57 protein-coding genes and 1 tRNA gene (1 of these 58 running past the window's edge) are annotated in these 57671 nt (G+C 47.0%); 20 read left to right on the top strand and 38 right to left on the bottom strand.

The genetic code is table 11. The features are described from left to right. The 3 genes from PMG25_RS20190 to PMG25_RS20200 all read right to left on the bottom strand — a co-directional run. On the bottom strand, positions 1–354 hold a 354-nt coding region (locus PMG25_RS20190), incomplete at its 3' end, for a DUF3465 domain-containing protein (RefSeq protein WP_283768697.1). Positions 355–642: 288 nt separating this feature from the next. Continuing rightward, on the bottom strand, positions 643–2286 hold the full coding sequence (locus tag PMG25_RS20195) for a serine hydrolase (RefSeq protein WP_283768698.1): 1644 nt from the start codon (positions 2284–2286) through the stop codon (positions 643–645). A gap of 231 nt (positions 2287–2517) precedes the next feature. Further along, positions 2518–3279 (bottom strand): RNA methyltransferase, encoded by a 762-nt coding sequence (locus PMG25_RS20200; RefSeq protein ID WP_283768699.1) that lies wholly within the window; start codon positions 3277–3279, stop codon positions 2518–2520. Positions 3280–3341: 62 nt separating this feature from the next. On the opposite strand from PMG25_RS20200, the gene PMG25_RS20205 reads away from it, so the two are divergent. Together PMG25_RS20205 and PMG25_RS20210 are read left to right on the top strand one after the other, a co-directional pair. Then, on the top strand, positions 3342–3485 hold the full coding sequence (locus tag PMG25_RS20205) for a DUF2256 domain-containing protein (RefSeq protein WP_283768700.1): 144 nt from the start codon (positions 3342–3344) through the stop codon (positions 3483–3485). A 57-nt stretch (positions 3486–3542) separates the two neighbouring features. After that, complete coding sequence (locus PMG25_RS20210) at positions 3543–4472, top strand: isoaspartyl peptidase/L-asparaginase (protein ID WP_283768701.1); 930 nt, start codon at positions 3543–3545, stop codon at positions 4470–4472. 272 nt (positions 4473–4744) lie between these two features. On the opposite strand, the gene sir is transcribed toward PMG25_RS20210, so the two are convergent. Further along, positions 4745–6673, bottom strand: a complete 1929-nt coding sequence (gene sir / locus PMG25_RS20215) for a sulfite reductase, ferredoxin dependent (protein WP_283768702.1) — start codon at positions 6671–6673, stop codon at positions 4745–4747. A gap of 251 nt (positions 6674–6924) precedes the next feature. Here sir and PMG25_RS20220 point away from each other — a divergent pair, with 251 nt between their 5' ends. Further along, positions 6925–7185 carry a CRR7 family NDH-1 assembly protein gene (locus PMG25_RS20220; protein WP_283768703.1) on the top strand — a complete coding sequence of 87 codons (261 nt, stop codon included), beginning with the start codon at positions 6925–6927 and terminating at the stop codon, positions 7183–7185. Between the two features lie 147 nt (positions 7186–7332). Here PMG25_RS20220 and PMG25_RS20225 read toward each other — a convergent pair whose 3' ends face one another. Beyond that, positions 7333–7902, bottom strand: coding sequence for a DUF2854 domain-containing protein (locus tag PMG25_RS20225; RefSeq protein ID WP_283768704.1), 570 nt, complete (start codon positions 7900–7902; stop codon positions 7333–7335). Between the two features lie 124 nt (positions 7903–8026). Between PMG25_RS20225 and PMG25_RS20230 the strand changes: the two genes are divergently transcribed. Further along, on the top strand, positions 8027–8284 hold the full coding sequence (locus tag PMG25_RS20230) for a hypothetical protein (RefSeq protein ID WP_283768705.1): 258 nt from the start codon (positions 8027–8029) through the stop codon (positions 8282–8284). Here PMG25_RS20230 and PMG25_RS20235 read toward each other — a convergent pair. The 7 genes from PMG25_RS20235 to PMG25_RS20265 all read right to left on the bottom strand — a co-directional run bounded on the left by PMG25_RS20235 (position 8281) and on the right by PMG25_RS20265 (position 13821). Continuing rightward, entirely contained in the window at positions 8281–9204 is a 924-nt protein-coding gene (locus PMG25_RS20235; protein ID WP_283768706.1) for a histone deacetylase family protein, read from the bottom strand. The two genes, PMG25_RS20230 and PMG25_RS20235, sit on opposite strands and share 4 nt — an antisense overlap. A gap of 52 nt (positions 9205–9256) precedes the next feature. Then, a tRNA-Pro gene (locus tag PMG25_RS20240) sits at positions 9257–9330 on the bottom strand. 36 nt (positions 9331–9366) lie between these two features. Then, the gene (locus PMG25_RS20245; protein WP_283768707.1) at positions 9367–9723 is read right to left on the bottom strand and encodes a DUF1818 family protein; all 357 of its coding nucleotides are present in this window, start codon (positions 9721–9723) and stop codon (positions 9367–9369) included. Then, entirely contained in the window at positions 9720–10196 is a 477-nt protein-coding gene (locus PMG25_RS20250; RefSeq protein ID WP_283768708.1) for a hypothetical protein, read from the bottom strand. The genes PMG25_RS20245 and PMG25_RS20250 overlap by 4 nt, the downstream gene beginning before the upstream one ends. Continuing rightward, positions 10193–10420 (bottom strand): DNA-directed RNA polymerase subunit omega, encoded by a 228-nt coding sequence (locus tag PMG25_RS20255; RefSeq protein ID WP_283768709.1) that lies wholly within the window; start codon positions 10418–10420, stop codon positions 10193–10195. Before PMG25_RS20255 ends, PMG25_RS20250 begins: the two co-directional genes overlap by 4 nt. 52 nt (positions 10421–10472) lie before the next feature. Next, the gene (locus PMG25_RS20260) at positions 10473–11975 is read right to left on the bottom strand and encodes a sensor domain-containing diguanylate cyclase (RefSeq protein WP_283768710.1); all 1503 of its coding nucleotides are present in this window, start codon (positions 11973–11975) and stop codon (positions 10473–10475) included. 310 nt (positions 11976–12285) lie between these two features. Continuing rightward, on the bottom strand, positions 12286–13821 hold the full coding sequence (locus tag PMG25_RS20265) for a TolC family protein (RefSeq protein WP_283768711.1): 1536 nt from the start codon (positions 13819–13821) through the stop codon (positions 12286–12288). Between the two features lie 213 nt (positions 13822–14034). Between PMG25_RS20265 and PMG25_RS20270 the strand changes: the two genes are divergently transcribed. The 3 genes from PMG25_RS20270 to PMG25_RS20280 all read left to right on the top strand — a co-directional run bounded on the left by PMG25_RS20270 (position 14035) and on the right by PMG25_RS20280 (position 18589). Continuing rightward, the gene (locus PMG25_RS20270; RefSeq protein ID WP_283768712.1) at positions 14035–15906 is read left to right on the top strand and encodes a two-component system response regulator; all 1872 of its coding nucleotides are present in this window, start codon (positions 14035–14037) and stop codon (positions 15904–15906) included. A gap of 3 nt (positions 15907–15909) precedes the next feature. After that, positions 15910–17214: a hybrid sensor histidine kinase/response regulator gene (locus tag PMG25_RS20275; RefSeq protein WP_283768713.1), complete on the top strand. Its 1305-nt coding sequence runs from the start codon at positions 15910–15912 to the stop codon at positions 17212–17214. A 205-nt stretch (positions 17215–17419) separates the two neighbouring features. Beyond that, positions 17420–18589, top strand: coding sequence for a lipid-A-disaccharide synthase-related protein (locus PMG25_RS20280; protein ID WP_347178891.1), 1170 nt, complete (start codon positions 17420–17422; stop codon positions 18587–18589). A 59-nt stretch (positions 18590–18648) separates the two neighbouring features. Here PMG25_RS20280 and PMG25_RS20285 read toward each other — a convergent pair whose 3' ends face one another. Further along, complete coding sequence (locus PMG25_RS20285; protein WP_283768715.1) at positions 18649–19605, bottom strand: Fic family protein; 957 nt, start codon at positions 19603–19605, stop codon at positions 18649–18651. Between the two features lie 123 nt (positions 19606–19728). Further along, positions 19729–19935, bottom strand: a complete 207-nt coding sequence (locus PMG25_RS20290; RefSeq protein WP_283768716.1) for a hypothetical protein — start codon at positions 19933–19935, stop codon at positions 19729–19731. A gap of 332 nt (positions 19936–20267) precedes the next feature. Here PMG25_RS20290 and sat point away from each other — a divergent pair, with 332 nt between their 5' ends. The 3 genes from sat (at position 20268) to PMG25_RS20305 (ending at position 25690) form a co-directional block, all read left to right on the top strand. Beyond that, positions 20268–21440, top strand: coding sequence for a sulfate adenylyltransferase (gene sat, locus PMG25_RS20295; protein WP_283768717.1), 1173 nt, complete (start codon positions 20268–20270; stop codon positions 21438–21440). 109 nt (positions 21441–21549) lie between these two features. Continuing rightward, positions 21550–23880, top strand: a complete 2331-nt coding sequence (locus PMG25_RS20300; RefSeq protein ID WP_283768718.1) for a caspase family protein — start codon at positions 21550–21552, stop codon at positions 23878–23880. Positions 23881–23980: 100 nt separating this feature from the next. Next, positions 23981–25690 (top strand): tetratricopeptide repeat protein, encoded by a 1710-nt coding sequence (locus PMG25_RS20305; protein ID WP_283768719.1) that lies wholly within the window; start codon positions 23981–23983, stop codon positions 25688–25690. A 66-nt stretch (positions 25691–25756) separates the two neighbouring features. On the opposite strand, the gene PMG25_RS20310 is transcribed toward PMG25_RS20305, so the two are convergent. The 5 genes from PMG25_RS20310 to uraH form a co-directional block, all read right to left on the bottom strand. After that, positions 25757–26173, bottom strand: coding sequence for an ExbD/TolR family protein (locus tag PMG25_RS20310; RefSeq protein WP_283768720.1), 417 nt, complete (start codon positions 26171–26173; stop codon positions 25757–25759). Positions 26174–26245: 72 nt separating this feature from the next. Further along, positions 26246–26461, bottom strand: a complete 216-nt coding sequence (locus tag PMG25_RS20315) for a hypothetical protein (protein WP_283768721.1) — start codon at positions 26459–26461, stop codon at positions 26246–26248. Positions 26462–26683: 222 nt separating this feature from the next. Further along, positions 26684–28492, bottom strand: coding sequence for a metallophosphoesterase family protein (locus tag PMG25_RS20320; RefSeq protein ID WP_283768722.1), 1809 nt, complete (start codon positions 28490–28492; stop codon positions 26684–26686). A gap of 25 nt (positions 28493–28517) precedes the next feature. Beyond that, positions 28518–29027 (bottom strand): 2-oxo-4-hydroxy-4-carboxy-5-ureidoimidazoline decarboxylase, encoded by a 510-nt coding sequence (gene uraD, locus PMG25_RS20325; protein WP_283768723.1) that lies wholly within the window; start codon positions 29025–29027, stop codon positions 28518–28520. 217 nt (positions 29028–29244) lie between these two features. Next, positions 29245–29607 (bottom strand): hydroxyisourate hydrolase, encoded by a 363-nt coding sequence (gene uraH / locus PMG25_RS20330; protein ID WP_283768724.1) that lies wholly within the window; start codon positions 29605–29607, stop codon positions 29245–29247. Positions 29608–29705: 98 nt separating this feature from the next. On the opposite strand from uraH, the gene PMG25_RS20335 reads away from it, so the two are divergent. After that, positions 29706–31196, top strand: a complete 1491-nt coding sequence (locus tag PMG25_RS20335) for a CIA30 family protein (RefSeq protein ID WP_283768725.1) — start codon at positions 29706–29708, stop codon at positions 31194–31196. A 52-nt stretch (positions 31197–31248) separates the two neighbouring features. Here PMG25_RS20335 and PMG25_RS20340 read toward each other — a convergent pair whose 3' ends face one another. Together PMG25_RS20340 and PMG25_RS20345 are read right to left on the bottom strand one after the other, a co-directional pair. After that, positions 31249–31740 carry a hypothetical protein gene (locus PMG25_RS20340; protein WP_283768726.1) on the bottom strand — a complete coding sequence of 164 codons (492 nt, stop codon included), beginning with the start codon at positions 31738–31740 and terminating at the stop codon, positions 31249–31251. Positions 31741–32050: 310 nt separating this feature from the next. Further along, complete coding sequence (locus PMG25_RS20345) at positions 32051–32239, bottom strand: hypothetical protein (protein ID WP_283768727.1); 189 nt, start codon at positions 32237–32239, stop codon at positions 32051–32053. Between the two features lie 210 nt (positions 32240–32449). Here PMG25_RS20345 and PMG25_RS20350 point away from each other — a divergent pair, with 210 nt between their 5' ends. Both PMG25_RS20350 and cysK (PMG25_RS20355) read left to right on the top strand, forming a co-directional pair. After that, on the top strand, positions 32450–35077 hold the full coding sequence (locus PMG25_RS20350) for an AAA-type ATPase lid domain-containing protein (RefSeq protein ID WP_283768728.1): 2628 nt from the start codon (positions 32450–32452) through the stop codon (positions 35075–35077). 136 nt (positions 35078–35213) lie between these two features. Next, the gene (gene cysK / locus PMG25_RS20355) at positions 35214–36155 is read left to right on the top strand and encodes a cysteine synthase A (protein WP_283768729.1); all 942 of its coding nucleotides are present in this window, start codon (positions 35214–35216) and stop codon (positions 36153–36155) included. Positions 36156–36258: 103 nt separating this feature from the next. On the opposite strand, the gene PMG25_RS20360 is transcribed toward cysK (PMG25_RS20355), so the two are convergent. The 5 genes from PMG25_RS20360 to PMG25_RS20380 form a co-directional block, all read right to left on the bottom strand. Further along, entirely contained in the window at positions 36259–36585 is a 327-nt protein-coding gene (locus PMG25_RS20360; RefSeq protein ID WP_283768730.1) for a hypothetical protein, read from the bottom strand. A gap of 20 nt (positions 36586–36605) precedes the next feature. Then, entirely contained in the window at positions 36606–37151 is a 546-nt protein-coding gene (locus PMG25_RS20365) for a hypothetical protein (RefSeq protein ID WP_283768731.1), read from the bottom strand. Between the two features lie 126 nt (positions 37152–37277). Further along, entirely contained in the window at positions 37278–37733 is a 456-nt protein-coding gene (locus PMG25_RS20370; RefSeq protein WP_283768732.1) for a QcrA and Rieske domain-containing protein, read from the bottom strand. Positions 37734–37752: 19 nt separating this feature from the next. Next, the gene (locus PMG25_RS20375; protein ID WP_283768733.1) at positions 37753–39438 is read right to left on the bottom strand and encodes a cytochrome c biogenesis protein; all 1686 of its coding nucleotides are present in this window, start codon (positions 39436–39438) and stop codon (positions 37753–37755) included. Positions 39439–39454: 16 nt separating this feature from the next. Then, positions 39455–40873: a cytochrome c biogenesis ResB family protein gene (locus PMG25_RS20380; protein WP_283768734.1), complete on the bottom strand. Its 1419-nt coding sequence runs from the start codon at positions 40871–40873 to the stop codon at positions 39455–39457. Positions 40874–40999: 126 nt separating this feature from the next. Between PMG25_RS20380 and PMG25_RS20385 the strand changes: the two genes are divergently transcribed. Beyond that, on the top strand, positions 41000–41926 hold the full coding sequence (locus PMG25_RS20385) for a pentapeptide repeat-containing protein (protein WP_283768735.1): 927 nt from the start codon (positions 41000–41002) through the stop codon (positions 41924–41926). A 34-nt stretch (positions 41927–41960) separates the two neighbouring features. Here the strand turns inward: PMG25_RS20385 and PMG25_RS20390 are convergent, their stop codons facing one another. From PMG25_RS20390 to PMG25_RS20425, 8 genes are all read right to left on the bottom strand, one after another. After that, the gene (locus tag PMG25_RS20390) at positions 41961–42563 is read right to left on the bottom strand and encodes a hypothetical protein (protein ID WP_283768736.1); all 603 of its coding nucleotides are present in this window, start codon (positions 42561–42563) and stop codon (positions 41961–41963) included. Positions 42564–42648: 85 nt separating this feature from the next. Further along, positions 42649–43305 (bottom strand): c-type heme family protein, encoded by a 657-nt coding sequence (locus tag PMG25_RS20395; RefSeq protein ID WP_283768737.1) that lies wholly within the window; start codon positions 43303–43305, stop codon positions 42649–42651. Positions 43306–43335: 30 nt separating this feature from the next. Then, the gene (locus tag PMG25_RS20400; RefSeq protein WP_283768738.1) at positions 43336–44121 is read right to left on the bottom strand and encodes a cytochrome c3 family protein; all 786 of its coding nucleotides are present in this window, start codon (positions 44119–44121) and stop codon (positions 43336–43338) included. After that, a complete protein-coding gene (locus PMG25_RS20405; RefSeq protein ID WP_283768739.1) occupies positions 44118–44765 on the bottom strand; it encodes a cytochrome c3 family protein in 648 nt (215 codons plus the stop codon). The genes PMG25_RS20400 and PMG25_RS20405 overlap by 4 nt, the downstream gene beginning before the upstream one ends. Before the next feature lie 3 nt (positions 44766–44768). Then, positions 44769–45200: a globin family protein gene (locus PMG25_RS20410; protein ID WP_283768740.1), complete on the bottom strand. Its 432-nt coding sequence runs from the start codon at positions 45198–45200 to the stop codon at positions 44769–44771. A 206-nt stretch (positions 45201–45406) separates the two neighbouring features. Then, a complete protein-coding gene (locus PMG25_RS20415) occupies positions 45407–46087 on the bottom strand; it encodes a J domain-containing protein (protein ID WP_283768741.1) in 681 nt (226 codons plus the stop codon). A 57-nt stretch (positions 46088–46144) separates the two neighbouring features. After that, complete coding sequence (gene cysK, locus PMG25_RS20420) at positions 46145–47083, bottom strand: cysteine synthase A (RefSeq protein ID WP_283768742.1); 939 nt, start codon at positions 47081–47083, stop codon at positions 46145–46147. A 72-nt stretch (positions 47084–47155) separates the two neighbouring features. Then, positions 47156–48127 (bottom strand): SGNH/GDSL hydrolase family protein, encoded by a 972-nt coding sequence (locus PMG25_RS20425; protein ID WP_283768743.1) that lies wholly within the window; start codon positions 48125–48127, stop codon positions 47156–47158. A gap of 148 nt (positions 48128–48275) precedes the next feature. Between PMG25_RS20425 and PMG25_RS20430 the strand changes: the two genes are divergently transcribed. Next, on the top strand, positions 48276–48416 hold the full coding sequence (locus PMG25_RS20430) for a hypothetical protein (protein ID WP_283768744.1): 141 nt from the start codon (positions 48276–48278) through the stop codon (positions 48414–48416). A 66-nt stretch (positions 48417–48482) separates the two neighbouring features. Here PMG25_RS20430 and PMG25_RS20435 read toward each other — a convergent pair whose 3' ends face one another. The 3 genes from PMG25_RS20435 to infC form a co-directional block, all read right to left on the bottom strand. After that, a complete protein-coding gene (locus PMG25_RS20435; protein ID WP_283768745.1) occupies positions 48483–48950 on the bottom strand; it encodes a Crp/Fnr family transcriptional regulator in 468 nt (155 codons plus the stop codon). Positions 48951–48968: 18 nt separating this feature from the next. Continuing rightward, positions 48969–51986 (bottom strand): HEAT repeat domain-containing protein, encoded by a 3018-nt coding sequence (locus PMG25_RS20440; RefSeq protein ID WP_283768746.1) that lies wholly within the window; start codon positions 51984–51986, stop codon positions 48969–48971. 72 nt (positions 51987–52058) lie between these two features. Next, positions 52059–52592 carry a translation initiation factor IF-3 gene (infC, locus tag PMG25_RS20445; protein ID WP_283768747.1) on the bottom strand — a complete coding sequence of 178 codons (534 nt, stop codon included), beginning with the start codon at positions 52590–52592 and terminating at the stop codon, positions 52059–52061. Positions 52593–53102: 510 nt separating this feature from the next. On the opposite strand from infC, the gene ilvN reads away from it, so the two are divergent. From ilvN to PMG25_RS20460, 3 genes are all read left to right on the top strand, one after another. Further along, positions 53103–53624 (top strand): acetolactate synthase small subunit, encoded by a 522-nt coding sequence (gene ilvN, locus PMG25_RS20450; RefSeq protein ID WP_283762686.1) that lies wholly within the window; start codon positions 53103–53105, stop codon positions 53622–53624. A gap of 81 nt (positions 53625–53705) precedes the next feature. Beyond that, complete coding sequence (locus tag PMG25_RS20455) at positions 53706–54011, top strand: BMC domain-containing protein (RefSeq protein ID WP_283768748.1); 306 nt, start codon at positions 53706–53708, stop codon at positions 54009–54011. Between the two features lie 124 nt (positions 54012–54135). Next, positions 54136–54483, top strand: a complete 348-nt coding sequence (locus PMG25_RS20460; RefSeq protein ID WP_283762684.1) for a carbon dioxide-concentrating mechanism protein CcmK — start codon at positions 54136–54138, stop codon at positions 54481–54483. Between the two features lie 264 nt (positions 54484–54747). Here the strand turns inward: PMG25_RS20460 and PMG25_RS20465 are convergent, their stop codons facing one another. Beyond that, positions 54748–56142, bottom strand: coding sequence for a TldD/PmbA family protein (locus PMG25_RS20465; protein ID WP_283768749.1), 1395 nt, complete (start codon positions 56140–56142; stop codon positions 54748–54750). Between the two features lie 146 nt (positions 56143–56288). On the opposite strand from PMG25_RS20465, the gene PMG25_RS20470 reads away from it, so the two are divergent. Both PMG25_RS20470 and PMG25_RS20475 read left to right on the top strand, forming a co-directional pair. Further along, a complete protein-coding gene (locus tag PMG25_RS20470) occupies positions 56289–57422 on the top strand; it encodes an iron-containing alcohol dehydrogenase family protein (protein WP_283768750.1) in 1134 nt (377 codons plus the stop codon). Between the two features lie 81 nt (positions 57423–57503). Continuing rightward, on the top strand, positions 57504–57671 hold the start of the coding sequence (locus tag PMG25_RS20475; RefSeq protein WP_283768751.1) for a tellurite resistance TerB family protein. The gene runs 321 nt beyond the window's last position; only the first 168 of its 489 coding nucleotides appear in the window; its start codon is at positions 57504–57506; its stop codon lies beyond the right edge, outside the window.

Consider the following 57671-nt stretch of genomic DNA (forward strand, 5'->3'; position numbering starts at 1 on the left):
GAGAACCAGAAAAGCCGTCCTAGAAGGACGGGGTTTTAGACCCATTCTTCTGATAGAGCGTTGATGTTGACTTCCTTGGCGATCGTCGGAAAGAACACGAATGACTTCACCGACTGCTCTCACTTGAACATTACTTTGTTGATTCTGAAAAGCCTGTTGCAAAAGTCGGATACCCTGCTCCGTGGAGGGAGTGGAACCAGTAGCAGCACTGGAACCTTGGGCACAGCGAGAATCAAATTCTGCTAGAGCGCCTAAAGCACTGCAATCTACGGCCTGTGCCTGGGTGGGTAATGCAAGGGTAAAGGTTAATACAGTAACTAGGCTCAGGAGGAATTGAGTTGTGTTTTTTTTCATAGGATGTTGTGGATATTTTGGTACTCACTCTAAGATCATATCAAGCCCGATTCACTATGATTACAACTCATCGTAGGCTGGGCAAGAGCATGAGTCAAACAATTGAAATTATACTAGCATACTTTGCCCACCTTTTTGTAAAAATGTTACTTTTGACAACACCTTAGTGAAAACCCTAAAATGGTGGGTTACGGCGGATTGATAGATTGCTGTCAGAGTCTAGGTTTTAGCCGCCTAACCCACCCTACGCTAAGGCACTATTTTAGCTGTGTCATGGCAGTAGCCAGATCATCGATAGCGCCGAGCAGTGGCTTCGGGAAAGTCCACGGGAAGTTCCTCGAATGTGCCAGGGGTAACACTGGGGGTTACGGGGGGCGCTTGCATTTGTTCGTAGGTGAGGCGGGAAATGTCGCCAATGAGATCGGCTGCTCCATAATCATTATGGGGGCGTTCGACTAAGACGGCGGCAATGTAACGCTTGCCACTGGGCAGATCGATGAGACCGACATCGCCTAAGAGTTTACCAATATCGCCGGTTTTATGGGCAATCATGGCTCCTGTTCCTAAGCCTTGTTCGAGGAGAACGCTGGTTTCGGTTTGGCGCATAATATCAATCATGCGATCGCGGGATTTCAGAGAAACGACTTCTCCCTGATGAATCATGGCCATTACCTGGGCCAGCTCACGAGGTGATGTAGTATTTTTGCCCTCTAAATCCGGCAACCAATCCCGCAGCACGGTATGCTGAAGTCCCCAACCCCTGAAGGTCTGATTCACCTGAGTCATCCCACCTAATAGCTCGATAATCATGTTAGTGGCCGTATTATCGCTAATGGTCATCATCCAAGTAGCGACTTCTAGGGCCGTATATTCACTGCCAACAGGATCGTATTGCAGACTCCCCGATCCTCCGGCTCGATGTTCTTCTGTGAGGGTTAAGGTTTGATCGAGCCGAATTTGACCGGCATCCACGGCTTGAAAAAAGGCTAATAGGATGGGTAATTTAATCGTGCTGGCAGCCGAAAAAATCGTTGTGCCTTCGAGATCGACATAACTGGAGGTATCTAAATCTAAAACAAAAACGCCGGGTTGAAACCTAGGGGTTTGACGGGCTAAGGCTTGGATATTGTTTTTCAGCTCTTGCAACTCCGTTTCTAGCTGGAGGGAGTGGGGAGCTGTTAACCAGGGATTTTGGCTGGCTACCCTTTCTCGTAGCAGGGCATCTGTGGTTTCCGTATCGGGGGATTCACTCACCTGATTTGAGAGGGGGTCGGTGGAGGCTAACTTAAGGCCCAAAAAGGTCATGCTTTCGGGATCGGAGGCTGAGAGCAGAGTTCCAGCGATCGCGCAGATGCCTACCCCCAGAATTAAAAACCGCGTTGCATACATCAAAGGCGATACTGGCGTGGGTTTCGAGCGGTTTAAGGGATATTGACGATGGCGTGGCGATCGCGCTTTCTCCTTCTGAATCTGTCCTTTCTGCTCACTTTTGATCTGACTCAAATCCTGACGATCGCGATCGGATGGACGCTGACGAGAAAGAGTCTTGGGGATCGCAACTGAAGATAAATCTCCCTTTCTCAGGGGGATGGCTTTCCGTTGCCGTTTCCGAGAACCCAAACGCACCGGCGATCTTAAGGGATTGCTTTCGACTTTCAAGGGTGGGATCGGTGGTGCAGGGTGAGATCGCCCCCTATTGATTGGGGGAGTCAAATTTCCTTTACCCCCTGGTAGAATTTTATCCAAAACCGATAAAACCGCCCGTTGCAATGGCGATCGCCGTTTGCGGTTCAACCTCGGTTTCTCTGGTCTAGATAAAGACATTTCCCCTTGAGTCCGACTCGATCTCCGTTTCGGTAGAGGGGTTGCACCTTGAGCAGATCCAAGACGTTGAGTGCGGCCCGCTCCCTTTCTTTCTCCTGATTTCGCCATCAACGACTCCTTATCACACGGATCATAAATGTAAATGAACCCACCACGGTCAAAGTATTCATGGGATTGTTGCTAATTTTATGGATTTAGACCTCGAATAGAGTTTGTTCTCTTTGTCCCCGATCGCAGAAATTAGCCCTGTATTGAGCTACCCTGGTCGTCAAAAATAGCAAACCTCGATTATTCTACGTTGTCTGCGATTCTCTTTAAACCCACCCTGGAGAGGTACGGTTAACCATCTCCTGATGAACCCTTGGATGGGGAACTGTTGGCGATCGCCCATTCCACCTGAGAGAGAATTCCCCGGAGCATCGCCACTTCTGCTTCTGTGGGATAAGCACGATTATAAAACCGTTTGAGCTTTTCCATTCGTCGGTTAGCAGTATGGGGATAAAGATAGCCTATCTGCAACAAGAGCATTTCTAGATGATCGTAATAGGCTTCTATAACCTGCCTTGGGGCGAGATCGGAGCCTCTAGAGTCTATCTGCTTTGTCTGCGTTTCCAGAGTACACTGATAGAGTTCATAACAGCAAATACCTACCGATTGGGCTAAATTGAGAGATGGATAGATGGGATGACTGGGAATTTGCACAAACCGTTGGGCTAAATTCAGTTCGTCATTGGTTAACCCCCGGTCTTCCCGGCCAAATACCAGGGCACTTTCCCCCCCAACTAGCCAAGGTAGTAAGGTATTGGGGGTTTCTAATGCTGTTGGTAACTTGATGGTACGCCCTAGGGTTGCTGCCACCTTCTGACAACCCTGTAAGGCTTCCGGTAGAGTCGCAACCACCTGGATACCAGTCAAGATTTCCTGAGCATGAACAGCCATTTGTCTAGCTTCTGGACTGTGGGGATCGCATTGAGGATTAACTAACACCAATTGACTCAAGCCCATATTTTTCATGATTCGGGCGATCGATCCCACATTTAAGGGGCCAGATGGCTCGACTAAAACAATTTTAATGGCTGATAGATGGGAGCGATCGTTCATCCGTTGGTGGTGCAGAGTAGGTTGTCCCTACAATGAATAAAAAACCTTACCGCTAACTTACCATGGCTCGTCATCGATTAAAATCTGATTTGCCCACCAAAATCTGTCCTGTTTGCAATCGCCCCTTTACCTGGCGCAAGAAATGGGCTAAATGTTGGGATGAGGTAAAATACTGTTCTGAACGCTGTCGCCGCGATCGCCGATAACGGTTACTGTCCAGAGGATCACACCTCTCATTACTCATTACTCATTACTCATTACCTATGACTCAACCCAAACTGATCATTCACGGAGGTGCAGGCAGCTCCCTACAAGGCAAAGGAGGTGTTGAAGCCGTCCGCCAATCCCTGTATGAAATTCTCAAACAAGTGTATGCCAGCTTAGAAGCGGGAACACCAGCCTTAGAAGCGGTGATTCAAGGCTGTCATTTACTCGAAGACGATCCCCGCTATAATGCTGGAACGGGTTCAGTGTTGCAGTCGGATGGTCAAATTCGCATGAGTGCTTCTCTGATGGAGGGCGAGAGCCAAACCTTTAGTGGTGTGATCAACGTTTCGCGGGTTAAAAATCCCATTGATTTAGCTAAAGTTTTGCAAGAAAAGAGCGATCGCATTCTCTCTGATGTAGGAGCCATGGAACTGGTGCGAGAACTCCAACTTCCCATTCATAATCCCTTAACCGATTTGCGCTTAAATGAATGGTTACAAGACCGCAAAGATAATTTTAAACGCAGTATGGCCAACGTCCTGGCTAGTCCCGCTCCTGGAACCGGAACCATCGGTGTAGTCGCCCTCGACAACCAAGGCAAAATTGCGGCTGGAACCTCCACCGGAGGCAAAGGATTTGAATATATTGGGCGCGTCAGTGATTCGGCTATGCCTGCCGGAAATTATGCCACCTCTGCTGCCGGAATTAGCTGTACCGGCATTGGCGAAGATATCATCAACGAATGTATCGCCGCTCGTATCGTCGTCCGCGTCACCGATGGCATGTCCTTAGCTGCGGCCTTTGAAAAAACCATGAGCGAATCTAAAGCCAATCAACGGGATTTAGGAGCGATCGGAATTGACAAAACCGGTCAAATTGCCTGGGGAAAAACATCAGAAATTCTCCTTGCTGCTTACCACACGGGCGAACAACTCGGCGACACCCTAGAATGGACTTCCTCAGATGAAGTAAGCGGCTCGATTTAGGCGAACCTCGATAGTCATTTCAAATAGCCATGAAGTAGAAATGGTATGGGTATTTAAATCAGTAATTTGTGAAATAATCCTAGAGCTTTTGACTTCTCCCCGGTCTAAAGACACGGGGATTCGTTAAGAGTCCAAATTCGGATTCTTACAGGCGTAGTCAAAGCGCCCCTACTGAGTTCCATTAGATCAAATCCAATGGTTCCCGCTACTTTCCCGTGTTGGATAATCCCCTGGGCTAACACCCAGGAGATTGTTCATGTTCTGACACTAAATTAACGGTTCTGGGAAATGTAGGTTTCCAACACTTCAGTCGCCAATTGGGTCATGGACTTGCCTTCCTGGGCAGCTAAATCCTTAAACTGCTGATACACGGTATCCCGGACTCCGATCCGGTATCGAGCTTTACCAGAAGAAACCAGTCCCGATCCAGGGGTATAACTCTCAGAAAAGGCTCTGAGCGCGTCAAAACCGACTCGATGACAAAAATCGCCAAAACTCTCGACTTTGCCGTTATTGAGGCGTTCTTGCTTGAAATAGACGAATAATGGCTCTAGGGTGGACTCTAGATCTTCATCTTTTACCTTATCTAGGAAGGGTTCGGAGAGTCGGTTTTGATTGGGGTCTGCTCCCAGCCAGACCTGGTATGCTCCAGGGGTTTGACCGACGAATCCTAATTCGGCAATGTAGGGCCGAGCGCAGCCATTGGGACATCCGGTCATGCGGACAACAAAGTGTTCTTTGGGTAGTCCGACTTTCTTGAGTAGGGTGCGGATACGGGCGAGAATGCCGGGTAGGGCCCGTTCTGATTCGGTAATGGCTAGGCCGCAGAGGGGGAGAGCGGGACAAGCCATGGAATAGCGGACTAGGGGATCGAGCCGTTCGGCATTGGTTTCGACTCCGTGTTTTTTGAAGATGTCGGCGATCGCCCCTTGATCTTGGGGATCGATGTCATAGAGAATCAGATTATGATTGGGCGTAAGCCGCATGGGTAACTTAAACTCGGTGACAATTTCCCGCAGGGCGCTCTTGAGCTGGAATTTTCCATCATCTTTGACTCGACCATTTTCAATGGACAAGCCAAAGAACTGTTTACCATCGCCCTGATCGTGCCAACCCAAATAATCCTGATATTCAAATTCCGGTAGGGGTTTAAAGGGAGCGAGGGGTTTACCGAAATAGTGTTCGACCTGAGCGCGGAATTTGTCTACCCCCCAATCATGGAGCAGATATTTCATTCTGGCATGACGGCGTTGGTGGCGATCGCCATAATCGCGCTGAGTTGCTACAATGGCCTTAACCAGATCGTACACATCATCCTTATCCACATAGCCAATTTTATCCGCAGCCCGCGCAAACGTCTCCTCCTTATTATGGGTGCGGCCTAACCCACCCCCAGCATAAATATTAAACCCTTCTAACTCTCCAGCCTCATTGGTCATCACCACCAAGCCAATATCTTGAGTCAAAATATCAACCGAATTATCCCCCGGCACAGTCAGACAGATCTTAAACTTACGGGGCATATAATGCGTACCATAAATCGGCTCTTCCTTATCCGTGAAATTCGTGCCATTGACATTTTTATTGCGAGCCGCCTTCACTTCCGGCGCTTCCTCGGCACTAATCACCTTTTCCCCATCGAGCCAAATCTCATAATAGGCTCCCGTTTGTGGCGTGAGTAAATCGGCAATCTTATTGGCATATTCCCAAGCATATTGATACTCTGGACGAGTTTTATAAGGAGCAGCCGGAGCCATCACATTCCGATTTAAATCCCCACAAGCCCCTAGGGTAGACCCCATATGTTTAACGATACTAGCAATCACCGTTTTGAGGTTTTTCTTCAGAATTCCATGCATCTGAAACCCTTGCCGAGTCGTTGTTCTCAGGGTATGATTCCCATAGGTTTCCGATAACTGATCCAGCGCCAAATACAACTCAGGTGGAATAAATCCCCCCGGACTGCGAGTCCTGAGCATCATCTGATAATCTCTTTCTTGACCTTTTTGGCGATTATCTCGATTATCTTGTTGATAGGAACCATGAAACTTGAGAATTTGAATCGCATCGCCAGAAAAGTGGGTCGTATCTTCCAATAATTCGGAAGCAACCGGTTCTCTGAGAAAATCACTATTTTCTTTGATGACTTCGATCTTAGACGGCTTAGAAGTAGTAGGGGGAGAATTCAACGATGAAACCATAGAATAAATGGGTAAGGTTTTGCTACAATACCAAGGTATCTAACCCCAGAGTGACTCAAAAATCTAACGAATGGGGTCATCCGCTTACATTTTTCTCAACTTGGGTAGGAATGACCAAACATCCAGTTAGATAATTGGGGTTTCTTCCCATTTTATCGGAAGTGGGCCCTCAAACTCAGTCAAGCTTAGATTTTCTTAAACTCTTCTTTATAACTGTACTTTCAATCAATGACTTAAATGGAGGAACTCAAATGCCCGATTCCTTGATGTATCAGTCCGATGGGTTTGTGGTTTTAGAGGCCAATCAACCGGAGCAATTTCTGACGGAAGCCGAATTACTCGACAAGCTTAAGGCCTGTTTGAGTGAGAGCCAAGGGGAACTCCCCAGAGATTTACAAAAATTTACTACCCTAGAAGACCAGGCCAAGTATCTGATGGACACCTCCTGTGAACTCGATCTTGGCCCGGGAACCTTCTTACAATGGTACGTGGTGCGCTTAGAAAAATCCTAGGGGTATTCCCTCTTTTCTTTTGCCTTTTCCCTTTTGCCTCCCCCTAGCACATCATCGTAGGGTGGGCAGGAGGATAAGCGGCATCATGCAACGTCTACAAGTATACCCTGCCCACCTTGCCCCATACCTGAATTGAATTAAGAGCATTTAGCTGACGGGGGTCGGTTCACCGACAGCAATTAAGAATACATCAAAACAATCTTCTTCTCCCTCTTGAGGGGCGACCTCGACTCGCAAACCAGGGCCAAAAAAACGCTCTATTTTTTCGCGCTTCTCTTGCCAAGCGTCTAAAGAGACAAAAGGCGACTCAAACTCTAAAACTAGAGCATAATGGTCATCAACAGCAACTTCTCGAATACCAATTAAAAGGGGTCTTTCTTCATCGGTTGGACTTAAGCCTAAACTTTTCAGGGACTCATCAAGATGAGCTTCTTGGCCATAGCGATAGCGAGTCACATCTTTCCAGACCTGGAGTTGGGTAGATGTTCCCTGTTGGTTACGCAGGGCTAAAACTTGGGCAGAAGGCTCTTGAGTCACGGGGACGGGTTTTAATTCTGAGGCTTTTAGGGCTAGTCCTCCCAAGAGGAGGGGAATACCATAAAAAAATCCGGCTAAGTTGAGGGTGGGATGGTTTGTAAAATAGGCGACAAAGCCTCCGACTGTTAAGAGGCCTCCCACATATAAACCGACAGTTCCCAAGGAAATTTTGCGTAACATAATCGTCTTGTTTAATGAATCAATGACTACTTTATCGTTTCTGGAGGGTTACGACCAAGCACCAGAGAAGATCGACAACTATTATCATTGAGATAGTGTCGGAACGTTTTAGGGAGATTTTCTAATGGTCACCAATAAGGACTTTACTGCGTCCAAAACTCGTCAGTTACTCGATCAAATCAACTCCCTCAAGCGCGAAGATGAAACCCTTTACAATATTTTAGCGGTGGATGTGTGGGCACTGGCTAAAACAATGGATGAGTTCCAACCGGGGTTTTGGACGGCGTTTATGAAAAATCGGGAAAAGGCTCTGAAGCGGTTTATGAGTGAGGCGGCTAGGAATAAACAGACTGATGGGAATAACCATCCGTTTTTGCGCTAGAGCCGATAGTGATAATAGACATCTCTGGCAGCCCGGTGTAGAAGGGAGTGACGATAGACTAAGGCGGACATATCTTTGGCGTATCCGCCGCCAATGACGCAAGCGACGGGGTATCCGGCGGCTAAACAGGTGCTGAGAACTTGCATGTCTCGGCGAAAGAGTCCGGTGTCGGTGAGGGCGAGTTTGCCGAGGGCATCATGGATATGGGGGTCAACTCCGGCATCGTAGAGAATGAGGTCGGGTTTGAGTTGGCTGAGGAGGTCGGGGAGATAGGTGGCGAGGGTTTGTAGGTAGGGTTCGTCTTCCATGCCGACGGGTAGGGGGATGTCGAGGTCGCTGGGGGGTTTGTGACTGGGAAAGTTGATGTCGCAGTGCATGGAGAAGGTGAATACGCTGGGGTCGTCTCGGAATATCCAGGCGGTTCCGTCTCCTTGGTGTACGTCTAGGTCTAGGATGAGGATTTTTTGGGCTAGGTTTAAGTGTTGGAGGACGCGGGCGGCGATCGCCAAATCGTTGAAGATACAAAAGCCGGTTCCGCGATCGGGGAAAGCGTGATGGGTTCCTCCGGCAGTATTACAGGCAAGTCCATGTTTAAGGGCGAGTTGACTGGTGAGAATGAAGCCACCCACGGCCCGACAAGTACGCTGGGCTAGGGCCGGACTCCAGGGTAAACCGATGCGTCGCTGGGCCTTGGGGTCTAGGGTTCCTTGGCAGTAGGCTTGGATGTAGTCGGGGGTATGGACGAGTTGCAGCCATTCTACGGGGGAGAGTTCGGGGCTATGGACTTGGGAAGGGGTGATGATGCGATCGCTCAGAAGCAACTCATACAGCAGCTTAAATTTGGCCATGGGAAACCGATGACCTGGAGGGAGAGGCGCGACATAATCGGGGTGATAAACAATGGGAATGGATGCAGTCAAGACGAATTGGGGGCTATGCTCTAAGACATACCCTACAGGCTATTTTGATGAATCGGAGCGGCGGGATTTGAACCCACGACCCCCACTACCCCAAAGTGGTGCGCTACCAAGCTGCGCTACGCCCCGGTCACAGATTTCCATGATAACACAGGATTTTTAAAATTAAAACCCCTCTAAGGTATTTAAAGCCTGAATTACTTCTGGGGTGACGATCGCAGGCCAGGTTCCTTCGGCTCGACGACCGGTGTTGAGGATGAAATGGAGGCTAAAGCTATGGGGATAGCCTTGGACTTCCATCCACAAAAGGCTGCCTTCAGCTTCACAGGTGATGGTTTCTTCCTCCATGAGTTCGGGGGCGATTTGCTCTAGGCTGTGGAGCAGTTGCTGTAGGAGTTTCTGAAATTCTTGCAGTTCTGGGGCGGTTAGCTCGATCGCCCAATCTGCACCGCCGAGCAACGCGGGATACTCTGGGGCTTCGGGTTTCCAGCCGACGCGCCATTGGGGCCCTTGTTTAATCACGGTTGGTTTTGGGGAGTGTAGAGTCCGACGAGGACATCAATTAAAGCGTCCCGTTGCGATCGCGTTAAATTGGCGATCGCTTCACGGTCTCCCTCTAAGGGATTTTTGGTCAGCACATCTGCACTGGGATAAACCCCTTCATACATGATCTCATTAGCTCCCAAATAATCCGCTAGGGTTAACTTCCAATCTAAGCGATATTGGGGCGTGCGACCTTTGACAAAGAGATGATAGCGAATTAATCTCTCGGCTAAGGTATTATCTGGGTTCACTTCCCCACTCAACTGGCTCACATAATCATTTTCTAGGGGAAAATCTGGCAGTTGTTCGTACACCAACCGCCAGAGATCCCTAGGTCGAATCCGAGTCTGGGCTAGGGCGGTTGGAGAATTGAACCCTGCTAAGGGGATGACAGATAAAGCCATCCCCCCAAATAAACTTAAGGCCATGAGAAAAAAATCTCTTCGTTTCATTCACCAATGATTTCCGGTTGGGTTAACTCGTCCGACATTTCAATTACCGCTCGAATAACGGGCTTCATTTTCGGATCGTCCAGGTTATCAAATTCTTCGTAGCGGCGACGTTGGGCGCGATGGGCGACCTGTACGGTAATCCGATAGCGGTTGGATGCGGCATTAATGAGTTCTTCAGCACGACGCATTAATTCTTGGCTGTCTACGGAAGTGCGCTTGAGCATAGGGGCGTTTTTAGAAGTTTAAATCAATCTTTTTCTAGTTTACCGGTTCTGGCTAAAAGTCGAGCAGGACGGAGGCGTTGGCGGCCACGATTTGGTTATGGCCATTGCGTTTGGCTTGGTCAAGAACATAGCGGGTGAGTTCGAGGAGAAATTGGGGTTGGGTATCGATACGGGGGATGAGAGCTGCTACCCCCATACTCACGGTGACGGTGGGAGCAACGGGGGAGGTTTTGTGTTCTAGATCTAGGCCAATGATGTTGTGTTCAATGATATGGGCAACATGGGTACTTCCGGAGAGGTCGGTATGGGGAAGGAGGACGGCGAATTCTTCTGCACCATAGCGAGCTACGAGGTCGGCAGGACGTTTGAGGGCTTGGCGCACGGCATCGGCGATCAGTTGCAGGCAAAAGTCACCACTGAGATAGCCGTAGGCTTCGTTGTAGAGTCGGAAGTAATCAATATCACAGAGGATTAGACCGAGGGGCGATCGCTCCCTGGAGAGTCGTCGCCATTCTTTTTGTAGGACTTGCTCAAAGCGACGGCGGTTATACAGTTGGGTGAGACTATCGGAAGCTGCCAGTTGTTTGAGTTCTTGGTTAGCTTCTTTGAGTTGTTCGTAGAGTTGGGATTGTTGGATGGCGATACTCAGTTGGGTACTGATATCTTGTAGAAGTTGGGTTTCCCAAGCTTCCCAGGTTCGAGATTGATGACATTGATGAACGATCAACAGTCCCCAGAGATAGGTTTCCCAGGGGGGATGGTAAGGGGAGGCCAGGGGTAAGTTGGATTGGCCCAGTTTAAAGGTGTTTTGGGGAGGGGGATTTAAGGGAATGCCCAGTTGAATGGGGAAGACTAATTGCGATCGCACCTGAAGTTGATGGAGAAATTGGCGATCGTCTTCTGGGAGATCGGCCGTTTCTAGATCGCTGATTTGGCTGATGTTTCCCTGCTGATAGAATGGAATTTGATCTTTCGTATACAGCTTGTCAATCGGCTGATCCAGGATCGAATCACAGGTTGAATTCACCGCTTCGACTACGACCGTACCGCTCCAATCTGGATTAAAATAGTAAACTAAGGCTCTGTCTATGCCCAATAGGGCTTGGAGTTGATCGACACTCGATTGTAGGATTTCTTCGAGACCTAGAGATTGGCGAATTTTGTCGTTCATCTTTCGTAAGAGGCGATCGCCTGCGCCTTGTTTTTCTAGTTCCTCTTCCTTCCGATGGACTTGAGTCCGATCTTCAATCAGCACTAAGTATACAGAGCCTAGATTTTCTTCTGTCCCATCGGGAAGTTTCCTCAAGACGATCTTCAGGTAAACGGCTCCTAAATACCCTTCTCTTTCTACAGACTCACTCTCCCTTAATCCCTCTAGGCTGACAGAGCTTAACATCGGGCAAATATCCCTAAGATCTACTCCCCGATCCGCAGCAAACTTGGGGAGAACACAATCCATTTTTGGATCGGTCTCTAGAATTAAAAACCGATCGTTAATCAGCAAATAACTAGCTTTCAATTGAAGGTTTAAAATCTGAGTGAATCGATCATTCATCGCTGGTTCTCCCCTTCCATAGCAAACTCTGAAATCCCCCTTACCAGATCGGGGTTACACTTCAGAACTTGTGAACCACATCCGATCGCTACATTTTCTTGGCTCACACTCTAAGTGAGGATCGCTTTTCAACACGCCAATTCCGTAATTGACAATCGAGTAAGACTGAGATTATTTTTGCTTGTCATTTAATCTTACCACTTCTGTTAGGGATTGACAATCCACCCTAAAAACCCAGCACTCCATCCTGCATCTGAGACAGTAAGATTCAACATTACTGGGCCACTTTTTGCACCCATTCCATAATAAATTACTCAAGTTCTGGATTTAAATTCCATTCCTCTAGGGTAACTCCCAGACTTTGATCGAGACGAGTCAATGCATTAAGATATTGGATTAAAACTTGCAATTCATTTTGTCGAGCATTCGCTAAATCATTTTGAAAACGAATAATATCATTCAGGGATGTCCCTTCAATGCCCAAACGCAGCTTAGTTTCTTCCGCCTCCAATTGCTGCCGCACCAATTCCGTGGTGGATTGAGATTGTTCGACCTGTTCCCAGGTGAGCTGAATATCTCGGATGTGATTATTGATATCAATATTTAAGCTCGAATAAACTTGCTCGATGGTATTTTGACTCTTCCTCACATCCACCTGACTTTGTTGAAACTGCTGTTCGGGCTGCAAATCTCCCCAGGTTTTACTCAAGGTCAAAGCCAGGGTTAGATCGGAGCGGGTTTCCACTAAATTACTAGGCAACCAATTATAATCTGCCTCCAAATCTAAATTCCATCGGCGCTCATCTTCCGCTTCAATTAAATTAGAATTAGCAATTTTCTGATTTAACTGAGCTTGTAAGTATCTTGGATTATTCTCTAGGGCTAAAGCGAATAATTTTTCCACATCTAAGATCGGTCTATCTTCTAACTGTGGCGATTGAGCTGTAATCGCTAAATCCTGATCGAGTTCTAATAAATCTAATAACTCCAATCGAGCTTGATCTAAGGCATTTTGAGCATCTAAAACCCTTAATTCTTGGTTGGCCACATCTGCCTCGCCTTGAATCCGTTCGACCGGGGCCCGTCTTCCCGCCTGAATTAAGGCTTCTGTAACCTCTAACAAACGCCGAGAGTTTTCTAGCGTGAGTTGGGCAATACCCAGTTCTTCTTGACGTTGGAAAAGTTGACGATACAGTATAATTGCCTCAGTCACTCGATCGATTAATGTAGATTTAACTTGTAAAATTTGCACTTGATTGCTCAAGCGGGCACGATCAATGGACGCACGATTGACATCGACTCTTGAACCTCGCAATAAGGGCTGTGTCAGTTCCAGTCGAATTTCATGGTTGAATCCCCTTTGATCGAACGGAGCAGTAGAACCATATTGTCGTTCTAAACGCCGACGGGTTCTCCAGTCAAGGGTGATTTCAGTACCGATGGGGAGTTGAGTATTCAGGGCAGCTCCGATGTCTAAGCCTTCACTTTGGGTAATAATGGGGCCAATGGATTCTCGACGAGCATTGAGTAAGAGACGAGGAGTAAGATCGGGATTGAATTTATCTTCAGCTACCGCTAGATCTTGACGTTGGGCAATACGATCGAGATAGGCATTTTTGATGTCCGTGTTATTTTCAAGCACCAGTTGCACGACATCGGCGATCGCCAAAGATAAAAGCTTTTGTTCTGAATTATGTTCAGACTGAACAGTTTGCCCTAGTAAGGAACTCGCTTGTACGGGAAGTCCCCCGCAAAAACCCAAGGTATAGCTGGCAAATAGGCCCCCGAAGACCAGGGATAGATGAACTAATTGTTGTATTCTCAAGAGAGATTGATCGAGATTCATGACTATTTTTGGCGATTGAAGTTTAACGTTAATTTAATCTCAAGTTAATTTTGCCCCCAAAGCTGGCTTAGAGCGGTCAAAGACTAAAGAACTTGTCAGTAAATGACAAACAATAGTGCTACAATCAAAGCGAGTTACCTCTTAGAAAGAAGATGTACAGATTGATGGAGCAACCAGTCAGGTACACCGGCGAGCGGATCACAATATGCAGATATGGTCAACCTAATCAAGACAACCCAATCTGGACTGATTCTCATTGTTGATGATAATACCAACAATCTTAGGGTGCTATTTAACTTGCTGAAAAAATCAGGGTTTAGGGTATTAGTGGCCACAGATGGCAAAAATGCATTAGACAAAGTGCATCAAACCTATCCTGATTTAATCTTGCTGGATGTGATGATGCCAGAATTAAGTGGGTTTGAGGTCTGTCGGCAACTGCAAGCTAATCCCAAAACTCAAGACATTCCTGTTATTTTTATGACAGCCTTATCCGAGAGTGAAGATAAAGTTAAGGGATTCCAACTCGGTGCTGTGGACTACATTACCAAACCTTTCTATCAAGAAGAAGTCTTAAGTCGCATTCAACTGCATCTGAAGCTACGCTCTTTAACTCAAAATCTACGAGAAAAGAACCAGCAACTCCATAAAGAAGTCCAAGCCAGGCTGTTAGCAGAAACTCAATTAAAACATCTCAATGAAGATTTAGAAAGTCGGGTAATGGAGCGCACGGGGCAGCTCTCTTTAGCCTTAGAGCAACTGCAAGCTAGGGAAGAGCAACTCAGTTATGAAGCCTCTCACGATCATCTAACAGGATTGTATAACCGCTTGTGGGTGACCCAATATTTATCAACATTGTTAGACCATTTTTCCAGTTCCTCTCAGAGCAACACCGGCATTTTGTTCTTAGATTTAGGCCATTTTAAGCGAGTTAACGATCATTTGGGGCATCGCATTGGGGATCAAGTATTGAAAGTGGTGGCCGAACGTCTGTCAGGATGCTGGCGAGGTCAAGGGCAAGTGGCCCGTTTGGGGGGAGACAAGTTTTTGTTAATACTAGAAGAAGTAGAAAATACGGATATAGAGGCGATCGCCAACCGGATCTTAGAGCATCTGCGATCGCCCATTACCATCGGCCACTATCCCATTTCCCTCCATGCTCGTATCGGCATTATCCCATCCATCCTCAGCTATCGGCAAATGACCGACATTCTCCGCGACGCAGATATCGTCATGTCAGAAGCCAAACGCGCCGGAAAAACCGGGTATTGCATCCTCAACCCCCAACTCCAGTCTCGTGCCTTAGAACGCATTCAACTCGAAGCCGAATTACCCCTCGCCATCCACAACCATCAATTCGAGCTACACTATCAACCCATTATCGCCCTCGATAGCCACCAACTCGTTGGTTTTGAAGCCTTAATTCGCTGGCGACATCCTCAACGGGGACTCATTTCCCCCGGATACTTTATTGACCTAGCCGAAGAAACCGGATGTATTGAAGAACTCGGATTCATCGCTCTTACCTTAGCCTGCCAACAACTCCAACAGTGGCATCAAAAATTTTCCCAGACGCAAGATTTAGTCATTAACGTCAATCTATCCCCCTTGCAACTCCAAAACTTTCACCTTCTCAAAACCATTTCTGATATCTCTAATCAACATGATATTTCACCCCATCAAATTAAACTAGAAGTTACCGAAAGTGCTTTTTTAGAAAACGAAGGGATGCCCACTAAAATCCTAGAAGAAATCCATCATCAAGGCATCAAAATTTGTATTGATGATTTCGGCACAGGATATTCATCCTTGAGCCGTATCCATTCTTTTCCTGTAGACACACTCAAAATTGACCGATGTTTTGTTTCTCGTCTAGATAGCTCAGAAGGTTTGGCAATTATTCAAACCATCATTTCCTTAGCTCACCATCTCGGTATGGATCTGGTTGCTGAAGGCATAGAAACCGAAGAACAACTGAATATCGTCAAAGAAATAGGGTGCGAATTTGGCCAAGGGTTTTTGTTTGCAAAACCCCTAAAACCTGAAGCGGCCACTCAGTTTATTCAAAATTACCGCATTAGTTGACCTATGAACACTTCTTCTATCGATCAAAAAACCCTGCTGGTGGTTGACGACAATCCTACCAATATCAAAGTTCTATTCAACTTTCTCAAAGAAGAAGGATTTAAAGTTTTAGTCGCCAAAGATGGCTTAAACGCCTTAGAGAAACTCACTTCTATCCAGCCCGACTTAATTTTACTCGACATCATGATGCCCGGAATTGATGGCTTTGAAACCTGCCATCGAATCAAAGAAGACCCCAAAATTAACAGCATTCCCATTATTTTTATGACTGCCTTAGCCGATGCCAACAACAAAGTCAAAGGACTCAGTTCAGGAGCCGTTGATTATATTACCAAACCCTTTCAACAAGAAGAAGTCTTAGCCCGCATTAACTTGCATCTGAAATTAAAATCTCTCACCCAAGAACTCGCTAGTGTAAATGCGTCCTTGGAACAAAAAGTTGAGGAACGAACCGCAGAACTCAAAAAAGCTCAGTCTCAATTGGTTCTGACCGAAAAAATGTCCTCTTTGGGGCAACTGGTGGCCGGAATTGTCCATGAAATTAATAATCCCGTTGGCTTCATTGCTGGCAATATCGCCGAAGCCAAAAATTATGCCCAAGACTTAATTCAGATCGTTCAACTCTATCAAGAAAAGTATCCCGAACCCGATGATGAAATTCTTGATGAATTAGAAGCCATTGATTTTGACTACTTACAGGAAGACTTTCCCAAACTCCTCAAATCCATGGAAGAAGGAACCAATCGCATTACGAACATTAGTCAATCCATGCGTACTTTTTCCCGTGCTGATAGCGATCAAAAAGTGCCCTTTAACTGTCATGATGGTATCGACAGCACCATCATGATTCTCAGGCATCGACTGAAGGCGAAAGACTATCGACCCGAAATTGAAATTACTAAAAACTATGGTGATTTACCCCCCGTTCCCTGTTATCCGGGACAATTAAATCAGGTGTTCATGAACTTATTAGCCAATGCTATTGATGCTTTAGAAGATTCTAATCAAGGTAAAAGTTATGAGGAAATTCAAAGCCAGCCGAATGCAATTCAGATTACCACCAGTTATGATGCTGCTGAAAACCAAGTTCAAATTGATGTCCATGATAATGGTATAGGCATGAAGCCAGACATCCAACAGAAAATTTTTGATTATTTGTTCACGACCAAAGGAGTCAATAAAGGTACAGGACTAGGGTTGGCAATTTCCCGTGAAATTATTGAAGACAAACATCAAGGAACCCTAGACTTTACCTCGCAACTTGGACAAGGAACAACCTTTACGGTAACGTTACCCGTGAAGGAATAGTCCATTGTAGGCGGATTTTTATCCAAGTTGGGAACTTTCTACCTGAGTCCCTAGTCACCAGTTTATGGTTTCTCCTTGGTGACCAGGTGGCGGGACGGCTTTAGGCAAGACCCGCCCTTTTTATTGGCCCTACACCCTGGCCATGGGTCAATGGTTTTCCTATTACCCATTACCCATTACCCATTACCGCACCAAACGCCATCTTATGCATCACTCATCTGTACTGTTTCTCAGTAATGGCCATGGGGAAGACCTCAATGGCAGTTTAATTGTTAAGGCATTGCAAGAGTCTTATCCCCAGGTAGAGGTTGCGGCCATGCCTTTGGTGGGTGCAGGGGGGGCCTATCGCCGCTTAGGTGTGCCTATTATTGGCCCTACGCGCACCCTGCCCTCTGGGGGAATATGGTATATGAATCCCCTTTATTTGCTTAAAGACCTGTTTTCGGGTTTGATTGGCTTAACCTGGCGACAAATTCGGGCGGTGCAGCGCTATAGTCAGAAGTGTGACCTGTTGGTGGCGGTTGGGGATATTGTCCCCATTGGGTTAGCACAGTTAACGGGTCGCCCTTATCTGGCCTTTGTGGTGTCTACATCTAGTTACTATGAGGGCAAGGTTAAGTTACCATGGTTGACAGCCCAGTGTTTGCGATCGCCCCAATGCCAACACATTTATACCCGCGATGCCTTGACTGCCAGGGATTTACAGCACCAAGGATTCCCCAATACCACATTTATCGGGTGTCCCTTTATGGATACCCTCACGCCAACGGGAAAACCCTTAAATCTAGACTCGAATCAACCCATGATTGCCCTGTTACCCGGTAGTCGCCTTCCCGAAGCCTTAGAAAACTTTGCCCTACAATTGCGCTTGTGTGAACTGCTCTCAGGCCAGAAACCCCTACAATTTCAAGCGGCCTTAGTTCCCCATATTCAAGAGAGTCAAATACAAGCCCTAGCCACTCAAGAAGGCTGGCATTATACTCCCGGAAAACTCACCAAAAACCACACCATAATTCACTATCATTTTGATGCCTTTCCCGACATCCTCCACCAGTGCCATCTAGTGATTGGTATGGCAGGAACCGCCGTAGAACAAGCGGTTGGCTTGGGAAAACCCATTGTGCAAATTTCCGGTAAAGGCCCCCAATTTACCTATCGATTTGCTGAAGCTCAAATGCGACTCTTAGGGCCATCCATTACCACCGTAGGCACAGGGCCAGCAACACCAGCTATTTTAGCAGAAGCAGCCACCACCATTGTGGATATTCTCGGCGATAAGCAGTATCTAGAAACTTGTGTTAAAAATGGCCAAGAACGGATTGGCCCCATAGGAGCCTCCCAGAGATTTGCCCAGGAAATTATAGCTAATGGGTAATGGGGGTCTGTTGTTCGCGTTTCGCTCCCTTCCCCAGGGGAAAGAAACCCGGTTTCTTCTCACTCCCTAATAGTGCGATCGATAAAATCGGTAATGTCTTGATAAAAAGTCTGCCCTTTATGTTGACTCGCCCCTGCCGTCACCAACACCCGCAAAAATCCCACTAGGGAGCGAATAGTCGCATCATAAACCAGATCAAAAAGCGGACTCAAATCATCTTGATTGTGTTGTCCATAGGCGAGAGCATCAATATAATTCTTGCGAATTTGATTATCGATCACCACAATGGGATAGCCGGCCCGGAGCAACAGTAAATTCATCAACAATCGAGCCGTGCGTCCATTGCCATCCCGGAAAGGATGGATCGACACAAAGCGATAATGTACCCTCGTCGCATATTCCACGGGATGAAGCTTTAAAGCTGAGTTGGAATTGAGCCAGAGGATAAACTCTCTCATGAGTTGAGGCAGTAAATAATGGGGAGGATAACGATAATTCGTTCCGGCTGCCATCACATCTAGAGTGCGATAACTTCCTGCTTCATTTGGGTTTATTTTTCGCAAAATGAGAGTGTGGATTTGTTTGATTTCCCATTCATTAATTTCTGTGTTAATCTGGGCTAAGGTTTCAATATAGTCGATAGCTTCTTTATGTCCAATCACTTCTAAATGTTCATCAAGGGTCTTACCCCCAATCGTAATTCCCTGGGTTAAAACCAACTCAGTTTCGCTTTGGGTGAGGGTATTTCCTTCTATGGCATTTGAGTTATAGGTAAATTGAACATCATAGAGTTTTTTGAGTTCAGTAACGATCGCTGGATCAAACGGTCTAAATTCATCCAACCAGGATTTGAGTTGGTTGATTTGTTCTAATTTAGCGTTCTGTTTGACCATTAAGTAGTTATAGATTAAAGCTGTTAATGAAACTCCAGGTTCTTGACTTAAAGCGATCAGTTGTTGGATAAACTTCTCGTAGAGTCGAGAAGAGGCGAGCCGTACATTGTCTTGGATCTTCATCCCTGACTCCCTGCTAACAGCGTTTTTCCCAGCTATGCGATACTCAGTTGTGCCCCCCTGACCCCTTCTCCTGTGGGAGAGGGATATAGGGAGAGGGCCAGATCTTTCGATACTAGCGAATGGCTAAAATACCTGATCCTCGATACCTTTCCACCATTGGCCGAGTTTCATTAAATCTTCGTGAATTTCGGTTAATTGCTCCATGTATTCTTCCGGTTCTAGTTCATGCCGACGCTCTTGTAGCTTTTGTAGCCTTAGCTGAACCAGTAACCAAGGTTTAGAGATGCCATCGGTAGCTTCAATATAGTGGGCTAAAGCTTGACTATTCACGATCGCACACTCCTCAACGATAAAAGAATTGCCCTATAGTATAATATCAAATCTAAAACAGAATGCTACATAGGAGCTAGATCGATCCAATGATTAATCATGCTATGTCCTGATGGGGGAACAAAACTTGGTACGATGAATGCGGCACAACCTGGTTTTATCTCCCCACTGAAAGCCTTACAGCAATTTTCGCTGTTATGAGAGTGAGAGACGCTTCCTACCACAGGTTAGCAGACCAGGCCAGACCTTATCAATGGGCACTGCTAAGGGAAAACCCTTTTCCCTTCTCCCCATTACCGATTACCTAGTTACCGCGCGAAGCGCCTTATCCTATGACTATACATCCTGACGGCATTCCTCCCCATGGGGGTCAACTGATTAACCGAGTGGTTACCCCAGAAGAAAAGCAAGAATATTTACAAAAAGCGGACACTCTTCCCAGGGTACAACTCGACGATCGCGCCTTTTCTGACTTGGCCTTAATTGCCATTGGTGGATTTAGCCCCCTAACCGGTTTTATGGAACAAAAAGACTATGAAACCGTAGTGACCGACATGCGCCTAGCCAATGGACTCCCCTGGTCTATTCCCATCACTCTATCGGTCAGCAAAGAAGTGGCTGATCCTTTACAAGAAGGATCTTGGGTGCGTTTAGATGACCCTTCCGGCCGATTTGTGGGCATTTTAGAATTAACCCAGAAATATCAATATAACAAAACCCATGAAGCCCAAAATGTTTATCGTACAGACGACGAAAAACATCCAGGGGTAAAAGTGGTTTACGAACAGGGAGAAGTCAATTTAGCTGGGCCCATTTGGCTCTTGCAACGAGACCCCCATCCCCTGTTCCCCAACTATCAAATTGACCCGGCAGACACGCGGGCAGCATTTAAGGAAAAAGGCTGGAAAACGGTTGTGGGTTTCCAAACCCGTAACCCGGTTCATCGGGCCCATGAATATATTCAAAAATGTGCCATGGAAACCGTTGATGGTCTCCTGCTCCATCCCCTGGTGGGAGCAACTAAGAGCGATGATATTCCGGCGGATGTGCGGATGCGGTGCTATGAAATTATTCTAGAAAACTATTATCCTCAAGACCGGGTGATGTTGGCAATTAATCCGGCAGCTATGCGCTACGCTGGCCCTAGAGAAGCGATTTTCCATGCTCTTTTGCGGAAAAATTATGGCTGCACTCACTTTATTGTCGGCCGCGATCATGCCGGAGTTGGGGACTATTATGGAACCTATGATGCCCAATATATTTTTGATGAGTTTGAACCGTCAGAGTTGGGCATTGTGCCGATGAAATTTGAACATGCCTTTTACTGCAAGTTAACCGGAGGCATGGCGACGGCGAAAACGAGTCCCAGTAAGCCGGAAGACCGGATTCATTTATCGGGAACGAAAGTGCGGGCCATGTTGCGCTCTGGTCAACTCCCACCCCCAGAGTTTTCTCGCCCAGAAGTGGCGGCTGAGTTAGCTAAAGCGATGCAGTCCCAGCAATAGGGTTAAAGTCAGTTGTAGGGTGGGCAATGCTCACCCGACTAGACCAGCAAGCTTAAAAAGGACTAAAAAGCTGATAGGCTGATAGCGGAGAGCGCAGAGCTGATGGCAGATGATGAAGCGGCGGGAATTTCTACAGCAGGCAGGGTTAGCCTTAGCCACATTAGGCATAAGTGAAGCGAGTTTATGGCAGATGAGCGATCGCACTCTGGCGGCGATCGCCAAACCAACGTCTCGGAAGTTGGCCCTTTTGGTGGGCATTAATCAATATCCCCTGAAAGAGAATCTTAAATTACAAGGATGCGTAACCGATGTGGAACTGCAACGGGAACTGTTAATCCATCGCCTGGGATTTAGTTCCCGCGATGTGTTAACCCTCACCAATGAACAAGCTACCCGTGAAAAAATTGAATCCGCCTTTATCAATCATCTGATTTCCCAAGCGGGGCCCGATGATGTGGTGGTCTTCCACTTTAGCGGTTATGGTCGCTGCGTACAGACTCGAGAGAGTCCAGTAGAGCTACAAAGTAGCTTAGTCCCCATTGATGGCAATGCCCTAGAAGCCTCTGGAGGGCCAATTAACGATCTCCTAGAATCTACCCTACAACTGTTGCTCAAATCCCTGAAAACCTCTCAAGTGGTGACGATTCTTGATACTAGCTATGCAACCCTGGATCGGCAACAGGTGGGGGTCTTACGGGGGCGCTCTTATCCAAGTGGGAAACCGAGTTGGGAAAGTAGCGCCATTCAACTGACCCCAGAGGTGCAAGCGCTGCAAGATGAACTGCGAAACAATCTGAAAGCGGATGCGGAACAATTGCGGGTTCAGCGTCGGTTTGGCCAATTACCTGGGGTGGTCATTTCTGCTGCTATGCCCATTCAACGCCCCATCGAACAAGGAGTCACCCCTGCACCGAGTCAAGTGCGGGGGCAACAGGCTTTTGAGAGTCAATGGCGTGGCTTTAGTGCCGGATTATTAACCTATGGCTTAACTCAAAATCTCTGGTTAGCAACTCCTGGAACTCGTTTACCGGTGAGTTTAGCGACGGTCTCTAATCAGGTGCAACAACTGGCCGGCGATCGCGAACAACCCCGGCTCAGTGGGAGCAAGAGTCAGGAACCGAGCCAAACCATTAGCCAATGGCAACCCCTGGATCGGGAGGGGGCAGACGGGACAATCGAGGCGATCGCCGAAGATGGCAAAACCTTAACCCTATGGCTGGGAGGACTCTATCCGCAAGTTCTGAATAACTATCAACCCCATGGTTTGTTTCAGATCGTCCCCAGTCCAGACTCTGAATCTGACTCAAACGCAAACGGCCGAATTCAACTGCGCTCCATTGAAGGTTTAAAAGCTAAAGCGGTTACTATTGCTAACACAGAAAACCCACCGCACCCCCAAAAGGGGGCCCTCATCCAAGAAACGGTACGTTTTCTCTCCCGTTCTATCAACTTAGTCGTGGGTATTTGCGAGGATTTAGAACGGATTGAACGGGTGGATGCCACCAGTGCCTTTTCTGCTATTCCCAATGTGTCTACCGTGGTGTTAGGGGAATCAAGTCAAGCGGTCAATTGTGTATTTAGTCAAGTGAAGCATTCCGATCTATCAGAAGGGGCCAATCTACACAACAGCTATGGCCTCTTTTCCCCTGGCTTAGACTTGATTCCCCAGACTCTGGGAGAAAAGGATGAAGCGGTGAAAACAGCCGTTCGTCGGTTAACGCCTACCCTGGATATTCTCTGGGGTATGAAACTGCTACAGTTAACGCTCAATCAAGGATCGTCCTATTTGGCGGTGCGGGCAACCTTAGAGAAACTGAACCCCGAACGGCAACTGCTGGCTAGACAGGAACCGCCGCGATCGCCTCTGCCGCGAACTTCGACAGCTAAACTGCCCTCTTTGTTGAATCTAGAGATTGGCACTCAAATTGGTTATCGTCTCCATAACCAAGAAGATCGGCCGGTATACGTGCTGTTGTTGGGTTGGGATCATTCTGGGATGTTAAAGATCTTTCAACCGTCTAAGGTCTCGATCTCTCCTAAAAGTGCGACTCCTAGCTCTGGGGACAAAACTGAACCTGAGTTGGCCATGGAGAATCAACAGTTGGTGATTCCTCCAGGTGAAAGTATTGTATTGCCAGAGGCGATCGCCCCCGTAGAATGGACAGTATGCTGTGGGCAAGGATTAGCCCAAACTCAAGTGATCTTTAGTGTGGCTCCCTTTACTCAAACCGCTAAGGTCTTGAAGTTAGCAGAGGCTTCGGCAGGAGCTAAAAGTTTATCGGGAACAGTGAAAAACCCCGGAGCGACGGCCAAAGCAGTTTTAGAGGATTTACATCAGGCCAGTCGTGCAGAAATTGAGCCAGAATGGAGCAAACCAGATAGTTATGCCTTGTCCGTTAAGGCTTGGTGTTCATTAAGCTTTATTTACCGCGTAGTCTAGAAATGTGTGCAAATGCACTCGTCAATTAAACTGAAAATGGGATAATTTGGAGACATCTTGCAGGTTTTGCACTCATTGGCACTCATTGGCACTCAATCGTATGATGAATAATCAGATGGCATTGATCCTCTCTACCCTGATGTGGTCTACGGGAGGACTGGGAAATATGGTAGGGGTTGAACCTTCAGCCGCTCAAGGGATGGTCACCGAGCAGAGTCGAGGGAGAGAAACCCGACAAGAAGAACAGCTCATCGCTCAAGGGGGAAGATTAGATTCTGAGGTGCGAGAGGCGATCGCGGATGAGGTGGAAGCCACGTTTTTTAGTACCCTGGTGTCGATGAATGCCCTGTTTGTGGCCTTTTTAGCTTTGTTTTTTGCGTTGGTCACCATTGGATTTTGGCTACAGCTACAACGATTAAGACAACAAACCGAACTGCACAAACAAGAGTTAGCGAGTTTTCAACAGGATGCTGTGTCGTCTATTAAACAAACAATCGGCTCTGCGGAAACGGTGTTAGAGGCGATTTCGGAGAAGGAATTATTAGCCGAACAACAAATTAATCAAGCCAAATCAGAAGCGGTCTCTGAATTAAAAGGAATTGCGGCTGAGACAGAAAAAGCCAAGAATGAAGTCTATCAGAAATTGGCAGAGGTTTTGCCCCGTTTAACTCAAGCGGCGAATGCAGTGCAAAATGGCAACAGCCAGACGAATGGCAGCAATGGTGAGAATGGAGCTAATGGTACAAATGGCGTACAACCTCCCCCTCCGCCGTCCTATTCTAAGGCGGCTAATGAGTATCTCAGGCAAGGGGATACACAATTTTTGCAAGGTCGGTATCATGAGGCCATTACCCTTTACGATCAGGCGATCGCCCATCAAACCCATTTTCCCGAAGCCTGGAATAACCGGGGCGGTGCATTAGCGAAACTCGGCCGCCATCAAGAGGCGATCGCTTCCTACGATCAGGCCTTAAAGTTACGGGAAAATTTCCCGGAAGCGTGGAATAATCGCGGCGGAACCCTGGCCAAATTACAAAACTATGAACAATCTTTAGAATCTTATCAAAAAGCGGTTAGTTATAAACAATCTGACCCCCTGATTTGGATGAATTTAGCGAATGTCTTGGTGAAACTTCAGCGCTATGAAGAAGCTGTATCTGCCTATGATAAAGCGATTCAATATCGCGCCGACGATCCCTTGCTCTGGCAACAGCGCGGTAATTCTTTGGCCCAACTGCGGCGCTATGAACCGGCTTTAGATTCCTATAATCAGGTTCTCGGTTTACAAGGGAATAATCCGGAAGTCTGGTATGCCAAAGGGTATGTGTTGTATGAATTGCAACGGTATGAAGAGGCCCTCAAAGCCTACGATCGGGCGATCGAATTAGAAGAGAATAAAGCGGATTATTGGAATAACCGGGGTAACGCTCTAGAAAAATTAGAGCGCTTTGAAGAGGCGATTTCTTCCTACGAACAAGCCCTACGGCTGCAACCGGATAAATATGAAGCTTGGGATAACCGGGGATATACTCTCGGCAAACTGAAACGCTATAAAGAAGCTCTATCGAGTCTGGATGAAGCCCTCAAATGCAAACCCGATCATGCCAACGCCCATTACAATAAAGCCTATTGTTATGCCTTGATGGGGGATCAAAAGTCGTCTCTGATTAGTTTGCATCGTGCCATTAAAATTAATCCCATGTATCGGGAATTGGCTCAAAATGATGCGGATTTAGAATCGGTTCGCAATCATCAAGTGTTTAAGCGGATCATGGCTGGAGAGTTAAAAGTCGCTACTCCTGCGTCTTAGAAGAGGAGAGGAGGAACCGGGGAAGAGGGTAAAGGTTACCCGTTCCCCATTGTTAATTGTTAATTGTTAATTGTTAATTGTTAAGGGTTCCGTGGCGATCGCCAAACGCACCCCTGGAATTTGTCGGAGTGTATCCATAACTTGGATCACCCGTCCATGGGCGATCGCCTCATCCGCTTTTAAGACGACTAACTGGGATGAATTCTCTTGCATCACCTGAATGATTTCCGCTTCGAGTTGCTCTAAAGGAATCATGGTTTCGTTGAGAGCAATATTTCCGTCGGCATCAATCGATATGGTAATCCGCTCCTGCTGCTGAACTTCTCCGGTTCCTGCTTGGGGCAAATTAACCGGTAATCCCTCATTTCGAGTTAAAAACAACGTCCCAATCATGAAAAACGTCAAAATCGAGAAGATCACATCAATCATCGGCAAGATGTTGATTTGAGGCGGTAGATCGGGATCGTCATCAACTAAACGCATGGGACGAGAGTCTAGGTAAATTGCCAACCCTAGTGTATCTCATGCCCTTCAGACTAGGGAAGCGCATCGGGTTTAGGCGATCGTTTTCACCCATCCACGCTTAATGGCATGACGAAGACGACTGATCATATCGATTTCTTCCGCCTCAAGTCTAGAGGAGGAAATCGAGGATTCTAAGCGATGATACTCATCCGAACTAATGAAACCTGTGCTATAGATTCTAGAGAACTTTTCTATTAAATCTTCTTCAGCCAATAGGCTTAGGCTAGATGAATCGAATGTATTCATGATTCTCTCTCCTGAGAACTTCTCCATTGAAATCTAACATGAGGATCAGACTTTTTGGGGCTGTTTAAGCAAGTTTTAATGAACGTGAAACCTATGAAGGCTCTAAATTTTAATATTGTTGATATACTGTGATTTTTCTTAGTAATTCTTGCCCATTCGCAGGTAATTAAGACAGAAAAGTTAATATTTCTTCATCAATGGGAGAAGCGATCGCGATTCAGTTTAGGGAGAAGCTGTCATATTCAGAATTGTGAATTCATCAAACTTCACCACTTCAGACTCAGGGTTGCGGGTATCAAAGATATAACTGCTCACCGTTCCCGTTCCGGTATCTAAAAGACTAAACACCGTCAAATCATTACTGGCAACATAGGGTAAAGCTTGGTTCTTATCCCTGAGCGGAGCGAGGTTAGGGATAATCGGCTCTAAGCCATTGGGATCGCCTACAGGTGCATATTCCGGTTGATATCCTGGGGGAACATAACGCCGCGATCGCTCCATATCCAGATAAGCGCCATAAGTATTGCCCACATTAGAGGTTTCTAAAAAGTGGATTCCTGTGGGGCTAGTAAATCGATTCCACAGATGGGAATGACCATACAATACCAGGTCAACCTTCGCTGCTTCTAATAAGGGAATAACATCGCGGATAATGTAATCATTTTCTTTCGGATATTCGTAGCGAATCACTAAGGGATTCCCGGCAGAATCTCGATCCACAATTTGCACCGGATCAGTATAAGCAGGCACAATATTTTCCCCTAGGGAATGGGGCGGATGGTGAAACATGACAATTTTGTATTTTGCCCGTTGAAACTCTGGGGAATTGAGTTCTTCTTTTAACCATTCATATTGAGGACTTCCCAGAGTAATGGGTTCAAAAATATGTTGCCCATAGCCCCAATTTTCCGGTTCATTTAAGTCCCGATCGCGCTCCCGAAAGCGTCCTTGAGTATTGGCGGATAAATTCGGCGATCGCCACATATTCGTAATCTGGGGAACGACTAACCGAATATCACCAAATGTAACGGCATAATATCGGCCATTGCCTGGACTGTCCGGTAAACTAAAAATTTGTTGATAAGTATCGCTATTAAAGCTGCGATCTTTAATCCAAGCATTTTTAATATTCTCATCTCCACTGGGATTAATTCGATCTGCTTGCCGTTCATAATCAGCTTGCGCCACGACACGAGGATAGGAACCATTAAATTGATCGTTTAATCCTTGTTCCTCAGACCATTGTCCCATAATTTCATGATTGCCCAAAGCCGGGAATAGGGGCGAATTTTGGATTAAAGCGGCTCCTGTATAGGTTGTCGTTGTCCCATTTTTTTCTAAGCCGTAATTCGCCCGTCCTTGCAGCACGGGGAAAAAGGCACTACCCCGGCGATCGTCAAACCACTCAGATGCGCGATCAGCAATATCTACTAAGTCTCCAGCAAAGAAAATAGCATCAACTGATCCCAGAGTTTCCCCCACTTTCTCTATATTAGCGGCGGTCATGGGCTTATGTTGGTGGTCTGATGTGAGTAATATTTTTAAGGGTGTTCCCGGTTGGGGACTGGGGGCTAAGGTAAAGCGATCGCTCCTCAGTTCCTGACGATTATCATGGACGCTTATCACTTCATAGGGCAATTTTTCCCCAGGACTTAATCCCGTGATTTCCCCTTCATGTCGCCAAATATCTCGGAGTACGGGAAACTTTGGCGGCTCTGCTAATACCATTTCGTCAATATGGGACAACTTATCCTCACGAGTGCGGGTTAGTTTTGTCGTTGTTGCCGTCACTTGACGCTCTAAGTTTTCCCCATAAATCACCCGATGTTCAATTCCGGGAAAGGGGGTAAACCACACGACTTTGACCGTTGTTTCAGTGGGAAATTGTAAAAAGGGATCGGTTAATAGATAATCTGGAAACATAGAAACTAGAGGAGAGATCAATATACCACTGAGCCAACCGAAAACCATTAACACTAACGTGCTAATCAACAGAATTGTACCGTTAGTCCACCGCCCGCTTCGAGTCATTGGTTCACAACCCTAACCTTAACGTTTAATTAACCTCATTCACCAAGCGATCGCCTAACCGAAACTGTACAATCTTAGCAATCTCCTCTAGCGATCGTTCCCGCTCTACCTGGCGATCGTGATTTAACCGTACTTCAAACGCCGCCAAAATCGCCTCTTTTGTCTGTCCCTTCACCGCCATAATAAACGGAAAGCCAAACTTCTGTTTATAGGCTTGATTCAGAGCCACAAAGCGATCGTACTCCTCGGTACTCAATTGATCCAATCCTGCACCGGCTTGTTCGGCGATCGAATCAGGAGCCATTTTCAGGCGACTCCCCAAATTTGGATGCGCTTGAATTAACGCCATTTTTTCCGCCTCACTCAGCTCCAGCATCTGGGAGATCAAGCTCTGATACAGATGTTCCCGATCTCCAAATGGCCGTTTATGCCACGTTTGAGCCGCGATTTTTGGAGTATCTTCAAAGACACTCCCCAAAGTCTCCACAAACTCCCCTTGACTCATTTGATTAATCTGGGCGATCGTATACGTCATATCGAATCTAGGTCATCCATTACATTAAAGGAGCGGGTAGGGTAGACAAGAGAAGCTTGACTATAGCAATTCTCTCTTCTATGGGGTACAGTTTCAAGCCTTAGACCCTAAGCCATACAAGCTTTTGCCTTTTGCCTTTTGCCTTTTGCCTAGCGCGAAGCGCTATATTCCCTATTCCCCATTCCCTATTCCCCATTCCCTATTCCCCATTCCCTATTCAACTCCCCCGATACGTTGTATAAGACCACGGAGAAACCAGCAAAGGCACATGATAGTGACTATGGGGATTAGAGACTCCAAACTGAATCGGAACCTCATCCAAAAATACCGGCTCTGGTAAATTGACCATTACCCGTTGAAAATAATCACCAACAAAAAAAACTAATTCGTAAGTGCCAACTTCCAACTCGCCATCGTCCAATAAAGGAACATTGGTTCGGCCTTGCTCATTGGTTTTGGTCTGTTTGAGCAGAGTTTTAATCGGCGACTTGCGATCGACTGCCCATAACTCCAATACCATCCCTACTGCGGGAGAACCTTGCGCCGTATCCAATACATGAGTTGTTAATTGACCCACCATATCCTGATCCTGACTCCATTTCCTGGCTTACTCAATCTTCCGTTCATTTTGCCCCTCTTCGTTAAGATAAACAAGGACGATCTACACAATCTAAGAGAATGGCTTCTAAAACTCCTGTTCAGGTTGAAACCAGTCGCAAACCCTGGGATTTTAATCGATTGCTCGACACCCTAAACACCTTTGAAGTTGTTCCGATTCTCAGCGATCTTCAGCGTGGGTTACGCACCCTCACCAGACAACCTCAACCGCCAAAAGGACGAGCTATGGGTACAATTCTAGTTGTTGGAGCCACCGGTGGAGTGGGCAAACGGGTGATTCGCCGTTTAGTGGAACGGAAAATCCCCGTCCGCGCTCTGGTGCGAGACAGAAAACGAGCCGAATCTATTTTAGGTCAAGGGATTGAACTCTTTGAAGCGGATTTAACCATTCCGGAAACTCTGAAACCGGAAATGATGCAAGATGTCATTTCTGTCATTTGCTGTTCTGGGACTCGCGTGCAACCCGTCGAGGGCGATACCCCCAACAGAGAAAAATCTTATCAAGGCGTAAAGTTCTATCTGCCGGAAGTAGTGGATAGTCCGGAAATGGTGGAATATAACGGCATGAAAAACCTGATCCGCAAGGTGGGGCCCTATTTAGGTCGCGCCGATGAGCGGATGATTTTCGATTTTACCAATCCTTCACCGAGTTTAAGAACGACTTGGGGAGTCATTGATGATGTGGTAATGGGGGGAGTCAGTTCCAGCGAGCTACGCATCACGCCCAACTGTGGCTTATTTACCGGAGAAGTGTCTACCGCTAATTCTGGCGGCTTTGTTTCCATTCGCACCAAAAACTTTGAGCCTTGTCTGAATCTGGCTAGATATGAAGGGATTAGTCTGCGCGTGCAAGGGGATGGTAAGCGCTATAAGTTTATTCTCCGCAATGAGGCGCGATGGGATGGAATTAGTTATTGCTATTCCTTTGATACGTTGAATAATACTTGGATGACCGTGGATATTCCGTTCGATCGCCTGATTCCCGTTTTTCGCGCCAAAACTCTACCCACTGCACCGCCATTTGACCCCAGTCAGACCTATGCCATCCAACTAATGCTCAGTAAGTTTGAGTATGATGGCGATCTCAATCCTCGCTTTTCTGCGGGGCGCTTTGGTCTAGAACTTGGCTCCATTCGCGCCTATGGAGGGCCGAAATTACCGAAGTTTGTGCAGATTAGTTCGGCTGGGGTGACTCGTCCCGGAAGACCGGGTTTGAATCTGGAGGAAGAACCGCCCGCAGTCAGGCTGAATGACCAACTTGGGGGCATTTTAACCTGGAAGTTGCGCGGCGAGAATGCCATCCGAGAAAGTGGAGTTCCCTATACGATTATTCGCCCCTGTGCCCTGATAGAAACTCCAGGAGGCAATGGGTTAGAGGTTGCCCAAGGGGATAATATTCGCGGGCAAGTTAGTCGCGAGGATATTGCCGAGTTGTGTCTTCAGGTGTTGTCCCAACCGCAAGCCTGTAATTTAACGTTTGAAGTGAAAGCCAAACTGGGTGAAGAGATGCAGGATTGGGATCGGTTGTTGGTGGGTTTAAGTCAGGATTAAACCGGATGAATGGCGGAGGGAAATTGGACGAATCAAGTCGGTTCCCTCCCCATCATTGATGGAGGGTTGTAATCATTTGAGTTAAGTCTTGACGATCGCGATCGGCTTCAAACCAAAAGATCAGCCAGAAAAAAAAGAGAACCATGATAGGAAAGGGAATAAATGTAAGAGTGTCCAGACCCACATTGTCTGAGAACAACGCAGAGAATAAAAACAGGAGTGAAATGCTCAACCAGGAAGACCCCCAAAAGAGCAGAAAAGAACTAACGAATGGATGTAAACTGAGGGTAATATGAACGGCTGTACCATCAGGTAAGGCTTCAAATCGACCGCGAATCTGGGGTAAAAAGGAGTTGCGATAGTGAATGACTCGCTGAATCTTAAAGCCATCTGGGGAAAGTGTGCCGCGATAGGGCGCATGAGTACCAGAACTTCTCCATTCCCAGATCTTGGGTTCTTCAATGCGAGTTTCTAGGTGATGGATCAGTTCGGGTATGGTCACTGAGGTTTTCAGGGTAAAGTGATCGTAGGGTAAGATTCTCATGAGGGCATTCATTAAACCAACTTATATCTGGCTCTACAAGAGTGACTCATATTAAGGATGCCTAATAGCGAAACAGCTTTTGCAAAGTGTATTTGCTTATGTTGATGATTCTACACCTTATATCTTGAGGGCGACCTGCGATCCTGAGTTTGTTTATAGCGCTTTCCGCTTCGCGGACATGAACGCGCTAGGGAATAGGGAATAGGGAATAGGGTTGTGGTACATGGCTTTGAGCCTTTAAGACTTTACACCATAACAGCGAAAACTGCTGTATGTGGTTGGACTGTATCAAAAAGTGGGATTTACGATTTTACCAGTCACTCAAACATTGCTGTTCCCCTTCCGGTTGCCAATAATAGGGATAATTACGATTAAAATCTAATCCCTCTAAAGCGGGCGCAATCTTAAACTCATAGCCATTATAATTATGAATCAAACCTTCCGGCACAAGAGTATAGCCAAAAGAGTGTAGTGCCGTGACACAGCTAAAATAGTGCATTAGCGTAGGGTGGGTTAGGCGGCTAAAACCTAGACTGTGATAGCAATCTCTCAATCCGCCGTAACCCACCATTTTAGGGTTGTCACGGCATTAGGGTGGGCAGCCATTACATAACTCATTTAGGTTTGCTATAGTAGCCCCAACATCCATCAATCAAAAACTGCATAACTATATTACAATGATATCTGAGCCACATCGGGCACAGATAGCATGATTCCTAGTTCACTCCTCCCGTTACAGCCCCATCCAGAGCAAGATGTATCCCTAGAAGCAACAGAGATTACAGACGGTATCGACTGGTTAAGCTTCCATCGAGTATGGGGGCAATTGAGCGATGAGGTGATTGAGGCGATCGCCAAATCCCTACGTCTGCTGAAAGTCGAACCCAACCAAGACATCTATCATGAAGGTCTAGAACCGATTGGGTTATACCTGATCAAATGGGGTTCGGTAGAGATTTATCGCTCTTCCTTGGTGGGCAAAACCCATATTCGCTATTACAGCGCGGGGGAACTGTTTGGCTATATTCCTTTAGCTCTGAACCAAAAAACGGCGACTTATAATACGAATGCGGTGGCGATCGCCAAAAGTGAACTCTGGTTTCTCAGTCAAACGGACTTTGAGCAGCTCACCGATCAATATCCTCCCATCGAAAAAGCCTTCAATACCTTTCTAGCTCAAGATTTAGAGCATTTTGCAAATCGCATCGCCACCGAACAAATCCGCATCCAAGGATTACAACCGTTTATTCGTCCCATCCCCACCGATAACCTGATTATCGGCAAAAGTAAAGTCAGCCAAAAACTGGCCGCCCAGATTGAAAAAGCGACCCTAGACCTGAAACCGATTCAACTCCAATCCCCTCCCGGAGGCGGAAAAACCTTTCTCGCGGGCTATATTCATCACCGTTCGGGGATTAAAGACCATCCTTGGGCTGAAATTGACTGTGCCTTACTTCCCCGTGATGAGAGTGGGGCCCTGAATACAGATAATCTGTTTGGCCGGGTGGGTCAACAATTGGGGGTAATTGAACTACTGGAGCGAGGAACCCTGTTAATTGCCAATTATCAGCTCCTGAGCCAAAAAGACCGCGATCGCCTGTTAGACTATCTGCAAACGAACACCCTTACCCCCAACCCCGAAGGCCCCCCGATCCAGTCCTGGGTACGCTTGATCCTCAGTAGTCCCTCCTCCCTCTCCTTGGGGGATATCCCCAGTCACTCGATCAAACTCTCCTCCCTGAAACAGCGCAAACTGGATATCCCTAGTTTTGCCCGCTATTTCCTGGATAAATACTGCCAAGAAAGCCAGCGATCGCCCGTAAAACTCAGTCAAGCGGATTTACGCCGTCTGATTAGCTACGACTATCCCGCCAATATTGCTGAACTCGAAAGCATCCTCAAACGGGCGGTGGTCATGACTCCTCCCGAACAAGACATTATTTCCGAACAAGTCCTCTGGTCGGTTGAATCGAAAAAAAATGCCTTTCGTGTCGATTTACTCAATCAACTGCCCTGGTTGCGTCGATTTCTGCTCAGTGATTGGTGGCCAGAACGGTTCTGGGTTATCGTCATGCTCCTGTTTATCCCTGTCACCCTCATGGGTTATCTGGGCCCCCAAACCCGTGACTCTAGCATGACGCTCAATCTCTTTTGGGCCTGGTGGTGGCCCTTCTATCTATTGCTTTTCCCGATTATTGGTCGGTTGTGGTGTGCCGTTTGTCCGTTTATGGTGACGGGAGAATGGATCAGAAAAATCTCTCTATGGATTTGGCCCCGTAAACTGCTCCCTTGGCCGACTAAATGGATGAATCGCTGGGGAGCATGGCTACTCTGGGCCGGGTTTGTGGCCATTTATCTCTGGGAGAAACTGGCGGATTTGCCCCATACGCCCCATCTCTCCTCTGATTTATTGCTGATTATTACTGCCGGTGCGGTGATTTGTAGCCTGATTTATGAGCGCCGTTTATGGTGTCGGTATCTCTGTCCCATTGGTGGGATGAATGGTATGTTTGCCAAACTGGCCTTGACGGAGTTGCGATCGACTCAGCAAATTTGTGGCAGTCAATGCAGCACGTTTGGCTGTTACAAAGGCAGTGATGCGACTCCGGTGACGTTTGCCGACTCCCTACCGAATGAGGGCCAAGCTACCGGGGGATGTCCCCTCTATTCCCATCCAGCCCAACTGCGGGATAACCGCGATTGTGTGCTGTGTATGACCTGCTTAAAGGCTTGTCCGAATCGCTCGGTACAGTTCAACTTGCGGTTTGTGGCGGCGGATTTGCTGGAAAATCATCAGCCGTTTTGGGCAGAAGTGGCGCTGTTGCTGCTTTTGTTCGGTGGGGTGTTTATGCATTCTGGCGATCGCATTTTAGGCTTTTTTGGTCTCGATAGCGCTCTGATTACCGGACAACCCTGGTTTATGGCTTTGCCGGTGGTGCTGGTGTTGCTGAGTATTCCTTGGTTTTTAACCTATGGGGTTCATGCGATCGCCCGATTCTTTGACCGGGACATGCCCCCCTATTTGGTCACCATCTACGCCTATCTACCGATGACGTTGGGAGCCAATTTAGCCCATTATATCCCAGCAGCCATGACAGAAGCCGGGCAACTGCTGCCTGTTACAGCTCGCACGTTTGGCTTTTCGGGTTCGGCTTTGCCGGTGTTGACCTGGAGTGGAGATGTGGCATCTTTTTTACAAGGGGTAACCCTATTGGCGGCGATCGCCTTGAGTATCTATCCCCTATTCAAAATTACCCAACGCCCGCTCTGGAGCAACCTGCCCCATCTATTCCTGATGGCAGCATTAACCTTTATCTTTTTCCAACTGCTGTTATAGGGTTTTCATTTGAGATCTGAACTGGCAATGCCCTCTCCCTATATCCCTCTCCCAGGGGAGAGGGACTTCTACTCCCCTTCTCCCGTGGGAGAAGGGGTTGGGGGATGAGGGCAACCATTTTAATTTCTAATCGATCATGAAAATTTACCAAAACATTACCGAACTCATTGGCGCAACGCCCCTAGTCCACTTGCGCCACCTGCCCAAAGCCTTTAATTGTCAAGCCGAAATTGTCCTGAAATTAGAGGGCATGAATCCGGCAAAATCAGTTAAAGACCGTATTGCCCTCAGCATGATTACAGAGGCTGAACAAGCGGGACTCATTACCCCTGGCGTATCTACGATTATTGAAGCCACATCCGGCAATACGGGAATAGGCTTGGCCATGGTGTGCGCGGCGAAAAACTATCGCTTAATTCTGACGATGCCAGAGAATATGAGCCGCGAGCGTCAACAGATGGTCACTGCTTATGGGGCAGAGGTGGTGTTGACTCCGAGTCATTTGGATATGGCGGGAGCCATTCAACGGGCGAATGAGTTGCTCGCAAGTACGCCTAATTCCTTTTCTCCCCAACAGTTTAGTAATCCTGCCAACCCGAAAATCCATTACCAAACCACGGGGCCGGAACTTTGGTCAGATACGGAGGGTAAGCTAGATGTGTTGGTAGTGGGGGTGGGAACGGGGGGAACCCTCACGGGAGCGGGTCGCTATTTGAAAAAAAAGAAGCCAGGCCTTAAAATTGTGGCGATCGAACCGAAAACCAGTGCCGTTTTAAGTGGAGAAAAACCCAGTATCCATAATCTCCAAGGGATTGGGGCGGGCTTTGTCCCCGATGTCCTGCGGGTTGATCTGATTGATGAGGTGATAACCATCTCCGAGGAGCAAGCTTATGATATCGGTCGCCGTTTAGCCAAGGAAGAGGGCCTTCTCAGTGGTATTTCTACGGGGGCAGTGGTTTCTGCGGCGCTACAAATTGCCCAACGTCCAGAGCATCAAGGCCAGATGATTACGGTGATTCAACCGAGCGGAGGGGAGCGCTATTTGAGTACGGCATTGTTTGGAATGGATGATTATTAAAAGTTCGCTTAAATACCATACAGCGCTTCGCGACATGAAACGCCCCTACAGATTATTGTAAATACACGCTTCGCGAAGCGCTATAACAGCACAAAGTGCTGTATTACCGATGACCCATCACCCAACCATAGCTCACTAGAGCAACGATCATACTCCCTACATAAACCACGCCTACAAAAATGGGAATTTGACTAATCAGGGTATATTCTTTCAACCAAATAAATGCTACTAAATAGGCAGGTAGAACATTAAATCCCCAGAAGAGAGAGACAAGAAACATGGCGGCAAAACTTTCTTCCGGATTCAAATTAGATAGGGCCCTTTGACCAAAACAAAACCGGATAAAGGGTTGGGATAGCCAAATGATAAAATAACCGGGGAGTCCTGCAAACCAAATACCCAGAATGGCTATCGCAACGGTTATTAACATGGATAAAATTAGATGGGCGATCATGGGCCGATCTCGTCGTTCTCCTCTTCTGAGCTGGTCAGTTTTTCAGAAATCTGAGGATTTTGCCCTAAATTGGATATGAGTTGCTCAACGGTTTCTAATTCCAAAGGTTCTGTGGTGTGTTGTTCTCTCAGTTTATGTTGGCTTAATTGCATTCCCAAGGCCAGAATTAATCGCTCTCTACTGGTTAATTGCTCGACTCCCATAGCTTTTGTTTCTAGAAACCATAAGACTCGTTCTAGATTGGCTTGTTCTTCTGCTGTTAGTTGGCAATTTTCTTGATGATTTTTTTGCTGGCTTGTAGAGGTGGATAACCCGGCTAAAAATCCCCCTAAAACCATGCCTACCCACGCTCCTGTGGTACTTCCTTGTAACCAAGAACTGGGGCCTACCCAGAGTTGACAGACATTGTTAAATCCCCAAGAATAGTCTTGGCACGCTTGCATTTTAGATTGAAATTGAAAATTGCCACCAATAGCAAAACCGAAGCTACTGGAAGCTAAGGCGACTAGGGTACAAATTAAAATGCGCTGGCTCTGAGTCAATTGAGTTCAATTCAAATGAGAACATTAAAATAATTATACGATCTCTCTTTTATAGAGTACAGCTTGAAGCTCTAGACCCTCAGCAATACAAGCTTTTTCCTATTGCCTAGGGCGAAGCGCTATCACTTACTGGGTTTTGACTAAAATTAAGTCTCCTTCCTGTTTGACTTCAAAATAAGGTAAGGGTTTTTCGGCAGGAGGGGATAGAACTGCACCATCTAAACCAAATTCGGAGCCGTGACAGGGACATTCAAATCGGTTTTCATCGGCGGACAGTTTGACGGTGCAACCTTGATGGGGACACATGGGATTGAGGGCGACTATGGTTTGGGTTTGGGGATGGCGGAAAATAAGGACGGATTTGGGGGCGTTTCGTCGGTCTAGGATGGTTCCTTGGGTTTCGAGTTGGGGGATTGTACCGAGGGCTTGAAATCCGTCTTCGCGCATGGAGGTATCAATATCAGGGCTGTTATTGCTGGGGGGAGTTGGGGATGTTTCAGAGTTGCAAGCGGAGAGGGTGGGTGGGAGGACGCTCGCGAGTGCGCTTAGGGTCATCCAACTGATAAAGTAACGACGTTCCATGGTGGGTGGGGGTTGATGTTTAGGATAGGGCTGGAGATTGGGATTGGTTTTTGAGGGTTTGTTGGCGCAGGACTACTACTAATACAAACAGGAGATCTAGGGTGATGAGGCTACCGATAATTAGTTCTGAGCCTCCGGTACTGAAGCCGTAGCTGTGTAGTCCGGTTCCGAGGACGAAGTTCACGCCATACCAGGCCATGAGGATGGTATTAAAGCTGATCGTACTGGCGATCGCCATGCCAAAGTTGCCGAGCCAACCGGCTAATCGACCGTGTAGGGGCACAATGTAGGATATGAGGGCGATTAATGCCCAGGTTTCTTTGGGGTCCCATCCCCAAAATCGTCCCCAGGAGAAGTGGGCCCAAATGCCACCGAGGATTATCCCGGTGGTCAGGAAAAGTACGCCGACTTGGAGGATGGAATAGTTCCAGCGCGAGAGGCGGTTAATCCAGTCTTTGGCGGTGGGCTTGAATAGGTAGGCTCCTAGGAGCAGATGAGCGAAGCCGAAGGCGAGGGCAAAACTGGCGTAACCGAGGGTGATGGTGGGCACATGGACACTGAGCCAAAAGTTATCGCGGAGAACGGGAACGAGGGGTTTAATGCTGGGATCGAGGACGGCCGGGAGGCGATCGCCTAATATCAGACACAAGACAGATAAGGGGGCAGCAGCCAAGAGGTAATATTTAGCACGATGCAAGAATTCAAAGGTTACGGCGATCGCTGCAATTCCTAAACTCACCCAAATCACCGATTCATACATATTGGTTACTGGGGGTCGTCCTGCAATTTGCATCCGCTCCCAAAACCCATATCCATGCACCGCTAACCCACTACAAAATAACCCTAATGCCACCCAATAGGCTTGTAACTTTTCCCAGGCCAGGGTAACCAACATTACCAGGAATCCTAAAGCATACAAAATCCAGGCTTTAGTAAACCAATGCAGTCCATAAAAATGGACTTCTCGTGTTAGTTTATCTTCAGGAGGATAAACTTGAGGACTTAAGGATACCAGTTGTTTTTTCAGCCCTAAAACTTGTGCATTGAAGTCTGAAGTTACCCCAATTTGCACCGCTTGTTTCAGTTCGCCATAGGTTGATTGTAAGCTCTCAACTTGTTTCGGTGCATAGTATTCAGAAGCCTGAGCGATTCCCAGCCATTTCCCCTTCGGATTGCTGGGATGGGGAATCATGGGTAACTGGGTACTGTTCACCGTTTCTAACATTACGGCTAAACGGTCTTCTAAAGTTAGTGCTTCCCGTTGGTCTCGCGTTAAATCGAGATCTTTGGCTTGATCTTCATGGGCTTGCAAAACCAATGAACCTAGGGGAGAAGAAACCAGTTCTACAAAGGAGAAATATTTCTGTTCTGGGTTGAGTCCCAGTTGAGTTTTTAAGGGACGATAGCTGAAGAGGATAAAGGGTTCTTCGTTCCAGTCTCGGTTATTGAATAATAGGGAAAGATAGGTATCGAGATAATCTAGCTTTTCTCCGGTTAAGGGTTGATAGTCTAAACTGCCATGAATTTGAGTAACTGTTTCTCTGGCGACTGTATCCAGGGGCTTTTTGCGTCCATCGAGTTGTACAGCTAGGGTTTTGAGGGCATCATAACTGGTTTCTGGACTAGAAATGCTGCCTTTCCATGCAGGGAAGAAGCATAGAGTCAGTCCTAATGTTAAGGTGATGAAAAATTTGATCGGATTCATAAATAGGTGATGGGAATTATGTAAGTTTTTGGTCGAAGTTTCTGAGTGTTTTCTGAATGGTTCTACCGTAAAACATGGTAGCAATGCCGACAACAACGAGGGCGGAACCTGTCCAGGTGAGTAGGGTTATCCAGAGGGGTTCGCGTTTGACTTGTAGGGTGGATTGGCGCAAATCTCTGGGATTCCAGGACGCTTGGGCGATTTTCCATCCCTGATACCAGGTGGGGTGGTTCATCCAAACGGTGCGATCGCTGCTAATATGCTGATGATAGTCTTGAATTTGGATTTTGCTTGTCCACATGGCGACACTATCGGAGCCTTCATTACGCTCTACGATAAAGTCTTGCAAGGCAACTTGAAAGGGAAGGGAAAAGAGTTTAGGGGTAAAAGCTGCCAGAATTTCCCCCTCTGGTGCGGAGATAGGGGTAGGTTCTCCCCAAGGGAGCCATTGTTGAGTTCCCGTTTCTGTTTCGACGAGGATAGCGGGAGTGCCTGGCAGAGTGCGATCGCCAACTGGTACAATTTGACGGTCTATCTGAGCAGGGCTGAGTTGCTCTTCTAGGGTAAGTTCAAAGTCTGCCCAACCCAGTTTAACCGGTTGATTTACCTCTAGGATACCGGATTGGAAGCCTTGAGAGGAATGGGTCGCATAATAAAGTTTACCAGATGAAGTGGCGATCGCCTGAAAATAATTCCCCTCTGAACCCTCAGCCAGTTCTCCGAGTTTCCCCTGCGCTACCTCCTCACTCTCTACCGCACTCAACACCAATTCAGCCGGCCCCAAACTTACCCTACGATAAGATAACGGTGCAAACGCTAACCATTGTTCTAAATCTTGTCCCATCCGCTCACTCGTTAAGTGAAACTTCAGAGCTACATTGTTCCTATTCCCTCCCTCTTTAAACTCCACCCTTTTTACCGTATTTTCTGCATAACCTAACAGAGAAAGTCCCAACACCGAAGAAGGCGAAATCGAACCATTGGGACGGATAAAAATATCCCTTTGTTCAGTTTCACCTTCAGGAGTCATCACTTCCAATAAATCGCCCTCAATCCGAATCTGATTATTCGCCCCTTGATCCTCCCGTAACGGTAACATACCCTCCAAACTCAAATGAATCACTCCCGCCGACCCCATAATAATCAAAACCAATCCAATATGAGTTAAAGCAAACCCCACTTTACGAGAGCCTCGCCAAGGATAGCGGGTGAGTGCCGAAATCGATAAATTGACCGCCAGCAGGAACATCAACATTCCAAACCAGGGACTCTTATAAATCAGATGTTGCACCACACTTGAGCCAACTTGAGCTTCATAAATTGTGGCTCCGATTAAAATAGCAGCAATACTCCCTAGAAGGGGAACAGCAAATTGGATTGAGCCGAAAAACCCGATTAAAGGTATATTCATCTTAACGGTTTCAAGGATGATCATTTTTTTCTATTCTCTACCCTACTCCCTTGAGACTATCCTGTTGTATTCAGGATGACAAAAGTAGCGCAAAAGGGCAATTAAGCGATACACTAGAATTTAAAGTTTTTTCACATATCACCTTCATTTATGACCTTATTCACAGCCGCAGAGGTTTTAAGCCAACTCCAGAACGGAGAATCTTTTGTAGGGGCTGAATTAAGCCGGATTAATTTAGAAGATTGTATTCTCGATGATGGCAATTTTACTCAAGCTTATCTGCGCGGCGCAAACCTATCTAGGGCCTTTTGTCAAGGAACAAATTTTTCCCAAGCCAACTTAATGTTAGCCAATTTAACCGAAACTAATTTGGTTTGTGCCAACTTATCCCATGCTGAACTCAATAGAGCTTGTTTACAGAGAGTCAATGGTCGATCGCTGCAAGCAAGTTACACTAAACTCTACGGAGCAACCTTAGATGAATTAAATGGTATTGATGCTAATTTTTCTAAATCAGACATGAGAGAAATAAAGGCGCAAAAAGCTAATTTTAGTCGCGCCAATTTAACTCAAGCCAATCTCACCGCCTCTCAGTTAATCGAGTGTAATTTTACAGAAACAATCTTGAAATCTGCCATCTTAACACAAGCAGACATAAGCGGAAGTTTATTGATCGAAACCAATTTACAAAATTCTAACTTGTATCGATCTATATTCTTAAACAGCACATGGAACCATGCTAGTTTTTCATCAGCAAACTTATCAGAAATTGATTTTCGTTCGAGTCAGATGAAAGATACAGAAATTTTAGGAGCAAAATGTATTAACGCATCTTTTACTGATAGTGTTCTGGAACATTGTTCTTTTTTGTCTGCTGATTTAGAGTCTGCGGTATTTGATCGAGTCAAGTTAGTAAACATCAGTTTCCAAGATGCAAATTTAGAACAGACGATCTGGAAAAATGTTGAATTGATCAACTGTGAAGTCATCGGAGCAACATTTACAGATGCTCAAGGGTTGACCGATCTTCAAAAAAGTTGGTTAAGAAAAAACGGAGCATTAAATGTTCCTCATTAAGGGAAAAATGACGATCAATACCTATTGGTTGTCATTATTGATAATAGTAAGCAATGATAATATGAAAAACAAGCATAGCTAAAAACATGCTCACCAAAATAATATGAGTGTTCAGCCAAATCCCCCGTAGGTTACGAATCAACACTCCTTTAGAAATGCCTGGATTTCCACTAGGAGCAGATAAACTGAATCGGAAATAGCGCTGGGTCGATTCGAGAATCCCGGTCTCGGCAACCACTCCGACTAAAGCCGATAAAGTGACCAAGAAAAAGACCCATAGAAAAATGGCATTAAAATTGAAACCTCGCACGCCTATAGTATGAATGAGGGTACTGCCAACTAAGGCGATTCCTAGAAAAATATGTAGGCTTCTCCAAAACTGAATACTGCCGGGAACTTTGATTTTTATTTTCCAACTTCTCCCTCGTTTGCGAAAGGTGAGCATCATTTCTAAAAAGACAAAGATAAGGGATAAATAGCCAGTAATTTGCTTATAAAGGTCACTTTGAAAGGTTAAATATAAATCAAAGTCATTTAAGCGTAGAACTGGAATATAGTTGGGACTAAAAACAAAAGGGGTGAGCAGAATAGCACAAACTACAGTTAAGACAATGAGGGTGGAAAACTTGGGTTTCATGGTATACAGTGGTTCGCGCTGTAGTGGAGGAATGGGGAGAGAATCCCAAGGTTGGATTCCTCCCTGAATTAAACCTAAAAATGGATTAAGTTCCTTCTAGGGGTAAGTTAATAACAACACCACCCATCACATCTCCCAATTCAAAGATTTTATCGGGATAGCGTTCTTTATGGATGGGATGGCTATTATGACAGGTGACACAAGCTTCGGCGATCGCCTTATCGGGATAAATAGCAGAGTAATATTCTTGACCAGCAATTTCTCGATAATCTTTATAGGGTTCGCCCGTATCAATAACAGTTTGCATCCCCACCTCTTCAAACTCTCCTCTAGGAGCTTGTGCATCATTAATATTCCAAGGTGAAATTAAACCATACGTGAATGTACCTTGTTCAGAAGCCAGTTCTGCACCTAAACGGAACATTTGCGCGGGCAGAGGAATACCATTGGCATCTTGCCAAGCTTCCGTTGCTTCTGCGGGAACGACTCCGTTGGGTTTTTCTTGCCCTTCTAAGGTTTTCAATCGATTCACCACATGCTTAGTATAGGCAGTACGATCGGATTCAGCGACGGCATGGATATAATCAACCACAAGAGCCGGATCGATGCCACTGGTTTGAGTCGAGCTACTGGTGTTTCCACCAGCACAAGAAACAGCAGTGAGACAAATGGCTGTCGCTAAAATGAATAAGCTGATGGTTTTCAGTTTCAGTGAACGTATCCAAGTTTGAAGAATAGGCATAGTTTATTTTCCATTGGGTGAAGAACGCTTTTATTCAGAGTCTGAAGCGGTTCGCTTTTCTTCTAGGGTTCTCACTAACTTCAGAGTCTCTAAATCTTGTTGAGGGGGATGGTGAAAGTTACCCTCAATTAACTCATCATCAAAGATGCTGTTGTAGGAATATTCCAAACCGTGGCAATTCATACAAACATCTTTCACCATGCGATCGCGTGGGAGCAGGTTATAAGTGTTATTGTGATTGACAAACACGGAATTGGTATTCTCGTTAACTGTGCGGGGTAAATGGCAGGTTGCACAGGTCACCAGATCGGGACTGGGGCGAGGCAGTCTGACGGATGCAGCAAATAAAGAACCATGTTTCGAGTCTCCATAATTGAGAGAATGGGCATCATTATGGCATTGCAAACAAGAGTCCACAGAAGCCTTAAAGGTGTCCGGTTGATGGACATCATGGCAGGTATTGCACCCCATCACCTGTTCCCTAGCCGAGGCTTTCATCGGTAAACTCGCCATCTTTGCAGTTAAGGGAGAAAGTCCTTCAGCAGTACGAATGCCATGTTTACCGAGCAGAAACGTATCAACCTGTTGCTGATGGCAACTTTGACAACTTTCTTGGTTCGGACGAACCACAAGGGCTTTGTTTTCTCCCACTTGGTGACAGGTGGAACAGTTGACATCTGCGAGAGCGTGAACACTGTTCTCCCATTGCTGAGTAATTTCTGTTACTCGCTCTGAGGAGACTGGGGAGGCGATCGCCCCATGACTCCAGAGCATTACCACCAGCCACAAGAGGGCGACAATCACCGGCTTCATCATGCTCCACCCTCCAGAAACTCTTCACCCAAATCGGGTTTAGGGGGTTCGCTCTGGGTCAGGGTGACCTCTAAATTGGGCAGTTCTGGTTTCGGTAATAGGATCGGCTGATTCAAGTTTTCCCGCAAAAAACCCGTCGAAATTGACCGATGATCGTGGTAGTTATGACATCCTGCTGTCCAACAGCCATCTGGCTCAAACCCTTGATGACTGGGAATATCCCCGGCAATGACTCCTTCATGACAAGCCATACATAAATCAGGTTTCAGGTGAACTCCCCGACCAAACATATGTACATGCTCTGCATGACAAGCGGTACAGGTTAGAACATCTAAGTTTTCTAAATATTCTGCCCAACGGGGATCGCGAAACTTTTTTGGGCCGTGAGCATCGCTTACTAGCTCCGCTTCATGACAGCGCATACAGGTTTCATTACTGACTGGCTTAAATCCTTCATGACAGGAGCTACAGGAGGCTTCAATTAAGGTGTGGCCGTCTGATGTCACTCCCGGAAGAAAGATTTGACGTTGATCTAAGGCAAACGCAGCAATTCCCCAAACCAGTAGCAAAACCACCACTGCAATAATGGCCGTCTTGACTTGAAGGAGATTTTTTAGGAAAGGAAATCGCTGGGAATTGCTGGTCATGACTTAAGAAAGTTGGGTTTCTGCTTGGTCGTATTCAGCCCCTTCTAGCATCAGAGTTGTAATCGCTTGATAGGCCTCAATCCAAGCTTGTTTGACTTCAGGAGTCCAGCGATCTCCTAAGTATTGTTCAAAGGTTTTTAACAATGCTCCGCCAACTAAGGGATAATGGGCAGGAAGGGCCCCATACTTAACATGACGTGCCCCTAAGCCTTTGAGGGCATCACTTAAGGCTTCTGGCTTCCGCAAATTTTCGACTGTGAAGACCAAAGATTGCAAAAGCATTTGCTTTTGTTTTTTCATATCCGTATGTTCAAATAGGGGCTTGGCTTCCGGATTATCCGTGAATAAATTTTTATAAAAGCTCTCTACAAATTCGTTAGCTTCTGGCTTTACTTTTTCAAAGCTTTCTTCCAGGAGTTCGACTTTTAGTGACATTTTTGGTGTTCTCCTTATAAAGCCCCGGTCATAGAAAATCTATTTTTTTCTTGTCCGAGATATAACTTCTATATATCCAGATCGTTCTAGGATATTCTGTAATATCAACTACGAAAAAACTCGGATTTTCAATAAAATACATAGAATTAATGCAAAAAATGCATATTCGCAGTCTTTGAGGGGGGTTGCTGTTGAAAAATGATGGATTAAGCGTCAGTATAAATCTCTTGCAGGGCCTCTTGGGCTTCTTGGCGCAACCCACGGGCAATGCGGAAGAGTTCTAGTCCGGTATGTAAATAATGTTCGTCATAGTTGTAGGGAAACCAGGAGAATTCATCGAGAGCATCACTGACTTGATTAAGACAATAGTAGAGATGGGCGGCAATACTGGCAACGGGCCCGGGATTGGGTAGGGAGCGAAAACGCACTTGGGCTTCATCTAATAAGGAGCGACAATTGTCTAAATAGAGTTGAAAATTTTCTAGCAATCGATCGTCAAAAGGATCGGCGGCCAGGTCATCGAGTTCTGCTTCGATGGAGTTAAGAATTTCGATTAAGGAACCGTTGACGGGATGATAGACTCTCACGAGCCATTGTTGCCAATGTCGATCGGGATCGAGAGGGTTTTGCGGCGAACGGCTGGGGGGTTTGGGGGATTTCGGCCGATCGCCCCTGGGCGTATAGGGAAAGTTTTGGCGATCGTATACTCGGCGACTATGGGGATCGCTAAGGGTTTCATAGGCCAGATTAATCTCCACCATCCGGTCAGCATTGCCCACGGCTTGATTGAGATCTGGATGATGAAGTTTGACCAAACGGCGATAGGCTTGACGAATTTCCTCCGCCGTTGCCGTTGGCTCAATTTCTAGGGTTTGATAATAATTCACGTCTTTTGGTCATGGGTCATGGATCATCGGCCATTTTCCCCCTCTCCCCCTATCTCCTTATTCTGGATCTTGGAATAAGGGGGTACTCAGATAGCGCTCGCCAAAACTCGGTTGAATCACCACAATTAATTTACCGTCATTTTCTGGACGCTTGCCGACTTGGATGGCGGCGCAAACCGCAGCACCACTGGAAATCCCAGAGAGTAAGCCTTCTTCCTTGGCTAAACGCCGTCCATAGGCGATCGCCTCCTCATCAGAAACGGTCACTACTTCATCAATCAAATCTACCTTCAAAACCTCTGGTACAAAGCCAGCCCCAATCCCTTGAATTTTATGGGGCCCTGGTTGGCCGCCCGATAATACAGGAGAAGTAACCGGTTCCACGGCGATCGCCTTAACTTTCTCGCTTCTCTTCTTCAGCACCTCGGCCACCCCAGTAATTGTCCCCCCAGTACCCACACCCGAAATAATCATATCCACCTGGCCATCCGTATCTGCCCAAATTTCCTCAGCCGTGGTTTTGCGGTGAATCTGGGGATTGGCTGGATTTTGAAACTGCTGCAACATATAAGCATTGGGCATTTCTTCGGCCAGTTCCATTGCTCGGCGAATACATCCCCCCATCCCCTCTGAACCCGGAGTCAGAATCAACTCAGCACCATAAGCCTTTAACATAGCTCGCCGTTCTGCACTCATGGTTTCTGGCATTAACAAAATTAACCGATAGCCTCGCGCAGCCGCTACCATCGCCAAGGCAATTCCTGTATTCCCAGAAGTCGGTTCCACCAATACGGTCTTTTCTGGAGAAATCGACCCTTCTTTTTCCGCCATATCAATCATGTTGACCCCAATCCGGTCTTTGACTGAGGAAGCTGGGTTCATACTTTCGAGCTTAACCACAATTCTGGCCACACAGCCCTCTGCTTGAGGAATACGGTTGAGTTGAACTAAGGGAGTATGTCCGACTAACTGGGTAATATCTTGTGCGATTTTCATGTTGAATGGGTAAAACGATTAGCTAGAGAACTGTTGCCCATTGTCCCAGAGCCTTTGGACAACCGGCAAGTCTTAACACTCCCCGCTCCCTTCGAGTCCAGGGGGTTTTCTGGTTTCGGTCTGGCTGCATAGGATTTCATTGACCACTTGGTAACCGAGGGGACTGAGGTGGATGTGGTCTCGATAAAGGGTCTCTGGGTTTTCTTGGGCGTTAAAAATGGGTAAAAAGTCGATATAGGGTATTTTTCGCTCTTCTGTGAGGGCTAAGAGGCGCTTTCTGGCTTTCCATTCATAGTCTCTGGGGCCGGGTTCTCCGAGTTCCCGTTTCAGGGGAGTCATGGCTAAGAGGACTTGGGCGTGGTGTTTTTGAGCGTAGGTGTGAATGTCCTGAATGGCTTGTAAATTAAAGCCTACCCGATCGCCTTTTTCGGCTCGTACTGCTGCCATTTCTGGGGGAGACTCATAGGGCAAAACCAAGCGAGTAAAGGCTTCGACGATACCCAGGGGCGGATAATGACTGGGATAAAAGCGATCGCGCCCTACGGGAATGGAGGTGGGTGCAGTGCCAAAGAGATCGTCGGTATTAATCAACAGGATAATCACCTCGGCCCCAAATGTGCCATATTTGCGTAAGTAGGCGATTTCATTGCGGGGACACCAGGAATTAGCGGAAATATTCAGCACTTCTACCGCTTTGCCCGTCTCTTCCTTCAGTTTGTGGCTGATCAAGTTAGAGAGAATTTGCTCCTGATCCGTCCACCATCCCCCATTGGCGATAGAATCTCCAAGCAGTAAGATCCGTTGTGTGTCCGGTGCTGGTTCCTCACTCATGTCAGCACTCCGCATCGAATATCGATTAATAGTAATCCGATTTCCAAACCGGCGCGTAGTTTGGGAGGGAGCCAGTAAATAGCCAATTTCTGGATCGGCTTGATAGATCAAGGGTTTGCCAAACCCAAAGAACCAACGCAGAGCAAGTTCAAAGAAAGTACAAAGACCTAGGGCGATCGCCCCAATCAGTAATAGAATTTTAATCTGGCCCATGGATTCGGAGTATCTGCCTGATTTGACCTTTCCTATCCTACATCGATCGCCCTATGGGATGATGGACACTCAAGCCAGAAACCGTTACCCTAAGCCTAAAGTCAGTTTGTTATACCCTTTTACCTTGTTCTCATGGAGGCTAATCGCCATGTCTGACTTAAATCGCGGCATCATGAAATTTAAAGGAGCAGATAGCCCGGTGGCGATCGCCATCTCGTCTATTGTCGTTTTAGGTGGTATTGCCGTCTTGATTTGGTGGGGTCTACAATCCGCCTACGCTTTGGGTTAAGCATTCCCTGCACCACCTTTCAACCCGCCATTATGGTTCTTGTTAAGGACATAGAGGCGGGTTTAGCTAATGTTTGCTAGAAACTTGTAATTCTTGAATCTTACTTTCTTGGGCGTTAATTTTCTGGTTTAGCTCGCGAATGCGTCGGGAAAGCAAGCGAATAATATTGACGGCAATACCTGGGGTTTCATCAATGGCATCATAGAGTTGTTGCTGAGTTAAGACTAAACAATCACAGGTTTCGATCGCCGTCACGGAAGCGGATCGCGGTTCGGCATCAAACAAGGACATTTCCCCAAAAGTCGTTCCCTTATCCAAGTAGGCTAAATCCCGATCGCCAATATGCACCCGTACCCGTCCCGAAACCACAATATACAGAGAGCGTCCTTCCTGTCCTTGGGTAAAAATGGTTTGCCCAGCCGGAAACGATAATTCATCCATAATCGAGGCTAGACGCACCAAAAAATCATCCCGTAACTCTTTGAAGATGGGAACACCTCGCACAAATAGCAAGCGGTCAACGCTACTTAACATAACTTCTCCGGGTCGGGGTTAGGGGGATGGGGGAATGGGGGGATGGGTGAATGGGGGGATGGGAAAATCCGAGCTATCTTCGCTCAAGATTGAAGGTGAGGACAATTCCGTATGGGAGAGTCCAAACTCTTCGATTAAGGCTTGAACTTGGGCAGCCACCAGGCGATCGGGATCGTGCTTGAGCATAGGCAATAATTGACTCAAAGTTGAAGGGCTTGCTACTTTAAGATAATTCAAGACGGCTTCCCGTACAAATCCCCTGGGATGGCGCAGTCCAGCGAGAATATGTTCGGTGGTGGTACTCCAGCGAAAGGCTTGTGCCACATGGAAACAGCAGGCTAAGGGCCAATCCGAGAGAAAATGGCGTAGGTCGAGAAGATGGCGCAGGCGATCGCTCGGATTCAGGGGTTGATACACGACCAAATCCTCTAAATACGTCAGTTTTTCGGCGATCGCATATTGATCGAGTACCGTTAACAAGGCTTTCTTATGGGGAATATCCACAATATTGTCTAAAATTTCTAAGCCTCTGGCTTGAGAACTCATGGAATTCGATTGCAGGTTAAAAGCGGCTGCTTGTACACTCTGGATCGGATACAAGAATTTCATCAACAGAAAACAGCGCTCAATGGAGTCTGTTTCCAGATCGACAAGCGATCGCAATAATAATTGAGCCTCTCGACCCGAAATCCGATCCTCAGCCAAATCTAAGCGTGCAGCATAGAGTTGACCCATAAACATCAGTTCCTGGTCAATCAATAATTCAATTCCCGATCGCCCCAAGACAGTTTGTACTTTTTCAATCCCCAGATCGTCAGGTAATTTAATCAAGATTTTCAGGATATTGCGTCGGGTGCTTCCCCAAGAAGTCATCAGGTTTTGGGTTAACACATGCAGACTTTCGGGGGTTTTAATTTCACCGATCGTCATCCAAGCATACATCCGTACCAGATCCGGTTTATAAATATCCCGGGCCAAGTCTAAGAGCAGAGGTATCGCTTCATGGCCCAGGCGAACCAGGGCCCGACAGGAGGCTTCACGGGTTGATTGATAGTAAAGCCCCCGCAATAAAGAAGGATAATATTCTTCGAGACGGGTGGCGGCGATCGCCTCTAGCAGGGCACAGCGCACCCGTAGGGAATCATCCTGAAGTAAATTGGGCACATAGAGACGCAGCGCTTGCATATAGACCGCCTCTCCCAGAGCGCGACATCCCATGACCCGCTCCCGTTCCTGCTCGCTAGTCACCATTCGCCGTAGGGTATTGGTGGCTTCGGCTTTGGCTTTAGCATTGCCGCGCTTGAGCATTAAGGCCGCTGCCGTTGACCTTACCACCGGGTCAACCGAGGGTTGGAGATAGCTGCGTAACTGACGGATATCCGGTTCGGCTTCCGTGAGCCAAATGTAGCGCAGGGCTAGGGCTAACACATCCGGCAGCAAGGAGGTTTGGGTCAGGGCGCGAATGGATTCCACATCCTTGGTGTGGGGATGTTCCAGCAGTACCTCTAAGCTTTGCCGTTGTAGGGCCGGAGAGAGGGAAGGCAGTAGGGGAACCAGGACTTCGTTAATATTTTGGGGGTCAAACCGGTTGAGCAGTTCAATACAAGAGCGCTTATCTTCCTCTGCTCCTGGTTGTTTCAGGGTGTCGGCCACATTCCGTTGTAGCGATCGCAAATCCACATCCGAGACCCCTAACCGGCCACTTTTGGCACTCGATACCAACAGTTGCACATAGCCAGAGCGCAGGAAGAAAATCGCCAATAACCAACCCAGGGAAATGAGAATAGTTTGGAATAGGAAGATATCCGACTGTCGAGATTCAAGCTGGGGCATGATTTGGCTACAGAACCAAATCGTTCCCAACAGCAGCAAACCCGTTACCCCAGTTGAGATCGGTTCGGCGATCGCCCGCCAAGCCTGGATTCCATTCCGGATACTCTCTGGAAGCGGTTGGAACAGGGCCGGCCCCAACCCCAAGACCACCGTATAGCGCAACAAATCATCAAAAAACTTCAGCGTAATCAAACACCAAAATAAATCCGCCACATGGCCCAAGGAAATCAAACTAATAATTCCCATCAGTCCCGGCAGTAGGGATGCCGCCACAAACACCCCCAACCGCTCAATCAACCGAGATGAGACAAACCATTGCAGAATTAGCTCAAAAACTCCCAACACACCATTAAAAAATCCGAGGAAACTCGCAACTTCCCCCGAATTCAGGTTTTTTTCCAGTTGGTCAAAAAACTGAAACTCAACAAACTGTAAAGAGCCTTGAGCCACAAAAAAGAACAGGATCAAGGGAATCACATATCGCCATACGGGACGACCCAAACGGCGCTGGGTAAAGCCTGAGTCATCCTCTGAGGAGACGCGGTTGGTGGTGTCTGGGAAAAATTGTTGATAATTTTGGGTCAGGTAAAAGGCGATCGCACCCCCCACAAACATCAACACACTCGCACAAATCAGGATATTTTCCACTCGCAGGAAGGTCAAGATCGCCGGTAGGGAAAAACCACTGACCACATCGGCCATCAAAATCCCACTAGAAATTAACGGATATGTCCGTTTAATTTCCCGGATGTTAAACAGTTGGTTGGCGCAAATACTGGTGTTTAACTCATTGAGGATAAAGATCGCTTCACACCACAGACGCAGCAAAAAAATTAAGATGGGGGCGATCACAATCAGATCTAACCCTAAGCGTAATAAAAATAAGGGAATTGCCATCAGTATGGCTGTCAGGACAATTACCTTACGCAAAGGGAGCAGGGTTTGCAACCAGTCGTACAAAAACCCTAATCCCGAACCCATCACCGCACTGGCAATATAAATCCAAGGTAAGGATTCAGCGCCGAATCGCTGCAAGAACAAGTCAGCGGTACTCGCTTCTGTCCAACTGAGTCCCACGCAACTTGCTGTATAAAACGCCAGCATTAAGACTGTACGCTCACTTTCGTCTGGCCGAAGGTTAAACCATTGGAAGAACCGTTGTCCCCACTTGTTTACGCCCCGTCCCTGATAATTGAGTTCCATATCTTGGTATTTTATGCTGCCCAACAATGCCCAGGTTCAAGAGGTCTCTCTCGTTCCTAGGCACTGCTTGACTTATAACTCTTTTTTCGGGGAGAGGAGCATCATCATATTCCGCCCTTCCCGTTTGGGTTCTTGCTGCACTTCAGCTTCTTCTTCTAGATCTTTTGCCAAGCGTTTGAGCAACTCTTCTGCCAAATTGCTATGCTGAATTTCTCGTCCTCGAAAGCTAATCGTTGCTTTAACTTTATCACCTTTCTTGAGAAATTTGCGAGCGTTATTCAGACGAACATTATAATCATGTTCCTCGATTTTATAACGCATTTTTACTTCTTTTACATCGGCTGTGTGCTGTTTTTTCTTGGCTTCGCGGGCTTTCTTTTCTTGCTCAAACTTATATTTGCCGTAATCCTGAATTCGGCAGACGGGGGGATCAGCTTTATCGCTGACCAGAACTAAGTCTTGTTCTTGTTCTTGAGCGAGTTTCAGACCGTCTCTCGGAGACATAATTCCGAGTTGCGTGCCATCACCATCAATAACTCGAACTTCTGGATATTTAATCCGTTCGTTGATTTGGGGAAGATCGCGATTTTTTCTCTTGTCAACCACAGGCGTTTGGAATTGTAAATAGGGATAGAACAACAGTTAAGTATGGAATCTGGCGATTCTGGAGACCTAAGCAGAGGTCTGATTCAAGTGATTCAAACCCTTAGAGCCTCCAACACGGTTGCTTAAACCATCAGATCGATGCCCTCAATCACTGAGTCCGTTAGGATCTCGGATGGGGACAAAATCCGTAGGTTTCTGCCATTGTAACTGACAGGTTTTGAGATGTTCTACATTTTTTCACTTGTTTTTTGCTCTAGGGGAGCCTTTGAGCGATTTTTGAAGGGGTCTGAGCTGTGATTGTCCTCTTCCCTTCGCCCTAAGCTGGGGGCAAGATTTCCCTGAACCTCAAGCTTCCCCAGGGGGTGAGTTCGGTTAATCTTAAGAAAGGATTATAGGGGAGCGATCGCCCCATCAAAGCTCCTATCATAGTTGGGTCTATGATGTATAGTGTAAAACTTAAACCCTAAAATCAAAACCTGATTCTATCACCCGTAAGCGGATGAGGCAACTATGAAACACACCCTTTCTGTACTGGTAGAAGACGAAGCTGGAGTCTTAAGCCGTATTTCTGGTTTGTTTGCTCGTCGTGGCTTTAACATTGAAAGTCTCGCTGTCGGCCCAGCCGAACAGCTCGGAGTCTCTCGGATTACCATGGTTGTACCCGGAGATGACAAGATTATTGAACAAATCACCAAACAGCTCTACAAACAAATTAATGTCCTGAAGGTGCAAGACTTAACGGAAAGTCCCTGTGTAGAACGGGAATTAATGTTACTCAAAGTCAATGCCCCCACTCAAAGTCGCTCCGAAATTATTGAGTTAGCAAATATTTTTCGCTCCCGTGTGGTGGATGTGGCCGAAGATTCCTTAACCTTGGAAGTCGTCGGTGACCCAGGGAAAATGGTGGCCATTGTCCAAGTGCTGCAAAAATTTGGGATTCGGGAAATTGCTCGTACCGGTAAAATCGCCCTCCCCCGTGAATCTGGGGTGAATACAGAGTTGCTCAAATCCTTAGAAGCTAAATTAGCTTAAACCTAAAGCAGCGCGATCGCACTTCTGGCCTAAAATAGTGAAATCAACTCACCCATCATCCCCCCCCAAAGGAGAACAATCGTGCCTGAAGCTGTTGGTGTCATCCAAACCCTAGGATTTCCTGCCGTTCTCGCTGCTGCTGATGCCATGGTTAAAGCAGCGCGAGTCACCCTCGTCTACTTTGACCGTGCTGAAAGCGGAAACTTTGTGGTTGCCATTCGGGGGGGGACATCCGAAGTTGTGCCCGCAGTAGAGATAGGAATTCAGGAAGCTGAAAAAGTCTATGGAGGTAAAGTGATGATGCACTACATTGTCCCCAATCCCCCGCCCAATGTGCAAGCCGTGCTTCCCATTGACTATACAGAAGTCAGTGAACCCTTCCGCTAGATAGCATCTATATTCGACTCAAAGGTAATCAATCGACTATTTTCTTGACTCAAGTGACCCCCTAAACCCCTACAATAAAGTCTTGCATAGAAATAGTTATTGATTAACATTAGGAGCAACAATTATGGGACAGCAAGCTGTTGGAGCAATTGAGACAAAGGGGTTCCCAGGTATTTTAGCTGCTGCTGACGCAATGGTAAAAGCGGGGCGGATTACCTTAGTCGGCTATATTCGGGTTGGGAGCGCTCGGTTTACTGTCAACATTCGGGGGGATGTTTCGGAAGTGAAAACAGCCATGGATGCAGGCATAGAAGCCGTAGAGAGGGCCTATGGAGCTACCCTAGAATCCTGGGTCATCATCCCCCGCCCCCACGAAAACGTCGTTGCTGTCCTGCCCATTGATTACAACGATAATGTAGAGTTCTATCGCCAAGCAGTGGAAGGAGATACCCCACGACCTTCATTAACTTAGAAGGGTGGGTTACGGCGGATTGAGAGATTGCTGTCAGAGTCTAGGTTTTAGCCGCCTAACCCACCCTACGATTATGGGCTGGAGTGGGAGCATCTTGCTCCCTAGGTTTTTAATTATGGTATGTCCGCGAAGCGCTATATGAACAAGCGGACTTGATACAGCACTTTGCGCTGTTATGGTGTACAATTTTAAAGGCTCAAAGCCATGTACCACAACCCTATTCCCTAGCGCGTTCATGTCCGCGAAGCGGAAAGCGCTATATCATCACTCATTCTCCGCTTCTCCACCGACCACGACATTCTGAATGCGTAAGGAGGGGCCGCCACAACCAACGGCTAACCCGTTTTGTCCCCCTTTTCCACAACCGCCGGACTCATCCCAGTAAAAATCATTACCGATCGCCTCAATATCGGCTAAGGTGCTAAATACATTACCCGAAAGCGTCACATCTCGCACCGGTTCAGCCAGTTCTCCGTTACGAATCATCCAGGCTTCCCCGGCACTAAAGGTAAACATCTCTCCGTTGGTCATGCCTCCGAGCCAGTTTTTGGCATAAACCCCTTCTTTGATGCCGCTAAACAAATCATTGACGGGGGTTTCTCCGCGCTCGATCCAGGTATTGGTCATTCGTACCAAGGGCGGATAATGATAGTTGAGGCAGCGAGCGTTTCCGGTGGGTTCCTCTCCCAATTTTCCGGCTGTTTCCCGCGAGTGGAGACGGCCGACTAATACCCCATCTTGAATCAGTTGGGTGGTCGTTGCTGGGGTTCCTTCATCATCATAGAAATAGCTGCCTCGGTGACCTTGGGGCCCTGCGCCATCGAGAATTTGTAGGTTGTCGGGGCCAAATTTGCGCCCTAGGGTCATGACTTCCAAGATGTCGGGGTTTTCGTAGGCCATATCGGCTTCGGACAGGTGGCCGAAGGCTTCATGGACAAATAAGCCGGTCAAAATGGGATCGATGACGACGGTGTAGGTGTTGCCTTTGATGGGAGGATGGGATAGGGCGTTAACTGCACGCTGGGCGGCCGATCGCACTGGGGCATCGAGTTGGGTTAAATCTTCGTATCCATTGCGCGATCCGATGGTTTCCCGTCCGGTTTGTACGGTGGAACCTTTGCGAGCAGTGGCGGCAAAGCGCATCTCTAAATCGACCCAAGATTGCTCAATTAAGGTTCCTTCCGAGGTGATCAGAACGATCCGTTGACAGCAGTCCCCATAGCGGACGGAGGTGGTTGCCACCTGGGGATCGGTGCTGTGCAGGATTTCTGCGTAGCGATCGCACAATTGTTTTTTCTCGATTAAGGGAATTTCCCTGGGATGGCTTCCCCCTAGGGGCAAAATCCGGCTATCTTCGATGATGGGAATGGGGGCTAAGATGGTTTCTTCTTGTCCCACTAACTGCGCGGAGGCGATCGCTTCTTCAATCCGATTTGATAATATCCCCAGTTGGTTAAAGCTACTCATGCCCCAACCGCCTTTGTAACAGGCTCGCACTTGTCCCCCTAGGGAAATGCCTTCACTGAGGGTTTCTACCTTATCTCCCCGCAACAAGATATTGGTCGATTCTGATTCTTCTAGACGAATAGAGAGAAAATCGACTTGAGAGCGATACCGCTTGATTAAATCGGAGAGGAAGTTTTTAATATCTGTATTCATGTCAATTCGACAGATCTCCACATGAGTTATTAGTTATTACTGGTTATTTATTAGTTATTACTTATATAGCATTTCAGGGGTTGTTAGGGTATGATGAAAACGTAAAGCCGTCCTGGAAGGACGGGGTTTTAGACCCATTGCGCGAGATGATTCAATCAACCCCATCAACTGCTGAGTCCGCCCCACTCACTCCAGTAGCCAGTCGGATAACCATTAATGTAGCGCCCGCACGGGTGGTTCGGGGAGCAAAAATTTTAGAGGACTGTGGCAGCGAGTTGGCTGCTTTGGGGCAGCGTCCCTTGGTGATTGGGGGCGATCGCTCTTTGAGGGTGATTGAACCGCGCCTCTTTTCCGTTCTCCAAGACCAAGGGTTAACCGTGCAAACGGCTTCCTATCTGCCGGACTGTAGCGAAACGTCCCTCGAAACCCTACGCCAAGCGGTAGCCGATCATCAAGCGGATTTTATTATTGGTGTGGGTGGGGGAAAATCCCTGGATACGGCGAAACTGATTGCCCATCAATGCCATTTGCCGATCGCCACCCTACCCACTTCTGGGGCAACTTGTGCCGCTTGGACAGCCCTCTCGAATGTGTATTCTAATCAGGGGGCATTTCTGTATGATGTGGCTCTAGAGCGCTGTCCCGATCTGCTGATCCTGGACTACGATCTGATTCTGAGCGCCCCTAAACGAACGTTAGTGGCAGGTATTGGGGATGCGATCGCCAAATGGTATGAAGCCTCAGTCAGTAGCGGTCATTCTGAACAAACTTTAATTGTGGCTGCCGTGCAACAAGCAAGAGTCTTAAGGGATATCCTCCTGCAACATTCGGGTGAAGCCCTGCAACATCCCGGAAGCGAAACCTGGCAACAAATTGTCGATGCTTGTGTCTTGATGGCAGGAGTCACCGGAGGATTAGGGGGCGCTCAATGTCGGACGGTCGCTGCCCATGCAGTCCATAATGGCTTAACTCATATTGGCACAGACCATAAAACCCTCCATGGGGAAAAAGTGGCTTATGGGATTTTGGTGCAACTGCGCCTAGAGGAAATGATTCAAAATAATCATTTAGCCCTTTCTTCTCGCCAACAGTTGATTCAGTTTTACGATCAAATTGGCTTACCGAAAACCTTAGAAGACTTGGGTTTGGCGGAGGTGACTTTGGCTCAATTGCGACAAACGGCGGCGATCGCCTGTGCTGAATCTTCTGATATTCATCATCTTCCCTTTACTGTAACGCCCGATCAGTTAGTTGCAGCAATGGTTTCTACCCTTAATTAAACAGGAAGGGGGCATAGGCAATGGGCAATTGAGTATGGTAGTGTGGAATATTAAAACTTATCACCAACATAGGAGAAGCTTATGGCTGTGCAACCCCCACCCCCTCCTCCGATTACGCCCCGTCAGATGAATGTATTGCGTGTGGTTACAGCCATGGCGTGGTCTGATGGGGAGTTAGCCACGGAAGAAGTAGATGTGATGCTCGATCGCTTTAGTCAGTTGTTTGCTTCCGGAAACTCGTCCGAACAG

The sequence above is a fragment of the Roseofilum capinflatum BLCC-M114 genome, assembly GCF_030068505.1.
GTDB lineage: Bacteria > Cyanobacteriota > Cyanobacteriia > Cyanobacteriales > Desertifilaceae > Roseofilum > Roseofilum capinflatum.

Excerpts from the sequence above, each read along its gene's own strand:
- PMG25_RS20195 (WP_283768698.1), bottom strand. The coding sequence starts at position 2,286 with ATGGCGAAATCAGGAGAAAGAAAGGGAGCGGGCCGCACTCAACGTCTT.
- PMG25_RS20200 (WP_283768699.1), bottom strand. The coding sequence starts at position 3,279 with ATGAACGATCGCTCCCATCTATCAGCCATTAAAATTGTTTTAGTCGAG.
- PMG25_RS20205 (WP_283768700.1), top strand. The coding sequence starts at position 3,342 with ATGGCTCGTCATCGATTAAAATCTGATTTGCCCACCAAAATCTGTCCT.
- PMG25_RS20210 (WP_283768701.1), top strand. The coding sequence starts at position 3,543 with ATGACTCAACCCAAACTGATCATTCACGGAGGTGCAGGCAGCTCCCTA.
- sir (WP_283768702.1), bottom strand. The coding sequence starts at position 6,673 with ATGGTTTCATCGTTGAATTCTCCCCCTACTACTTCTAAGCCGTCTAAG.
- PMG25_RS20220 (WP_283768703.1), top strand. The coding sequence starts at position 6,925 with ATGCCCGATTCCTTGATGTATCAGTCCGATGGGTTTGTGGTTTTAGAG.
- PMG25_RS20225 (WP_283768704.1), bottom strand. The coding sequence starts at position 7,902 with ATGTTACGCAAAATTTCCTTGGGAACTGTCGGTTTATATGTGGGAGGC.
- PMG25_RS20230 (WP_283768705.1), top strand. The coding sequence starts at position 8,027 with ATGGTCACCAATAAGGACTTTACTGCGTCCAAAACTCGTCAGTTACTC.
- PMG25_RS20250 (WP_283768708.1), bottom strand. The coding sequence starts at position 10,196 with ATGAAACGAAGAGATTTTTTTCTCATGGCCTTAAGTTTATTTGGGGGG.
- PMG25_RS20255 (WP_283768709.1), bottom strand. The coding sequence starts at position 10,420 with ATGCTCAAGCGCACTTCCGTAGACAGCCAAGAATTAATGCGTCGTGCT.
- PMG25_RS20260 (WP_283768710.1), bottom strand. The coding sequence starts at position 11,975 with ATGAATGATCGATTCACTCAGATTTTAAACCTTCAATTGAAAGCTAGT.
- PMG25_RS20265 (WP_283768711.1), bottom strand. The coding sequence starts at position 13,821 with ATGAATCTCGATCAATCTCTCTTGAGAATACAACAATTAGTTCATCTA.
- PMG25_RS20270 (WP_283768712.1), top strand. The coding sequence starts at position 14,035 with ATGGTCAACCTAATCAAGACAACCCAATCTGGACTGATTCTCATTGTT.
- PMG25_RS20275 (WP_283768713.1), top strand. The coding sequence starts at position 15,910 with ATGAACACTTCTTCTATCGATCAAAAAACCCTGCTGGTGGTTGACGAC.
- PMG25_RS20280 (WP_347178891.1), top strand. The coding sequence starts at position 17,420 with ATGCATCACTCATCTGTACTGTTTCTCAGTAATGGCCATGGGGAAGAC.
- PMG25_RS20285 (WP_283768715.1), bottom strand. The coding sequence starts at position 19,605 with ATGAAGATCCAAGACAATGTACGGCTCGCCTCTTCTCGACTCTACGAG.
- sat (WP_283768717.1), top strand. The coding sequence starts at position 20,268 with ATGACTATACATCCTGACGGCATTCCTCCCCATGGGGGTCAACTGATT.
- PMG25_RS20300 (WP_283768718.1), top strand. The coding sequence starts at position 21,550 with ATGATGAAGCGGCGGGAATTTCTACAGCAGGCAGGGTTAGCCTTAGCC.
- PMG25_RS20305 (WP_283768719.1), top strand. The coding sequence starts at position 23,981 with ATGATGAATAATCAGATGGCATTGATCCTCTCTACCCTGATGTGGTCT.
- PMG25_RS20310 (WP_283768720.1), bottom strand. The coding sequence starts at position 26,173 with ATGCGTTTAGTTGATGACGATCCCGATCTACCGCCTCAAATCAACATC.
- PMG25_RS20315 (WP_283768721.1), bottom strand. The coding sequence starts at position 26,461 with ATGAATACATTCGATTCATCTAGCCTAAGCCTATTGGCTGAAGAAGAT.
- PMG25_RS20320 (WP_283768722.1), bottom strand. The coding sequence starts at position 28,492 with ATGACTCGAAGCGGGCGGTGGACTAACGGTACAATTCTGTTGATTAGC.
- uraD (WP_283768723.1), bottom strand. The coding sequence starts at position 29,027 with ATGACGTATACGATCGCCCAGATTAATCAAATGAGTCAAGGGGAGTTT.
- uraH (WP_283768724.1), bottom strand. The coding sequence starts at position 29,607 with ATGGTGGGTCAATTAACAACTCATGTATTGGATACGGCGCAAGGTTCT.
- PMG25_RS20335 (WP_283768725.1), top strand. The coding sequence starts at position 29,706 with ATGGCTTCTAAAACTCCTGTTCAGGTTGAAACCAGTCGCAAACCCTGG.
- PMG25_RS20340 (WP_283768726.1), bottom strand. The coding sequence starts at position 31,740 with ATGAGAATCTTACCCTACGATCACTTTACCCTGAAAACCTCAGTGACC.
- PMG25_RS20345 (WP_283768727.1), bottom strand. The coding sequence starts at position 32,239 with ATGCACTATTTTAGCTGTGTCACGGCACTACACTCTTTTGGCTATACT.
- PMG25_RS20350 (WP_283768728.1), top strand. The coding sequence starts at position 32,450 with ATGATTCCTAGTTCACTCCTCCCGTTACAGCCCCATCCAGAGCAAGAT.
- cysK (WP_283768729.1), top strand. The coding sequence starts at position 35,214 with ATGAAAATTTACCAAAACATTACCGAACTCATTGGCGCAACGCCCCTA.
- PMG25_RS20360 (WP_283768730.1), bottom strand. The coding sequence starts at position 36,585 with ATGTTAATAACCGTTGCGATAGCCATTCTGGGTATTTGGTTTGCAGGA.
- PMG25_RS20370 (WP_283768732.1), bottom strand. The coding sequence starts at position 37,733 with ATGGAACGTCGTTACTTTATCAGTTGGATGACCCTAAGCGCACTCGCG.
- PMG25_RS20375 (WP_283768733.1), bottom strand. The coding sequence starts at position 39,438 with ATGAATCCGATCAAATTTTTCATCACCTTAACATTAGGACTGACTCTA.
- PMG25_RS20380 (WP_283768734.1), bottom strand. The coding sequence starts at position 40,873 with ATGATCATCCTTGAAACCGTTAAGATGAATATACCTTTAATCGGGTTT.
- PMG25_RS20385 (WP_283768735.1), top strand. The coding sequence starts at position 41,000 with ATGACCTTATTCACAGCCGCAGAGGTTTTAAGCCAACTCCAGAACGGA.
- PMG25_RS20390 (WP_283768736.1), bottom strand. The coding sequence starts at position 42,563 with ATGAAACCCAAGTTTTCCACCCTCATTGTCTTAACTGTAGTTTGTGCT.
- PMG25_RS20395 (WP_283768737.1), bottom strand. The coding sequence starts at position 43,305 with ATGCCTATTCTTCAAACTTGGATACGTTCACTGAAACTGAAAACCATC.
- PMG25_RS20400 (WP_283768738.1), bottom strand. The coding sequence starts at position 44,121 with ATGATGAAGCCGGTGATTGTCGCCCTCTTGTGGCTGGTGGTAATGCTC.
- PMG25_RS20405 (WP_283768739.1), bottom strand. The coding sequence starts at position 44,765 with ATGACCAGCAATTCCCAGCGATTTCCTTTCCTAAAAAATCTCCTTCAA.
- PMG25_RS20410 (WP_283768740.1), bottom strand. The coding sequence starts at position 45,200 with ATGTCACTAAAAGTCGAACTCCTGGAAGAAAGCTTTGAAAAAGTAAAG.
- cysK (WP_283768742.1), bottom strand. The coding sequence starts at position 47,083 with ATGAAAATCGCACAAGATATTACCCAGTTAGTCGGACATACTCCCTTA.
- PMG25_RS20425 (WP_283768743.1), bottom strand. The coding sequence starts at position 48,127 with ATGGGCCAGATTAAAATTCTATTACTGATTGGGGCGATCGCCCTAGGT.
- PMG25_RS20430 (WP_283768744.1), top strand. The coding sequence starts at position 48,276 with ATGTCTGACTTAAATCGCGGCATCATGAAATTTAAAGGAGCAGATAGC.
- PMG25_RS20435 (WP_283768745.1), bottom strand. The coding sequence starts at position 48,950 with ATGTTAAGTAGCGTTGACCGCTTGCTATTTGTGCGAGGTGTTCCCATC.
- PMG25_RS20440 (WP_283768746.1), bottom strand. The coding sequence starts at position 51,986 with ATGGAACTCAATTATCAGGGACGGGGCGTAAACAAGTGGGGACAACGG.
- ilvN (WP_283762686.1), top strand. The coding sequence starts at position 53,103 with ATGAAACACACCCTTTCTGTACTGGTAGAAGACGAAGCTGGAGTCTTA.
- PMG25_RS20460 (WP_283762684.1), top strand. The coding sequence starts at position 54,136 with ATGGGACAGCAAGCTGTTGGAGCAATTGAGACAAAGGGGTTCCCAGGT.
- PMG25_RS20465 (WP_283768749.1), bottom strand. The coding sequence starts at position 56,142 with ATGAATACAGATATTAAAAACTTCCTCTCCGATTTAATCAAGCGGTAT.
- PMG25_RS20470 (WP_283768750.1), top strand. The coding sequence starts at position 56,289 with ATGATTCAATCAACCCCATCAACTGCTGAGTCCGCCCCACTCACTCCA.